This is a genomic window from Gilliamella sp. B3022 (assembly GCF_028751545.1).
GTDB lineage: Bacteria > Pseudomonadota > Gammaproteobacteria > Enterobacterales > Orbaceae > Gilliamella.
Genome location: NZ_CP071867.1, coordinates 576714 through 634384 on the forward strand (window position 1 = coordinate 576714; position 57671 = coordinate 634384).

General features: G+C 35.2%; 48 protein-coding genes and 1 pseudogene (2 of these 49 cut by a window edge). 36 read left to right on the top strand and 13 right to left on the bottom strand.

Features of this window, described 5'->3' with window-relative positions:
* The 7 genes from J4T76_RS02540 to J4T76_RS02575 form a co-directional block, all read left to right on the top strand.
* On the top strand, window positions 1-85 hold the final stretch of the coding sequence (locus J4T76_RS02540) for a class I SAM-dependent methyltransferase (protein ID WP_267345182.1). The gene continues 647 nt to the left of window position 1, outside the view; only the last 85 of its 732 coding nucleotides appear in the window; its start codon lies beyond the left edge, outside the window; its stop codon occupies window positions 83-85.
* Between the two features lie 20 nt (window positions 86-105).
* Complete coding sequence (rsuA, locus tag J4T76_RS02545; protein ID WP_267339559.1) at window positions 106-795, top strand: 16S rRNA pseudouridine(516) synthase RsuA; 690 nt, start codon at window positions 106-108, stop codon at window positions 793-795.
* Window positions 796-1022: 227 nt separating this feature from the next.
* On the top strand, window positions 1023-2192 hold the full coding sequence (locus J4T76_RS02550; protein ID WP_443135236.1) for a Bcr/CflA family multidrug efflux MFS transporter: 1170 nt from the start codon (window positions 1023-1025) through the stop codon (window positions 2190-2192).
* Window positions 2193-2818: 626 nt separating this feature from the next.
* The gene (locus tag J4T76_RS11815) at window positions 2819-5782 is read left to right on the top strand and encodes a DNA translocase FtsK 4TM domain-containing protein (protein ID WP_416380593.1); all 2964 of its coding nucleotides are present in this window, start codon (window positions 2819-2821) and stop codon (window positions 5780-5782) included.
* A gap of 110 nt (window positions 5783-5892) precedes the next feature.
* Window positions 5893-6780 (top strand): triphosphoribosyl-dephospho-CoA synthase CitG, encoded by an 888-nt coding sequence (citG, locus tag J4T76_RS02565; RefSeq protein WP_267339561.1) that lies wholly within the window; start codon window positions 5893-5895, stop codon window positions 6778-6780.
* Between the two features lie 577 nt (window positions 6781-7357).
* Window positions 7358-9214 (top strand): beta-glucoside-specific PTS transporter subunit IIABC, encoded by a 1857-nt coding sequence (locus tag J4T76_RS02570; RefSeq protein WP_267339562.1) that lies wholly within the window; start codon window positions 7358-7360, stop codon window positions 9212-9214.
* 10 nt (window positions 9215-9224) lie between these two features.
* Window positions 9225-10628, top strand: coding sequence for a glycoside hydrolase family 1 protein (locus tag J4T76_RS02575; protein WP_267339563.1), 1404 nt, complete (start codon window positions 9225-9227; stop codon window positions 10626-10628).
* A gap of 352 nt (window positions 10629-10980) precedes the next feature.
* Here the strand turns inward: J4T76_RS02575 and J4T76_RS02580 are convergent, their stop codons facing one another.
* Both J4T76_RS02580 and J4T76_RS02585 read right to left on the bottom strand, forming a co-directional pair.
* Window positions 10981-11691, bottom strand: coding sequence for a response regulator (locus J4T76_RS02580; protein ID WP_267339564.1), 711 nt, complete (start codon window positions 11689-11691; stop codon window positions 10981-10983).
* Between the two features lie 18 nt (window positions 11692-11709).
* Complete coding sequence (locus J4T76_RS02585) at window positions 11710-13299, bottom strand: ATP-binding protein (RefSeq protein ID WP_267339565.1); 1590 nt, start codon at window positions 13297-13299, stop codon at window positions 11710-11712.
* Window positions 13300-13607: 308 nt separating this feature from the next.
* Here J4T76_RS02585 and J4T76_RS02590 point away from each other — a divergent pair.
* The 7 genes and pseudogenes from J4T76_RS02590 to citX form a co-directional block, all read left to right on the top strand.
* Window positions 13608-14903 (top strand): annotated as a pseudogene (locus J4T76_RS02590) (2-hydroxycarboxylate transporter family protein); the annotation flags it as partial.
* Between the two features lie 93 nt (window positions 14904-14996).
* Window positions 14997-15842, top strand: coding sequence for a fumarylacetoacetate hydrolase family protein (locus J4T76_RS02595; protein ID WP_267339567.1), 846 nt, complete (start codon window positions 14997-14999; stop codon window positions 15840-15842).
* A 4-nt stretch (window positions 15843-15846) separates the two neighbouring features.
* Complete coding sequence (gene citC, locus J4T76_RS02600) at window positions 15847-16881, top strand: [citrate (pro-3S)-lyase] ligase (protein ID WP_267345180.1); 1035 nt, start codon at window positions 15847-15849, stop codon at window positions 16879-16881.
* A gap of 21 nt (window positions 16882-16902) precedes the next feature.
* The gene (gene citD, locus J4T76_RS02605; RefSeq protein WP_267339569.1) at window positions 16903-17193 is read left to right on the top strand and encodes a citrate lyase acyl carrier protein; all 291 of its coding nucleotides are present in this window, start codon (window positions 16903-16905) and stop codon (window positions 17191-17193) included.
* Window positions 17190-18077 (top strand): citrate (pro-3S)-lyase subunit beta, encoded by an 888-nt coding sequence (citE, locus tag J4T76_RS02610; protein WP_267339570.1) that lies wholly within the window; start codon window positions 17190-17192, stop codon window positions 18075-18077. Before citD ends, citE begins: the two co-directional genes overlap by 4 nt.
* Before the next feature lie 12 nt (window positions 18078-18089).
* Window positions 18090-19619 carry a citrate lyase subunit alpha gene (gene citF, locus J4T76_RS02615; protein WP_267339571.1) on the top strand — a complete coding sequence of 510 codons (1530 nt, stop codon included), beginning with the start codon at window positions 18090-18092 and terminating at the stop codon, window positions 19617-19619.
* Between the two features lie 67 nt (window positions 19620-19686).
* Window positions 19687-20235, top strand: a complete 549-nt coding sequence (citX, locus tag J4T76_RS02620; protein WP_267339572.1) for a citrate lyase holo-[acyl-carrier protein] synthase — start codon at window positions 19687-19689, stop codon at window positions 20233-20235.
* A gap of 89 nt (window positions 20236-20324) precedes the next feature.
* Here citX and metB read toward each other — a convergent pair whose 3' ends face one another.
* Complete coding sequence (metB, locus tag J4T76_RS02625) at window positions 20325-21491, bottom strand: cystathionine gamma-synthase (protein WP_267355755.1); 1167 nt, start codon at window positions 21489-21491, stop codon at window positions 20325-20327.
* Between the two features lie 177 nt (window positions 21492-21668).
* On the opposite strand from metB, the gene metJ reads away from it, so the two are divergent.
* Entirely contained in the window at window positions 21669-21986 is a 318-nt protein-coding gene (gene metJ / locus J4T76_RS02630; protein ID WP_267339574.1) for a met regulon transcriptional regulator MetJ, read from the top strand.
* 107 nt (window positions 21987-22093) lie between these two features.
* Here the strand turns inward: metJ and rpmE are convergent, their stop codons facing one another.
* The 6 genes from rpmE to J4T76_RS02660 all read right to left on the bottom strand — a co-directional run bounded on the left by rpmE (window position 22094) and on the right by J4T76_RS02660 (window position 28326).
* Complete coding sequence (rpmE, locus tag J4T76_RS02635) at window positions 22094-22309, bottom strand: 50S ribosomal protein L31 (protein ID WP_034883381.1); 216 nt, start codon at window positions 22307-22309, stop codon at window positions 22094-22096.
* A 143-nt stretch (window positions 22310-22452) separates the two neighbouring features.
* Window positions 22453-23505, bottom strand: a complete 1053-nt coding sequence (degS, locus tag J4T76_RS02640; protein WP_267339575.1) for an outer membrane-stress sensor serine endopeptidase DegS — start codon at window positions 23503-23505, stop codon at window positions 22453-22455.
* A gap of 117 nt (window positions 23506-23622) precedes the next feature.
* Window positions 23623-25002: a Do family serine endopeptidase gene (locus J4T76_RS02645; RefSeq protein WP_267339576.1), complete on the bottom strand. Its 1380-nt coding sequence runs from the start codon at window positions 25000-25002 to the stop codon at window positions 23623-23625.
* 80 nt (window positions 25003-25082) lie between these two features.
* Window positions 25083-25487, bottom strand: a complete 405-nt coding sequence (locus J4T76_RS02650) for a YhcB family protein (RefSeq protein WP_267339577.1) — start codon at window positions 25485-25487, stop codon at window positions 25083-25085.
* Window positions 25488-25546: 59 nt separating this feature from the next.
* Window positions 25547-26008 carry a DUF721 domain-containing protein gene (locus J4T76_RS02655; protein WP_267339578.1) on the bottom strand — a complete coding sequence of 154 codons (462 nt, stop codon included), beginning with the start codon at window positions 26006-26008 and terminating at the stop codon, window positions 25547-25549.
* A gap of 839 nt (window positions 26009-26847) precedes the next feature.
* A complete protein-coding gene (locus J4T76_RS02660) occupies window positions 26848-28326 on the bottom strand; it encodes a mannitol dehydrogenase family protein (RefSeq protein WP_416380316.1) in 1479 nt (492 codons plus the stop codon).
* A gap of 268 nt (window positions 28327-28594) precedes the next feature.
* On the opposite strand from J4T76_RS02660, the gene J4T76_RS02665 reads away from it, so the two are divergent.
* The 3 genes from J4T76_RS02665 (at window position 28595) to J4T76_RS02675 (ending at window position 31651) form a co-directional block, all read left to right on the top strand.
* A complete protein-coding gene (locus tag J4T76_RS02665) occupies window positions 28595-29356 on the top strand; it encodes a GntR family transcriptional regulator (protein WP_267339580.1) in 762 nt (253 codons plus the stop codon).
* A gap of 77 nt (window positions 29357-29433) precedes the next feature.
* Window positions 29434-30615: a mannonate dehydratase gene (uxuA, locus tag J4T76_RS02670; RefSeq protein WP_267355759.1), complete on the top strand. Its 1182-nt coding sequence runs from the start codon at window positions 29434-29436 to the stop codon at window positions 30613-30615.
* A 586-nt stretch (window positions 30616-31201) separates the two neighbouring features.
* Window positions 31202-31651, top strand: coding sequence for a DUF3597 domain-containing protein (locus J4T76_RS02675; RefSeq protein ID WP_267339582.1), 450 nt, complete (start codon window positions 31202-31204; stop codon window positions 31649-31651).
* Window positions 31652-31749: 98 nt separating this feature from the next.
* Here the strand turns inward: J4T76_RS02675 and pth are convergent, their stop codons facing one another.
* Both pth and J4T76_RS02685 read right to left on the bottom strand, forming a co-directional pair.
* Window positions 31750-32334, bottom strand: coding sequence for an aminoacyl-tRNA hydrolase (gene pth / locus J4T76_RS02680; RefSeq protein WP_324123783.1), 585 nt, complete (start codon window positions 32332-32334; stop codon window positions 31750-31752).
* A 93-nt stretch (window positions 32335-32427) separates the two neighbouring features.
* Window positions 32428-33375, bottom strand: a complete 948-nt coding sequence (locus J4T76_RS02685) for a ribose-phosphate pyrophosphokinase (protein ID WP_267339583.1) — start codon at window positions 33373-33375, stop codon at window positions 32428-32430.
* 257 nt (window positions 33376-33632) lie between these two features.
* On the opposite strand from J4T76_RS02685, the gene trmB reads away from it, so the two are divergent.
* The 11 genes from trmB to relA all read left to right on the top strand — a co-directional run bounded on the left by trmB (window position 33633) and on the right by relA (window position 47024).
* Entirely contained in the window at window positions 33633-34334 is a 702-nt protein-coding gene (trmB, locus tag J4T76_RS02690; protein ID WP_267339584.1) for a tRNA (guanosine(46)-N7)-methyltransferase TrmB, read from the top strand.
* Between the two features lie 20 nt (window positions 34335-34354).
* Window positions 34355-35080 carry an oxygen-insensitive NADPH nitroreductase gene (gene nfsA, locus J4T76_RS02695; RefSeq protein ID WP_267355761.1) on the top strand — a complete coding sequence of 242 codons (726 nt, stop codon included), beginning with the start codon at window positions 34355-34357 and terminating at the stop codon, window positions 35078-35080.
* Window positions 35077-36234, top strand: a complete 1158-nt coding sequence (locus tag J4T76_RS02700; RefSeq protein WP_267345173.1) for a histidine-type phosphatase — start codon at window positions 35077-35079, stop codon at window positions 36232-36234. The genes nfsA and J4T76_RS02700 overlap by 4 nt, the downstream gene beginning before the upstream one ends.
* Window positions 36235-37051: 817 nt before the next feature.
* Entirely contained in the window at window positions 37052-38326 is a 1275-nt protein-coding gene (locus tag J4T76_RS02705) for an MFS transporter (protein ID WP_267339587.1), read from the top strand.
* A gap of 43 nt (window positions 38327-38369) precedes the next feature.
* On the top strand, window positions 38370-39386 hold the full coding sequence (gene galE / locus J4T76_RS02710; RefSeq protein WP_267355763.1) for a UDP-glucose 4-epimerase GalE: 1017 nt from the start codon (window positions 38370-38372) through the stop codon (window positions 39384-39386).
* 53 nt (window positions 39387-39439) lie between these two features.
* Window positions 39440-40489: a galactose-1-phosphate uridylyltransferase gene (gene galT / locus J4T76_RS02715; RefSeq protein WP_267339589.1), complete on the top strand. Its 1050-nt coding sequence runs from the start codon at window positions 39440-39442 to the stop codon at window positions 40487-40489.
* On the top strand, window positions 40490-41647 hold the full coding sequence (gene galK, locus J4T76_RS02720) for a galactokinase (protein ID WP_267354491.1): 1158 nt from the start codon (window positions 40490-40492) through the stop codon (window positions 41645-41647).
* 32 nt (window positions 41648-41679) lie between these two features.
* Window positions 41680-42636 (top strand): galactose-1-epimerase, encoded by a 957-nt coding sequence (galM, locus tag J4T76_RS02725; RefSeq protein ID WP_443135231.1) that lies wholly within the window; start codon window positions 41680-41682, stop codon window positions 42634-42636.
* Between the two features lie 284 nt (window positions 42637-42920).
* Window positions 42921-43409 carry a pantetheine-phosphate adenylyltransferase gene (coaD, locus tag J4T76_RS02730; RefSeq protein WP_267339592.1) on the top strand — a complete coding sequence of 163 codons (489 nt, stop codon included), beginning with the start codon at window positions 42921-42923 and terminating at the stop codon, window positions 43407-43409.
* A 17-nt stretch (window positions 43410-43426) separates the two neighbouring features.
* Window positions 43427-44755 carry a 23S rRNA (uracil(1939)-C(5))-methyltransferase RlmD gene (rlmD, locus tag J4T76_RS02735; RefSeq protein ID WP_267355765.1) on the top strand — a complete coding sequence of 443 codons (1329 nt, stop codon included), beginning with the start codon at window positions 43427-43429 and terminating at the stop codon, window positions 44753-44755.
* A 10-nt stretch (window positions 44756-44765) separates the two neighbouring features.
* The gene (gene relA, locus J4T76_RS02740) at window positions 44766-47024 is read left to right on the top strand and encodes a GTP diphosphokinase (RefSeq protein WP_267339594.1); all 2259 of its coding nucleotides are present in this window, start codon (window positions 44766-44768) and stop codon (window positions 47022-47024) included.
* A gap of 46 nt (window positions 47025-47070) precedes the next feature.
* On the opposite strand, the gene folA is transcribed toward relA, so the two are convergent.
* Together folA and J4T76_RS02750 are read right to left on the bottom strand one after the other, a co-directional pair.
* Complete coding sequence (gene folA, locus J4T76_RS02745; protein ID WP_416380315.1) at window positions 47071-47571, bottom strand: type 3 dihydrofolate reductase; 501 nt, start codon at window positions 47569-47571, stop codon at window positions 47071-47073.
* 5 nt (window positions 47572-47576) lie between these two features.
* Window positions 47577-48641, bottom strand: coding sequence for an MJ1255/VC2487 family glycosyltransferase (locus J4T76_RS02750; protein WP_267345167.1), 1065 nt, complete (start codon window positions 48639-48641; stop codon window positions 47577-47579).
* A 495-nt stretch (window positions 48642-49136) separates the two neighbouring features.
* Between J4T76_RS02750 and J4T76_RS02755 the strand changes: the two genes are divergently transcribed.
* From J4T76_RS02755 to J4T76_RS02785, 7 genes are all read left to right on the top strand, one after another.
* Window positions 49137-51668 (top strand): type VI secretion system Vgr family protein, encoded by a 2532-nt coding sequence (locus tag J4T76_RS02755; protein WP_267355767.1) that lies wholly within the window; start codon window positions 49137-49139, stop codon window positions 51666-51668.
* Between the two features lie 58 nt (window positions 51669-51726).
* The gene (locus J4T76_RS02760; RefSeq protein WP_267355769.1) at window positions 51727-52851 is read left to right on the top strand and encodes a hypothetical protein; all 1125 of its coding nucleotides are present in this window, start codon (window positions 51727-51729) and stop codon (window positions 52849-52851) included.
* A 19-nt stretch (window positions 52852-52870) separates the two neighbouring features.
* A complete protein-coding gene (locus J4T76_RS02765; protein WP_267355771.1) occupies window positions 52871-54703 on the top strand; it encodes a lipase family alpha/beta hydrolase in 1833 nt (610 codons plus the stop codon).
* A gap of 73 nt (window positions 54704-54776) precedes the next feature.
* A complete protein-coding gene (locus tag J4T76_RS02770) occupies window positions 54777-55820 on the top strand; it encodes a T6SS immunity protein Tli4 family protein (RefSeq protein ID WP_274460510.1) in 1044 nt (347 codons plus the stop codon).
* Window positions 55768-56943 (top strand): T6SS immunity protein Tli4 family protein, encoded by a 1176-nt coding sequence (locus J4T76_RS02775; RefSeq protein WP_274460511.1) that lies wholly within the window; start codon window positions 55768-55770, stop codon window positions 56941-56943. The genes J4T76_RS02770 and J4T76_RS02775 overlap by 53 nt, the downstream gene beginning before the upstream one ends.
* 206 nt (window positions 56944-57149) lie before the next feature.
* Window positions 57150-57521: a hypothetical protein gene (locus J4T76_RS02780; protein WP_267339599.1), complete on the top strand. Its 372-nt coding sequence runs from the start codon at window positions 57150-57152 to the stop codon at window positions 57519-57521.
* A gap of 143 nt (window positions 57522-57664) precedes the next feature.
* A protein-coding gene (locus J4T76_RS02785) for a multicopper oxidase family protein (protein ID WP_267339600.1) crosses the window boundary here: on the top strand, window positions 57665-57671 show its 5' portion. Its footprint extends 1547 nt past the window's final position; only the first 7 of its 1554 coding nucleotides appear in the window; its start codon is at window positions 57665-57667; the stop codon falls past the right edge of the window.

Sequence of the window (57671 nt, forward strand, 5' to 3'; positions counted from 1 at the left end):
TGCACCCTTTTTAGCTAACCAAAAACCAACAGCAGAAATTAAAACGAAGAATCATCGTTTTGATATTTATACCCCTTTAAAGTAATACAGGAAAATTCATAATTTATGCGATTAGATAAGTTTCTTGCTCATCATCTCGGTATCAGCCGAACGATTGTTAATAAAGAATTAAAAGCAAAAAAAGTCACTGTTGACGGTGCAATTATTAAATCAGGTGCTCATCAATTATCACCTAAACAAACTGTTGAATATGATGGCTTTAAGATTACACCCATTACCGAAAACCGCTATTTTATGTTAAATAAACCTAAAGGTTATGTTTGCTCAACCGATGATCCTGATCACCCAACGATTCTTTATTTTATTGATGAACCTATGCCAGAAAAACTTCATGCTGCTGGTAGATTGGATCTTGATACAACAGGATTGGTACTATTAACTGATGATGGTCAGTGGTCACATCGCATTACTTCGCCTAAGCATCATTGTGAAAAAATCTATCTGGTGACTGTTGAGCGCCCATTAAGTGCAGATCTCATCAAAGTTTTCAACAATGGTATTCAATTAAAAAGTGAGAAATCACTAACGAAACCAGCCAAATTAAATATTCTTGACGATTTCCATGCGGAGCTTACCATTAGCGAAGGACGATATCATCAAGTTAAACGTATGTTTGCAGCTGTAGACAATCATGTGGTTGAATTACACCGTAAACAAATAGGCAATATTAAGATTGATATTCCCGAGGGCGAATATCGCCCCCTCACTCAAGATGAAATTAATTCGTTTAACTAAAATTAAGATATTTAATCAAGTTAAATAATTTTTAGTAGGTTAAATCAATATTGAATATTTCAACATCTTTTACTAAATTGCAGGTATGGTTATCGTTTTTTAGACAACATATTCATCACTGTACAGGTTAGAACAGAAACAGGACTCAATCAGTGCAAGATCAACATTTACAGTTAGGAATCAACATTTCCAAAAAAAAACTGATTTTAATTCTTGGATTATTATCTATGTTAATGCCATTATCCATAGATATGTATCTACCAAGCATGCCAACCATTGCTCAAGATTTTAACGTAGCGGATGCGACAGTACAACTTACCATTAGTTGTTATTTATTAGGATTTTCTTTTGGACAACTCTTATTTGGTCCTATTACTGATAGCTACGGACGACGCTATGTTTTAATTGTGGGTCTGGTTATTTTCATAGTTGCAGCATTAAGTTGTGGTATTGCCGAAAATATCAATCGATTAATTACCTCTCGCTTTTTTCATGGCGTTGCTGCCGCCGCAACAACCATAGTAATTAATGCGTTAATGAAAGATATTTATCGGGATCGCGATGACTTTTCTAAAATGATGTCGTTTGTAATGCTAATATCCAATATCGCCCCTCTGCTTGCACCGATCATTGGTGGATTTATTCTCTATTGGTTTAATTGGCAAGCTAATTTTTACACTATTAGTTTAACTGCACTGTTAGGACTGGCTTTAGTTATCTTTTTTATTCCAGAAACATTATCAAAAACAAAACGCGCTAAATTCAGTTTCACCCGTATTTTGAGTAATTTCATTACGTTATTCCGTCATGGGCAAGTGTTGGCTTATATGATGATAGGAGCCTTTGCAGGCGCAGGTTTATTCTCATTTTTAAGTTTAGGACCCTTTGTTTATATGAACCTACATGGTGTTGCACCGACAAATTTTGGTTATTACTTTGCGCTTAATATTATTGTTATGGTATTTATGAATACACTAAACAGCCGTTTAGTTAAGCATGTGGGTTCATTTAAGATGATGCAGTTAGGTCTTTTTATCCAATTTGTAATGGCAATTGGACTGATGGTCGTGACACTATTTAATTTAGATTTCATCTATTTGATTATCTTTATTGCTGGATATATTGGCTGTATGTCAACCATAGGCGGAAATAGCATGGCAATTATTTTAGATTTTTACCCACATATCGCCGGAACAGCCTCTTCGCTTGCGGGCACAATTCGATTCGCAGTAGCGGGAGCTGTTGGTATATCATTATCATTACTGGTCTCAAATTTTACAACTGTAACAACAGTTTCAGACAACATTAGTGAATGGTTAATGACAGGTTCCATGATTTTATGCAATTTTCTTGCTGTCGGTCTCTTTTTAAAAATCAGAAATATCAAAATAAAATAACCATGATCTACCAATTAGGAGGAGATGGATATCCACAACTTCATGGACATTAATATATTATCAATACGCTGAATATTATTGGTTATGGAATTTGCAATCAATGAGTATTAATTAGGTTTAATACCCTCTAGCGAAAGTGATATTGCTTGATTTATCTTGGCAATATTTAACAATATTCAAAATAATTGTACAGTGCCTATTAATATCCATATTCTTGTATTGTGATTAAAAATATTACCGTTACTCACAACGGTATTCTACGCAATGGTCATATTGAGGATAATAGTTCAATCGGTATGATAAATACCCTCTTTAACAATACAAAATTGCGAAAATTGTTTCTTTAGACTAATCATAAGTGACGCATACGTTACCTAAAAAAGGGTTGAATTATGGAAAGTCACCCGCCAAATTCGTTCACAAACACACTAATGTTAATTTCGTCGTTCATAGACAAAATACTTAAAATACGGTACAAAACGGACAAAGATTTATCAAAAACCTATCATGGATGGATTAATACTAGTAAGAATAATGATGCTTTATGGTTTATTCACTCTGTGAGAGAATGCAATTTATGATAAAATGCTAACAATGTTAACTGTTGCAATTGTTTAGGTATGTACTTGAAAAAGTCAAAAACAACAAGAAAACAGATAATCACTCAATTCATTTTACTGGCAATTATAGGATTATCTGTTGGTCTATTTTTATCCCTATTTTCTTATAATCCATCTGATCCTGGATGGTCTCGTACTGCATGGCACTATCCAATCAGCAATTATTGTGGCTTTATTGGAGCCTATGTTTCAGATATTTTATTCCAATTCTTAGGTTTTATTGCTTTCACTATCCCATTTATCTCGATATTCTTTAGTTCACAACTGGTGATCTATTATTATCGTAACGCCAATGCACCTATCAATTATTTTAGTTTATCATTTCGCATAATTGGTATTTTAGCATTTATTTTTAGTAGTACCGGTTTTTTTGCCTTAAACATTCGTGATGCGGAACAATTTAACGCTGGAGGGTATTTAGGAGCAATTGTCATTGAAAGTCTTTTACCTGTAATGAATACTCTGACTATTTCATTAGTATTACTCATTACAAGCCTTGCCTGCATCACTTTATTAACTGGGTTATCTTGGTTTTACTTAATGGAAAAATTAGGTGCTTTGGTTATGTTACTCATTACGCCATTTTCAAAGTTGATTTTATCACGTAAAACTAACCCGATAATCAATACTCACCAACAGACAGACACAGAGCCATCAATTGTTGATAAAGAGCAAGAACCAAAATTCACTATGCCACTTGATTGCGATACAGTAAAAACTGAGATCGCCCCATCAACATCAATCATAGCCAGTGAAGAAAACATCAATGATGAAATCAATACAGATAAAGCAGAACAAAATATAGAATCAAACATACATAAAGATAATGAAGCATTCATCAAAACTGCGGAACAATTATTGCAAGAGCTTGAAAAAACAACGATGGATCAAAACGATTTATCGAATCAAGATACTCGTGATGAATCTAAAAAGAACATTGATTCTAATGATATTTTAGCTCGTATGGAAGTGATCTTAAAAAATATGAATGAGCGAAAAACCTCACCTGACACACAATCAGATAAATCTGAAGAGGTGAAAGCTTTGGAAGAAAACAAATATACCATTTCTGATGCACCGAGCAAACCTTTATTCACAGTAGGCTATGATTCCCATAAAACAGAACTGAACCAAGAGATTAAAATAAATCCATTTGAGCCTATCAGTGAAATCACACCACCAAAAACTGATTTTTCAACAATCATTGAGGTTGACAATGATCATGAAAAACCCAAAGAAGAAGTTGTTGAAAGACAACAACCCTATGATGTTGATATTGAGTCTTTGAAAAAAGTGAACCCTGTTATTGATGATATCTATCTTGATGAACAAGAGATAGAAGAAATACCTCAACATTCTACTGTTGAAGTAGAGCAGGTAAAAGAAGAAAAAGAGAAAAAAAATGACAATGAGAACGAGAAAGAAGAGGAAAGTTTAATTCACCCTCTATTAAGGCGTGACAATAAGCCTTTGCCAAAACCAACAACACCTTTACCATCGTTGAATTTACTGACAGCACCACCAACAACACGAATTGAAATCGATCATTCAGCGTTAAACGCAACGGCCAATCTTCTGGAAAAAAGTTTATCTGATTATCGAGTTAAAGCAAAAGTCGTTGACTATTTACCTGGACCTGTTATTACTCGCTTTGAAATTGAACTTGCACCAGGCATTAAAGCTGCACGCATTTCAACATTAGATCGTGATTTAGCCCGTTCATTATCCATGCCATCTGTACGTGTGGTAGAAGTGATTCCCGGCAAACCGTATGTAGGAATTGAATTACCAAATAAAAATCGCCAAACCGTCTATTTTAGAGATGTACTTGATAGCCCTCAATTTAGAAATGCACAATCACCGCTCACTGTTGTACTCGGTAAAGATATAGCAGGACAATCTGTAGTTGCAGATTTAGCCAAAATGCCTCATCTTCTTGTAGCAGGGACAACGGGATCAGGTAAATCGGTTGGTGTTAATGCGATGATCTTAAGCATTTTATATAAATCGAAACCTGAAGATGTAAGATTTATAATGATCGATCCAAAAATGCTTGAGTTATCCATTTATGAAGGCATTCCACACTTATTAACCCAAGTCGTTACGGATATGAAAGATGCCGCTAATGCACTGAATTGGTGTGTTAACGAAATGGAACGCCGTTATCGTCTTATGGCAGCTTTAGGCGTACGTAATATTGCAGGTTATAACGACAAAATTAAGCAAGCCGAAAATATGGGTAGACCGATTCCAGATCCCCTTTGGAAACCAACTGACAGTATGGATCTTGAAATGCCAACGCTGGAAAAACTGCCTTACATTGTCGTTATGGTCGATGAATTTGCTGATCTTATTATGGCTGTTGGCAAAAAAGTGGAAGAGTTAATCGCCAGACTAGCACAAAAAGCAAGAGCCGCAGGCATTCATCTTGTGTTAGCCACCCAGCGCCCATCGGTAGATGTGATCACTGGTTTAATCAAAGCGAACATTCCAACTCGTATTGCTTTTACGGTATCAAGTAAAATTGATTCGCGCACCATTTTAGATCAGATGGGTGCCGAATCGTTGCTCGGTATGGGCGATATGCTGTATTTAGCACCGAATAGTTCTATTCCAATTCGTGTTCACGGGGCGTTTGTCCGTGATGAAGAAGTACACGCAGTGGTACAAGATTGGAAAGCGCGCGGTACACCAAAATACATTGAAAACGTTACCGTCGCAACCGATGATGGTGAAAACGGAGGAGCGGATCTGTTTCAGGAAGAGCTTGATCCATTATTTGACCAAGTGGTAGCCTTTGTCGTTGAAACACGAAGAGCGTCTATATCTAGTGTACAACGAAAATTCCGTATTGGTTACAATAGAGCAGCCCGAATTGTGGAACAAATGGAAGTTGAAGGTATCATTAGTGCTCCTAGCCACAATGGAAATCGTGAAGTTCTTGCTGCATCACCACACAATAATTATTGATTTTGTAAATAAAACATCCGCCAACCCTTTGCTTGAATGAGTTGGCGATCTGAAAATATGGCATCACAAAAAAATGATTTTATATCATCGCCTATAGGTAACCATTGATAATGAGTGATTATTCACAGCAAATAGCACTATTAGAACATGAATTAAACAGTGATAACAATCAATCTGTACCCGCACAATTAGCGACAAAAGCATTAATAAAAGAGATCTGTTTATCGCCTAAACCTGGATTGGTTGATATGAATAACAACGGTGCACATCGTGATATGGACTTTCACACTTTTGTTCAAAGTATCAAAGCAATCTGCCCATGGTTTGAACATTTTTATCGTTATGGTCAAACATCTGCTTTGCAGAATAACCAACAATTTTTGGCAGGAATTAGACCGATTGGTATAGAGTGTGAGCAAGCAATGTACCAAGCGACGAATCAAGTCAACACACACAAAGGCGGTATTTTTGCTTTTGGGCTATTACTAGGTGCCATTGGCAAACTAGAACAACTAGGCTTAACAATCAATAAGCAAAATATTTGTCATGAAGTTTCAACCATTTGCCAAGGAATTGTTACCAACGAACTGAGACAAAATAACCAAACCACTTCAATAGGTGAAAAACTGTTTAAACTTCACAATCTGTCTGGAGCAAGAGGGGAAGCAGAATCAGGCTATGCAACGGTTCGTAACATCTCACTTCCTATCTATAAAACGATGAAAGATAGTGGTTACGATGAAGAAACCTGTTTACTGCAAGCAATGTTACATCTGCTTGCCTATAATCAAGATACTAATTTAGTGTCTAGAGGTGGCTTAGAAGGATTAACCTTTGCTCAACAAGAGGCGAAAAAACTCATTAAACTAGGTGGAATGACTCATGCCAATGTTTTTAAACTTTTAAATCAATTAGATGAAGAATTTATAAAACGCAACTTAAGTCCCGGTGGTACTGCTGATTTAATTGCTATTACTTGGTTTTTATCACAATATTAATTGAACAATGACAGCATTTTGGGCTAAATATCTGACTCTTTCTTAGCAGTACAAAAATATATTATGGGCATTTAGAGATATTTATCAATACTTTGATTTTATTGTTCTATTTGAATAATAGAAACAATAAAACATGGTACCCAAAATCGCTACAGTCGCTAGACTGCAATAAGCCGCCGTCATTGAATATAACAGACTAACATAAACATAACCTACCATGATTGGAAAACCGTCAATCCTAAAGCAAATATTATATGTGCCAAAAAAAGTACAAGACCAAAGTAATAAACACGACTTTTTGCACTGCTTCCATGAATTATAATTTTAATGCTTACGATCCTAGAAGTTAAAAATATAACGAAATAAAATAGTTAGCTTCAATTCAAATCAATCTTGTTTAACCTTTTAATCTGTGTTAGGTTGATGAAAGTTAACTCAATGGTAAAAAAGTATTATTAATAAAATTAATATGATCAACTATACATGATCATGATTGTTTCAATGTTAACAACAATTCTGGTCTGTTTGGTCTTTTTTCTACCAAAAATTAACCATTGTTAACATCAGGGAGAAAATAATGGATTATGAGAAAATTGCACAGCAAATATTACTGTTGGTTGGGAATAAGCAAAATATTATCAGTGTAAGCCATTGCTTGACTCGATTACGATTCCAATTAAACGATAATAATAAAGCGAATCATGAAAAATTATTACAAACGGAAGGCGTCATTTCAGTTGTAAAAAGTAATGGGCAATATCAGGTGGTAATGGGAAATAAAGTCAGTAAAATTTATGAGGCACTTTTACCACTTATAGGTGAAGAAATCTCAATAAAACAAGAACAACCCAAAGTATCAATTGGCATTAGAATACTCAATGCTTTTGCCGCCATTTTCACCCCAATTATTCCAGCAATAGCTGCATCGGGTATGCTAAAAGGTATCTTAGCAATTGCGGTTATTATTGCTAATTACTATTCAACGGACATTAAAACTTATAATACTTATATTATTTTACATGCAGCATCTGATGCTGTATTTTACTTTATGCCAATAATTCTAGGTTATACCGCAGCTAAAGTATTTAAAGCCCATCAATTCATCTCAATGATTATTGGCGCAACGCTATGTTATCCCACGATTGTGACGTTAATGACAAGTAAAAGTGAGGTCACCTTTTTTGCGATTGAACTGACTAAAGCCAACTATACATCCAGTGTCATTCCAATTATTATTACTGTTTTTATTTTAAGTTATGTACAAAAATTTTTAGAAAATATCATTCCTGAAGTCTTAAAAATAATCATGGTACCCACATTTTCACTACTCATCATGATCCCTACTACGTTACTTGTTTTCGGTCCAATTGGAATTTATATTGGTGAATTTATAAACTGGATCTATTACTACATCATGGGTTTTAGTCCTATCTTATTAGGTGCCTTTATTGGTGGCGTATGGTGTATTTTAGTGATATTTGGCGCTCACCGTGCGATTGTGCCAATTGGTATCAATGATGTAGCACAAACAGGAAGGCAAAATCTTCTTGCATTTGCAGGTGCGGCTAATTTTGCGCAAGCAGGTGCCGCTATTGGAGTATTTTTTAAAACTAAAAATAAAAATTTGAAAACAGTGGCTGCCTCAGCAACAGTTACTGCTCTGTTTGGCATTACTGAACCCGCTATTTATGGGGCGAACTTAAGATTAAAAAGACCGATGATCTGTGCCGTGATTTGTGGTGCAATCGCAGGTGGATTGATGGGTTGGGGAGGTGCTTATGGTAATGCTTTTGCTAACCAAGGGATATTAACAATACCTGTTTATGCACAAGCAGGTACAAAAGCTTTCTTATGTTATTTAATTGGTATTGGTTTTGCTTTTTTTGGTTCATGCATTATGACGATGATTGTTGGATTTAATGATATAGCAAATGAAGAAGCATCAAAGACAATTGAAACATCATCACAAACCCAATTAACATCGGATACCGCTATTGTGTCTCCTGTTGCTGGTGATGTGATTGCTTTAAATTGTGTTAAAGATGAAGCATTTGCCTCAGGAGCAATGGGAAAAGGAATCGCAGTTTATCCTAATATTGGTGAAATCATTGCACCAGAAGACTGCACTGTTACAGCGCTCTTCCCTACTTTACATGCTATGGGTCTAAAATTGGATAATGGTATTGAACTGCTAATTCATATTGGCATAGATACGGTTAACTTACAAGGTAAATACTTCCAGTCTTATGTCCACGCTGGTCAACATATTACTAAAGGAACCAAATTAGTTTCATTTGATATTGACAAAATAAAACCGGAATTTGATTTAACCACTTCAATTATTGTGGTTAATTCCGATCAATATAAAAATATAAAAGATTGTCAACAATCTCAAGTAAGTATTACAGACAATTTATTCGTTATTCAAGTTTAGAGGTTTAGATATGAAAGCTTTTGCAAAGGATTTCTGGTGGGGAGCATCTTCGTCAGCTTTTCAAATAGAAGGAGGATGGGATGAGGATGGAAAAGGAATGACCGTTGCTGATTATAATTCATTTCAACGCTCCGCCACACAAGCAGACAGTAAAGTTGCCAGTGATTTTTATCATCATGTCGAAAGTGATATTGCTTTATTTAAAGAATTAGGATTAAAAACCTATCGCTTTTCACTATCTTGGGCAAGAATTATTCCTGATGGCGAAGGTGAAATAAATCAAGCAGGAATTGATTTTTACAATCGAGTCATTAACGAATTACTTAAAAACAATATTGTACCTTTTATAACGCTTTATCACTTTGACTTACCTTTTGCCTTAGTTGATAAATACAATGGTTGGCAAGATCGTCGTTCAGTGAATGCATTTAGACGCTATGCTCAAGTGTGTTATAAAGCATTTGGCGATCGAGTCAAACACTGGCAGATTAATAATGAACAAAATCTGATGATTCGTGTAAATGAAAGAATGAATATGTATAACGTTGCACCACAAAATATTGAAAAAGTTCGTGCACAAATGGATTATCATATGTTTGTTGCACATGCAATGGCAACCAATGATTGTCATAAATTAATTTCTGACAGTAAAGTCGGTCCTGCGGTTTCATCCACGATGACTTATCCGGCAAGTAACAAACCCATGGATGTATGGGCTGCAAAAATGAACGATAATTTCAAAACTCATTATGCGCTTGAAATGTACTGTTTTGGTGATTATCCTGGCTATTATAAAAACTATCTAACCCGCTGTAGAATCTATCCTGATACTCATCCAGAAGATGCAGAAATATTAAAACAAGCAAAACCCGATTTTATTGCCGTAAATTATTATCGAACTTTAGTTGCCAGTTATTTACCTGAGGATGATGCGCATCCATTTGGCACGAAAGAAAAAGATATCGATTTTGACCTTTATGGTTATTTTAAAATCGAGAAAAACCCAAATTTAATCGCATCAACTTATGGTGCTCAAATTGACCCTATGGGACTACGTCTTGTACTAAATGAATATTATCGAAAATATCGTTTACCATTAATCATCACTGAGAATGGTTTAGGCACCCCAGATACGTTAACCGCTGACAATAAGATACATGATGATTATCGCATCGATTATTTAAAATCCCATATTTTAGCTTGTCATGATGCAATTGAGGATGGAGTTGAATTATTTGGATATTGTCCATGGTCAATAATTGATTTATTGAGTTCACATCAAGGTTTTAAAAAACGTTATGGCTTCGTTTATGTCGATCGGGATGACCATGATTTAAAAACGCTTAACCGAATTAAAAAAGATAGCTTTTATTGGTATCAGCAAGTGATCAAAGATAGTGGAATTAAAGAATAATGAAAAAAACATTTAGATGGGCTTTTAATAGCCCATCATAACTAATATTAAGTATTATCATTCATTTACTAAATAGGTCACTGTATGCGCTTCCATCGGTAATGGTGCTTATCGTATTATAAAACATTTGTGTTTTATTCATTTGGTAAGCTTATTTCATTATTTGCTATAATAATTATTTTGTTATAGACATACATTTACTTCTAATATTTGATACTCAATTGAAACTCTCCAACCGTTGGATTTATTCAATTTAGCATCAAATATTTAATGGCTAAAATAACGAATAAGCATATTTAAATCATCATAAACTATATAAAATCGGATCAACATATTAACTATGCACAAACCATTACTTTCCTAATCGTTTATAAAGTCTTTCAGGACGCCCTATTTTCCCGTGATTGAGTTCAACTACCAATAATTTAGTTTGGACACAATATTCTAAATATCGTCTGGCTGTAGTTTTACTAATATTTGCTTTTTCGACTATTTGATCTACCGTTTGTGGTTCGTCTATCTTCATAAATAGATCTTTAACTTTTTGTAAAGTAATCTCTTCAATCCCTTTAGAGTGACGATTGATATCAACAAAATCCTTAGTTTGCAAATTAAACAATTCATCAATACGCCTTTGATTGACATGTTTTTGTAAACTTTGACGGTATAAAAAAAGCTCAAAACGCTCAAGTGAATGTTTTAATCGTTGATAAGATACCGGTTTAATTAAATAATCAAAAGCACCAAAACGTATAGCTTTACTGCACGTATCCATATCACTTGCAGCAGTGATAAAAATAACATAACAGTCTAGTTGGTTATTAATAATATACTCAAATAATTCAATACCTTTACCATCGGGCAGATAATTATCTAGTAAAATTAATGTTGGTTTTAACTTTTCAACCATTATTTTAGCTTCATCTAAATTTGACGCAATCCCAACGACTTTTACTTTGGTATCCCTCTGAATAAATTCAGCGTTTAATTCTGCTAAAATAGGTTCATCTTCAACAATAAGAACTTTTATGGCCTCTTCTTTATATTCGTTAAGCTCACTCATGCATTTACCTCTTTTTTATTATTTAGGTATAAAAACTGAAAAAATTGTGCCATATGGTGTATTGTCTTCAAATGTAATATAACCATTAGCCTTTTTTATGTAGGTTGAAACAAGATGCAAACCGATACCATGCTCTTTAGCATCTTGAGAGGTTACGCCTGGTTCGAATATTGATTCTCGAATACTTGCATCTATACCACATCCTTGATCACTCACTTCTAATACAATTTCATCCGTTGCATCACTTAGATACAAATAAATCGTTTTATCACCCTGATTATTTTTCAAACACGCATTAAAAGCGTTATCAAGTAAATTACCTAGCACTGACATAAACTCGGTTTCAGTGATCAATACAGGTAATGCACTTAATTGACATGCAGGGTCAAAAATTAAATTCAAGCCAATTTCATGTGACTTTGAATATTTACCAATTAATAATCCACAAACCGCCGGTATTTTGAAATGTTCAGAAATAAAATCTAAACAGTTTTGATTATCCGCCGAATGTAAAGTAATAAAGGATTGCGCTTCTTCATAACGTTTCATATAAATGAGTCCCGATAAAGTCGCCATCCAATTAAGGTGTTCATGCCGTAAAGCCCGCAAATTATCAATATATTGAGTAACCTGAGTCAATTTCATACTTAATAAATTGATATCATCATAATTGCGAAAAGTGATCACCCAACCTTGAATTTGATCATCCACAATCACACGAATTCGATTAGCAATGACAATAATATTATTAAAGTAACAAATATAATCATGCACATCTTTTGTCTGATTTTCATTGCCGTAAAGAAAATCAGTTGATTTGATAACATTGCGTAAATCATGGTTAAGCAAATCTTGATCACTCGCAATGATGTCTAACATATTGCGAGCTGATTGATTAATATTGATAATTTTATAATTAAGATCAATGGCGATGATCCCTTCAAAAATAGATTCCATTATTGACTTTTGGCTTTTAACCAGTAAGGCAATCTCTTTAGGCTCTAAATTAAACATCTGTTTTTTAACTGCTTTTGAAAAAAAGAACGAAAAAACAAACAATGCAAAAAAGAGTAAGGAACAAAAAATGATGATGGGTATAAATTGGTTAATATGTAATACATATATATCATCAATCATATAACCAACAGATATAATCCCTATTATTTTACCTTGATCCATAATAGGAGCTTTACCTCGAAGTGCTAAACCTAACGAGCCTTCGCTAATAGTAACACTGCTCTTTCCTCTTAATACTTCCTTATTATCCCCACCAACCATTGGTGAATATAACTTATTATTTGAGGTATGATATAATCGATAAGCTTGTTCATCACCAATAACGATATAGCTGGCATCACTTTGTTCAAAAATATCATTAACTAAATTGGCTAACTCGACAGTATCTTTTTCTTTAACATATTTTATTAAACTTGGGATCACAGACAATTCTTTGGCTTGAATTTGTGCTTTTTCACCCAAACTTTTATATAATGTAGTCTTCGTTGCATTCCATATATAACTTTGTAAAAGTGCGAGCATTATTAAAGAAAAAAGCAAAAGGGACAGAAATAACTTTGTCGCAAAAGATAATTGTACTTTTTTTCGCATAATAACGCTCATATTAAAAATTTAGTATTGACTTTAAGTTTATCACAGCATTAAAAAACATATAGCCTTTAAAACCATAAAAACCACACTCAAAGTATGATTTAAATCACAAAATTAGGTTTAAAATTTTGCAACCATATGCGCCAATTTAGCAATTCAGATTTTTTGGAGAAAAATAAAATATGGCGGATCTTAATTCAATCGGGAAAACGCGGACTGAAAAAGAATCAGTATCGAGCTCTGATGAACAAAAACATGATAAATGTTCTCACAATGGGAATCAACAACTAACTGGATGGCCATACAATTGGTGGCGGCTTATGGACAATTATAAAATTGGTGTAATCCCGCTTCCATTATTTATAATTGCTGGTATTCTAATTTTTGCTGAAGTGTTAGTAACTGGTAAATTACCTAGCGAAATTGTTGTGATGGTGGTAACTTGTGCATTCTTTGGCTTCCTATGTGGTGAAATTGGTAAACGTTTACCAATCGTTGGGAAAATGGGAGCAGCAGCGATCTGTGCAACCTTCATTCCGTCGGCATTAGTATATTATGGTATTTTGCCAACTCCGGTTGTCGAAGCAACAACAAAATTCTACAAAGATACGCACATTTTGTATCTGTACATTTGTTGTATTATCGTTGGTAGTATTATGAATATGGATAAGAAAACGCTTATTCAAGGATTCTTAAAAATATTTGGACCAATGGTATGTGGTGAAATTGTTGGAATGTTAGTTGGTGTTGGTGTTGGTTATTTATTAGGTTTATCACCATTTGAAACATTCTTCTTCTTGGTATTACCTATTATGGCAGGTGGTGTTGGTGAAGGAGCTATTCCTCTTTCAATCGGATATGCATCAATATTAGGTATGGAACAAGGTGAGGCGCTTGGCCGTGTATTACCAATCGTTATGTTAGGTGGTTTAACGGGTATTATTTGTGGTGGTATTCTAAACCGTATTGGTAAAGCTTATCCACATTTAACTGGTAATGGACGATTATTACCGGCTTCAGAAGATGATGAATTAATGGGTGCTAAAAAATCAGCTAAAGCTGAACCTATTATCGATGTAACAACATTTGCTTCAGGTGTATTATTAGCAGCGATTCTTTATATGGTTGGTATGATTGGTCATAAAGTAACAGGTATTCCAGCTCCGGTAGGAATGTTATTTGCTGCAGTTTTTGTTAAGTTAGTATCAGGTGTTTCACCGAAAGTATTAAGTGGTTCACAAGTCGTTTACAAATTTTTCCAAACGTCTGTTACCTATCCAATTCTATTTGCGGTAGGTGTAGCAATCACTCCATGGGATAAAATCGTTGCTGCTTTCACTATTACAAATTTAATTGTTATTGTTTGTACTGTTGTTAGTTTAGTCACCACTGGTTTCTTTGTCGCTAAAAAATTAGGTATGTATCCGATAGATGCTGCTGTTATTTCATGTTGTCAAAGTGGTCAAGGCGGAACAGGTGACGTAGCAATCTTAACTGCCGCAGAACGTATGGAGTTAATGCCATTTGCTCAAATTGCAACCCGTATAGGTGGTGCAATAAATGTATCAGTGTCATTACTCATTCTCGGCAATTTCTTAGTTTAGATTAAAATTTTAAAGAGCAACCTTAGTTTATCTAAGGTTGTTCGTTTTTATTTATAGTTAAATTTAGCATAAAACAGCTTTTAAGGAGTTTTCATGAAGCTTGTCAGTTATCTTGTCTCTGATCGAGCAAGTTTTGGTCTTCTTACTCACAATGGTATTGTTGATTTAAAAGAAAAATTAGGTAATAAATATGCCGATTTAAAATCTCTACTTGCTGATCCAGAAGGACTCTCTGTCGCCAAAACTTATCTTGATGCACCAAGCGACATTGATGAACAAGACATTATTTATCTACCTGTTATCCCAAATCCAAACAAAATTTTATGTGTTGGTATGAATTATGCTGAAAAACGCGCGGAATTTAACGAAACTAGCTCAGCACCAACGTTATTCGTTCGTTTTCCTGATTCTCAAACAGGGCACAAAACTAATATTATCAAACCAGCTATCACTAACGAATTAGATTACGAAGGTGAATTAGCCATTATTATTGGTAAAGCAGGATTTCGTATTAAACCAGAAGAGGCATTATCACATGTAGCTGGCTACAGTTGCTATATGGATGGATCTATCCGTGATTGGCAATACACTTGGTTTACTGCCGGTAAAAACTGGCCAAGTACTGGTGCATTTGGTCCATGCATTACAACCAGTGATGAAATTCCTGATCCAAAAGTTTTATCTTTAACGACTTATCTAAATGGTCAGGAAATGCAGCACGATTCAATTAAAAATCTTGTGCACACCGTACCAGAACTTGTTTCTTACATCAGTACATTTACTCGTTTATCGCCTGGAGATGTCATCCTCACTGGTTCACCTGGTGGCGTAGGTAAAAAACGTAATCCTCCAGTATTTATGAAAGATGGTGATAAGATTGAAGTCGAAATTACAGGAATTGGTCGTTTAACCAATTACGTTGTAGCAGAAAGAGGGTAATTTTATGTATGATTTAGTTGATTATACCATCGTTGATATTTCTAAATCAGAACAAGACCATCAAGACATTAAGCAATTATTATCTCGATCGGATCTTGATTTAGATTCGCAAGTGACTCTTTTTATGGTTGCAAAAATTAACGATAAAATTATTGCTTGTGCAGGTATGGATCGCAATATTATCAAATGTGTTGCCATCGATCCTCAATATCGTGGTAATCAACTAAATCTGACTTTAATGGATCACACCATAAAATATGCCAATGAAAACGGCTATTTTCACCTTTTTTTATACACAAAGCCTGAAAATATAGATTTCTTTAAAGGATGCGGTTTTTACCCGATTGTTGAAATAACCGATTTAGTTGTCCTAATGGAGAACAATCCAGTCGGAATACAGCTATATTGTAAACAACTCAATGCACAGAAAAAAGAAGGGAAAAAAATTGGTAGCATTGTTATGAATGCTAATCCTTTTACTAAAGGTCATCAATACTTAGTACAATATGCGGCAAGTCAATGTGATTGGTTACATGTATTTGTTGTCAATGAAAATGCCTCGCAATTTTCCTTTGATACACGCTTAAAGTTAGTTAAAGATGGCACAAAGCAGATAAAGAATGTCACTGTGCATGCAAGCTCACCCTATATTATATCTAGAGCAACATTTCCTACTTATTTCCTAAAAGATAAAACAAAGATTGATCAAGCCTATATGGGTATCGATCTGCTAATTTTCCGAAATTATATTGCTCCAAGTCTCAATATCACTTATCGATTTGTCGGGACTGAACCTTTTGATGAGGTGACCAAAGCTTATAACGATGCGATGCGCTATTGGCTTGAAGATAATACGGTAAGTAATCTACCAGCTATCACAGTTGTAGAAGTTGAACGAATATCCGAAAACAATTGTGTTGTATCAGCTTCATTAGTAAGAAAGCTATTAGCAGCTGGGCAATATGAACAGGTAAAAACGTTGGTTCCCCCAACAACATGGGATTATCTTTCGGCTAATTTGGATAAATTTAAAATTTAACACGTTTTAAAAGGTAAAAAAATGAAAATACAAAAAGAAGCTATGGCTGGGACTCTCGAATCGAGCGATTTGTTAGTTAAAGTCATGCCAAATACGGGGATTGAAATTGTTATTAATAGTGATGTTAATAAGCAATTTGGCGATCAAATACGTGAAGTGGTCAATCAGACTTTAAATGATTTGAATGTAACTGATGGTTTAATTATTATTGATGATAAAGGCGCTTTAGATTGTGCGATTAGAGCAAGAATTCAATGTGCAGTATTACGCGGTGCAGAAGAAGAGAATTTAGATTGGAGTAAATTACTATGAAAAAATTACGTCGCAGCATGTTATTTCTTCCAGGCGCCAATGCCGCAATGTTATCAACATCGTTTGTATACAAACCTGATTCAATCATGTTTGACCTTGAGGATGCGGTTTCAATTAAAGAAAAAGACTCAGCACGTCTACTAGTAGCTCAAACATTAAAAATGCCTGTTTATAAAGAACACAATATTGAAACAGTGGTCAGAATTAACGCACTAAATACACCATTTGGACTTAAAGATTTAGAAGCCGTAGTTCGAGCAGGAGTAGATGTTGTTCGTTTACCAATGACAAACAGCGCAGAAGATATTCATGAGCTTGAAGCTCACGTTGAACGAATTGAAAAAGAATGTGGGCGTGAAGTCGGCAGTACTAAATTAATGGCAGCCATTGAATCGGCTCTAGGTGTTGTTAATGCAGTTTCGATTGCTAAATCATCGTCTCGTTTAATTGGTATCGCTTTAGCTGCATTTGACTATCTTGTCGATATGCAAACAGAAAGAGGCGATGGTACGGAATTGTTTTATGCTCGTTGCGCTGTTTTACATGCAGCTCGTGTAGCGGGTATCGATGCTTTTGATGTTGTCTATTCAAATGTTAATGACGACGAAGGTTTCTTAAAAGAAGTCAGCCTAATCAAAAAATTAGGATACAACGGTAAATCATTGATTAATCCAAGACAAATTGAGCTTTTACACAATGCTTATGCTCCTACTGCGAGTGAAGTAGAAAACGCTAAAAAAGTAGTTGAAGCAGCTGAAGAAGGTGAAAGAAAGGGGCTTGGAGTTGTTTCTTTGAATGGCAAAATGATTGATGCACCAATTATTACTCGTGCTCAAAAAATCATTGAACTAGCAAAATACTCCGGTGTACGTAAAGAAATTTGATAGGATTGAAATATGACAACTTCTATAAACCAAAAAATTGATGATTTATTAAAACAGCATCCTGATCTTAAAAATATCACACCATTTACTGATGCTAATGCAACAACACCATATTTAAAAGATGAGTCTAAATATACTCGTAAATTATGTGATTCTATTGAACAAGCAATTAAAAATTGTGAATTACGTGACGGTATGACCATATCTTTCCATCACGCTTTCCGTGAAGGTGATAAGGTTATCAATAAAGTTGTAGAGACAATTAGTCAATTAGGCATTAAAAATCTGACTTTAGCATCAAGTTCATTGTTAAGTTGTAATGCAGCATTAATTCCACATATTGAAGCTGGTGTGATTACTAAAATTTACACCTCTGGATTACGTGGAAAATTAGCTGATGCAATTTCACATGGTTTAATGGATAACCCTGTACATATCCATTCTCATGGTGGACGGGTAAAACTTATCCAAAGTGGTGAAATTAATATTGATATCGCATTTTTAGCCGTATCTACTGCTGATGAACAAGGTAATGCTAATGGTGTATCAGGTAAGTCACAATGTGGTGCACTTGGCTATGCAATGGTTGATGCACAGTTTGCCAAAAAAGTGGTTTTACTCACTGAAGATATCGTTGGTTATCCAAATAACCCTGCTAGTATTCGTCAAGATCAAGTTGACTATATTGTTAAAGTTGATGAAGTCGGTGACCCAACCAAAATCAGTGTTGGTGCAGCACGTATCACAACCAATCCTCGTGAACTTATGATTGCTCGTTACGCTGCTGATGTTATTGAACATTCTGGTTATTTTGAAGATGGCTTCTCAATTCAAACTGGTTCTGGCGCTTCTTCAACAGCCGCAACGCGTTTCCTTGAAAATCGTATGCGCGCTAAAAATATCACAGCCTCATTTGCTTTAGGTGGCATTACAGCAAGTATTGTTGATTTACATGAAAAAGGATTGGTTAAACGTTTATTAGATACCCAAAGCTTTGACGGTGCAGCAGGACAATCTTTAGGCCGAAATAAAGATCATATTGAAGTCTCAACCAATGTTTATGCTAACCCAGCTTCTAAAGGGGCAAGCGTTGATGAATTAGATATTGTGATTTTAAGTGCTTTAGAAATTGACCTTAATTTCAATGTAAATGTATTAACGGGTTCTGATGGCGTAATGCGCGGAGCATCTGGTGGTCACTGTGATACCGCTGCTGGAGCAAACTTAACAATTATTGTTGCGCCATTAATTCGCAGCCGTATCCCAACAGTAATTAAAAATGTAACCACGCTGGTAACTCCAGGTGAAAGCGTTGATGTACTAGTGACTGATCATGGTATTGCAGTGAACCCTAATCGTCCAGAAATTGCTGAACGTTTAAAAGCAGCTAATTTACCAGTGATGAGCATTGAAGAACTTTATCAACGAGCGGTTTCCTTAACAGGTGAACCAAAACCAATCGAATTTGAAGATAAAATTGTAGGTATCGTTCATTTCCGTGATGGTTCTGTTATTGATGTAGTTCGTCAAGTTAAAGATTAATGACTCAACGATCTTTTATAGCATGGCATAAATAATGTCATGCTATAATTCCTTTATTATGAATAAAATGTTAATTAAATTTGATGATGGCACCCCAATTAGTCTTGAGCAAATGTTATTAGCTAAAGAAAAAAGGGTAGAAAACCAACTAACCGCTATTTCACTTTATAAAAAACCTCTTATATCATTAACGTTAGTCATCCCAGGTCCAATAAAAAGTAGTAGTGGAGCGCATTATCTATTTCAAGAAGCGATCGCCGCGTTACATCAATTTTTTATTAAAAATAATATACCGTTAATTGAAGAGCAACACTATCATGAGTTAACGGGTTCAGAAGCAATTCTTGTGTTAGATTGCGCTATTGAAAAACTGAAACAATACTGCATTGATATCGAAAGCCAACATCCATTAGGTCGTTTGTGGGATATTGATGTGATCGATCCAATAACACAAAAAAGTGTATCTCGCTCGCAATTTGAGCTTGCGCCAAGACAATGTTTAGTTTGTGAGAATATCGCTAAAATATGTGGTCGAACAAAACGACACTCTTTCGATGAAATTTTTGCTGCCATTAAAGAAAAAATAGAAGACTTTCAAAAAAATAATAAAATTTAACATAATGATAAAGTTGAAGAAACAGAATTGTGTTGAGTTGAAATATCACATCATTGTGTAAATTAAACTTTATCATTTTTACTAAAATGTTAAATGGCTGCTAAAGCTTGTTCTAAATCCTCCAACAAATCATTGATATCCTCCAAACCAACAGAGACACGAAGGAGTTGATCGGAAATACCGGCTGTTGTACGTGCTTGAGCACTAATACCTGAATGAGTCATTGTTGCTGGATGACAGATTAAACTTTCAACGCCCCCTAAAGATTGAGCCAGCGTAATAATATTCAGTTCTTTTAAGAATTTAGGCATTACCTCAGGTTCTCCAGCTAATTCAAAACTTAGCAATGAACCAAAACCCTTTTGTTGTCTTTTGGCAATTTCATGACCAAGATTAGACGATAACGAAGGATGATAAACATGAGCGATTTTCGGATGGTTAACTAAAAACTCAACAAGTTTTTGTGCATTGGCTTGTTGTAAAATTACTCGAGCTGCAAGTGTTCTCAAGCCACGTAATAATAGATAACTATCAAATGATGAGGTAAGCGTACCAATATTATTTGCCCACCATAACACATCTGTAGCAAGTTGTTGGTCTTTAAATACTAAAATACCCGCTAAAAGATCGGAATGCCCATTCAGAAATTTAGTACATGAATGACTGACAATATCCGCTCCTAGCTCTAAAGGTTTTTGCAATATAGGGGTCATAAATGTGTTATCGACTAAAACCAGAGCACCAACTTCATGTGCTTGTTGTGATATTTCTTGAATATCAACAACACGAAGTAATGGATTACTTGGCGTCTCAATCAATACTAATTTTGGTCGTAACCTTAAAGCTTCTTTTAATGCAACAGGATCAGATTGATCAACAAATTTTGCTTTAAAATAACCACGTTGACTTAAACTATTAAATAGACGATAGCTGCCACCATAACAATCATGAGGAGCAACCACCAAGTCATCCGGTGTTAACAGCGCTACACTGACAAGATGAATGGCAGACATACCACAGTTAGTAAGAATCGCATCCGAACCACCTTCCAACTTAGCGACCGTTTCCTCAACAAATCGTCTACTAGGATTTGCTTTGCGTGCATAATCAAATTCTCTCGGTGTTGCAAACTCTTGATAACGGTAACACGTTGACGGTGTAATGACAGGAACCACGCTCCCATATTGATCATCGGTATTGATTCCACCTCGGACAGCAATAGTGCCTTGACTTAAATTTTTTGATTGGCTAGCCATAATAACATCCCTAGATAATACTATATTTATTTTAATAATTTACTTGTATAAGAATAACACAACTATTCAAGACGTCAACATGTCTAGACGTCTAACTATCTCGATGTATAGATTGCAGCAAAATAAAAAAAAAGTTAAAATTAACCCTATAAATTGTGATGTAATTTGGTGAAAAATATGATGGAATGGAATGGCCAATACATAAGTCCCTATGCTGAGCATGGAAAAAAAAGTGAGCAAGTAAAAAAAATTACTGTATCCATACCTTTAAAGGTATTAAAAATATTGACTGATGAACGTACGCGTCGACAAGTGAATAATTTACGCCATGCAACAAATAGTGAACTGTTATGCGAAGCATTTCTTCATGCTTACACTGGTCAACCGCTACCTTGCGATGAAGACTTACAGAAAGATCGTGAAGATGGCATCCCTAGCCAAGCTAAGGAAATGATGCGTAATTTAGGTATCGATCCCGATTTAATTGATGAATAACTGTCATTTATATTTTTATTGAAGAATAATATCATCAATTAAGATAAAAAAATAAAAAAGGCGCATAATGCGCCTTTTTTAATGATTACTCTGTAATTTACGGAAAATTATTTTTTACCGCCAACCATAGCAAAACGTTGTTTAAATTTATCTACACGTCCGCCAGTTGCAACATCACGTTGTTTACCTGTATAGAACGGGTGACATTCACCACATACGTCAAGATGAATATCATGACCAATTGTTGAATGAGTATTAATAACATTACCGCAAGAACAAGTTGCTTTAATTGCTTTATATTCTGGGTGGATACCTTCTTTCATAATAAACCTCTAAAGTTTGTTCGTATCGCTATATAAATGGCCATAAAAGCAAAATCTATACACCATACGAGTGTTAAAAAACATGATAAGGTCGCGAATTATACGCCTTAAACGGTAAATAATCAAGTTATAAAAAAGATCAATCAAACTGGTAACTGCCCTATTACCACCTGCAATTCAATCTTTTCTCCATTTCGTAATACGATAATGGGGATGGTTCGTCCCGGTTTCAACTCCGCAATCTGATCCATCGTTTCAACAATTGATTTAACCGGTTTACCATCAACCATAATCAAAATATCATTAGGCTGTACACCTGCTTGTAAGGAAGGACCTTCAGCATTGGTCACTAAAATACCTAACACAACTGGTATATCACTTGGATTTTGTGTTGGCGCAAACTCTAACCCATCAATACCAATATAACCACGAATAACTTTACCATACTGAATTAATTTCTTCATAATTTTAACGGCCAAAGATGTTGGAATAGCAAATCCAATGCCTTCTGGAATTTCATTTCCCATATTTTTTGCAAACGTCAGAGTATTAATCCCCATTAATTCGCCTTTTGTATTAACCAAAGCACCACCTGAATTACCATGATTAATTGAAGCATCTGTTTGAATAAAATTCTGTCTTCTATATGGGCTTAATCCATCTCGACCTGTTGCACTAATGATCCCTTGAGTGATAGTTTGCCCAATATTATAAGGATTACCAATTGCTAAAACGACATCGCCAATTTTGGGTTCGCGTTGGGAATTGATGTGAATCGTTGGAATATTAGTCGCTTCAATTTTTAAAACGGCAATATCAACCAATTTGTCAGAACCAACAGTCAAAGCTTCAAATATTCGACCATCTTGTAAAGCAACAATAATTTGTTCTGCTCCGTCTACCACATGATAATTAGTAATAATATAACCATGTTTGCTCATTATAACCCCTGAACCTAATGGCGTGATTGCGCTATCTTGTGATCGATTTGGCACGGAGCTAATTGAACGACTATAGATATTCACTACTGCTGGAGCAGCAGTTTTAACCGCATATGAATAACTCATAGGGTCATTATTAAAAATGAAGTTTGGAAAATTTGATTGAGTTCCATTACGTAGCGATGGAAAAATAATCAACAATACGATAGCTAAAACAGAACCAATCAATATTGGCCATAGGATTTTTTTAAGCATTAGAATGATTACTAGAGTAGCAGTAGAATAGATATGATTTTAACATATCTAATTAACAGTTAATATTTATGTTTTTCGCCGATAGAAACTATCGGCGAAATCACATAAAACAATGCATTATCGTAAAATAAGATAGAGTTGGCTATCACCACGTACAATATTTAACGCAATTGCTGATGGTTTACTATCGATAATTTTACGTAAATCAGCAATATTGGTAATCCTTTGTTTATTTACACCCGTGATAAGATCACCTTTTTGTAAACTTAATCGAGATGCTGGCGAATTTTTAGCAATACCTTCAATTAAAACGCCTTTTTGTCCTTTGACATTGCCATTACTTAATGTTGCGCCGTCAAGAGCTGGGTGTAATGATTTTGCTTCGGTAGCAGACTCATCACTATTTTTTAATTTGACATTGACTGTCATTGTTTTACCATCACGAATGATACCTAACTGTACAGTTCTGCCCGCACCAGTAGTAGCAATTTTAGCTCGCAATTCTGCAAAACTATCGACTGGCTTACCATCCATTGAAACAATCACATCACCAGATTTAATACCAGCTGCTTTAGCGGCAGAGTCGTCAAGCACCTCACTCACAAAAGCACCTTTTTGCACATCTAAATCAAATGCTTTGGCAATATCAGAGGTTAACTCATTACCTTTAATACCAAGTACACCACGTTTAACTTCTCCATATTCAATCAGTTGAGAAGTTAAATTTTTCACCATATTACTCGGTATAGCAAAACCGATACCGACGTTACCACCACTAGGTGCAATAATAGCCGTATTAATCCCCACTAATTCACCATTTAAATTAACTAAAGCACCACCTGAATTACCTCGATTGATTGAAGCATCCGTTTGAATAAAATTCTCAAAGCCATTCATATTAAGTCCACTACGAGCTAGCGCAGAAATAATACCAGATGTAACAGTTTGTCCAATTCCAAATGGATTACCAATAGCAACAACATAATCACCAACACGTAATTTGTCCGAATCAGCTAAAGTAATGGCCGTTAATTTCTTAGCCTCTTCAACTTTAAGCAATGCAATATCACTTTGAGGATCTTTACCTATTAATTTAGCAGCATATTCATGCCCATCATTTAAACAAACAGTGATTTTATCTGCATTTTCGATAACATGATTATTGGTAACAATATACCCTTTTTCACTGTCAATAATAACGCCTGAGCCTTGCCCTGAAAACGCTCTTGATTGACTATCAGGATACCCAAAAAATCGCTTAAATTCTTCAGGAATATTGGTTTGCATTTGAGCAGTTCCTTCAACCTTAATGCTAACCACCGAAGGCAATACTGTCTCTAACATTGATGCTAAGCTAGGTTGTTGCTGACTATTTTCACTAGTTGGAAATGAAGGAAAAACAGCAAAGGCATTAGGTAAGGTAGATAATGAAAGACTTAAGCCTAACACAATTAAACTAAGTAATTTTTTGGGTTTTAGTAAAGAATTATTAATCATAAAACTCTCTCATCCTTAAAAAATTTAATATTTACCACAACATTTCACCAGATAATTCTAGTGCAAAAAACTAAGATTTATTAGGATTTATTTTCGTCAGTTTTGAATAAACCGGAAGGGTCATCAGAATAATCTTTTGGTTGTTTTTTTAGAGTGAATGTTTTTTTTATACTCGTATCATTGCTCGAATCTAGAGCCATAACTGGCATATCATTTTCTGAAGTAAATTTTCCTGAATTTTCAGCCATATGTTGATAAAGACGACGAAAATCATTAGCCATGTTATCTAAAATTTCAGCGCTATGTGAAAAATATTTACTAATTGTCTGTTTTTGGATTTTTAACTGCTCTTGAGTTTCCTCAAGTTGGCGTTTTACTTGTGCAAATTTACGCCCTTTTGCACTAAACACATTCGTCAAAATAATACCTAAAACAAAACCAATTACTAAGCCAATAACAAGATAAATCATCATCTGTTTATCCATATTTCACTCCTTGTATCTTTCGTTGTATAACTTTTTACACTATTGTTCAATAGTTTTACTTATTTTGCATGGTTAGCAAGTTTAATCAATTGTTTTTTCAGTTTATCTGGAGCACTTTCTGCCAAAGCAGACAAATAAGTAGCACTTTGAGGACTTAAAGCTCGCGCAATTGTAACACTTTTTGATGAATCATTGATCATTTTTGAATGTTGACTGGAAAGGTCTGGATTAATTTTATATTGAATTGAAGATAGGGATGGTAATATCTGTTTTCTAATTTCAGATAACAAATTACTTTGCTCGTATCTTAATCTGGTTAACCAACTGGCTGAGCTTACTTCAAGGACAAGAATACCTTGACGATAATTAGCAATTCTATATTGCTGCCTTAGCAATGTTGGTAATAACTCGTTAATCACATCAGCCAATTTATTTAATGCAAATGTTTTCTCTTTTATCTGGGATAAACAAGTTTGTTGAGACAAAATTGAGGTTAACATCTGTGGCTCATTATAACGCATATTTGATACTTACCTTTATTTCCGAATAAAATAATAGTCAACTAATTACACATGATGCAAAATAAGTAGTATTAATTTACCTTATTTAAATCAAAAAGTCTTACTTAAAAAAAACATTTACAGTTTATTATTTTTTTATTGAAAAACAATAGTATCTCACAACTCTATTTTGTCAAAATTTAAATAATAGAATAATCAACTACTGAATTATTCTATTGAATATAAAGGTCGTTTTTTTGATTGTTTTTCGAGATAAAGTTATTATCATCCAGTTTGGAAAAAAAGCCAGCTCTATTAAGAATAATTGGCACTTTGCTTTTACTGGAATGTGCTTTAACTTATAAATGAAAGCCAGTGTGTTGATTGTTAAAAGTGAATTGAGAATCAAAACAAAACTGTTCACATCTTTATTAGCATGGAAGCAATACTTAGTATAAGTTTTACCACTCTTTATTTTTTACACAGTATTATTATTGCGGATAATTTCGAGCTTCCATGATTATCAATTATTTAAAAACATTTTGCTTATACAAATTGAAAGTTTCAGGACGAGTTAATCTAATCTAAAATATTCATCATTCGAAAACATTATGCATCTTAGATTATCACTCTAAAAATTGTTAATAACCGATATGCATCATAATCTGTCGGTACTAAGAATGAGATTGCAACAACGTTACTTTATCTTTCGTTAGTACCAAAAATATTAAAACTCATTATTATTACATTGAAAGCAATCTAAAAATAATCAATCGAATAGGTTGGTGTCTCTTTTGCTTTCATCTTTATTGGTAACAAAAATTATTGTTCAAAAATTTTTTCGTAAGAGTGATACAACTTCAACTCACTAAATCACAGAGAGTTTGTTTTGCACCTTTTTGCATTAAAGAAAGATAATGATGCGTTATTTGTTCTTTAAATAATGAATTATTCGATAAATCTTCACCAAACACCGCATTCAAACTCAATAAAGCATTTACCCTTTCTAAACCATCTTGACTTGAATTAACAAGCGATTTTAATTCTTTTTGCATTGGATCGCGTACATCAATATCATTCTTATTATCATCCATACCGCTTACATAACGCATCCAACCCGCTACACCTAAAGCAAGCAATGAAAAATCGGAGTTGTTTTTAAGGTGCCAACGCACAGAATCAAGCATTCGTTGTGGTAATTTTTGCGTACCATCCATGGCAATCTGCCAAGTTTTATGTTTAAGGGAAGGGTTACTGAATCGTTCAATAAGTTGATTAGCATATTGTGATAGATTGACGTGTGAAGGTACATGAAGTGTGGGGGCTTGTTGTTGCATCATCAGTGCAAGTGTTATTTTTTTATAATTGGCGTCATTCATACAATCATTAATATGTTCGTACCCTGCTAGATAACCTAAATAAGCCAAAAAAGAGTGACTGCCATTTAGCATACGTAATTTCATCTCTTCATAAGGTACCACATCATTGACAAATTCGGCACCAACTTCATCCCAATTAGGGCGACTGGTAACAAAATTATCTTCAATAACCCATTGAATGAAAGGTTCACAAGCAATACCACATGGATCAAACATGCCACCTAATACATTTTGAATATCAGTTAATGTCTCCGGTGTTGCCGCAGGTACAATACGGTCAACCATGGTACATGGAAAAGTGGCATTCGTCTCAATCCACTCTGCTAATTTTACATCTCGTGCTTTTGCCAAACCTAATATCGCTTTTTTTAATACTGCCCCATTTTCTGGAATATTATCGCAGGATAACACCGTAAATGATTTGAGTCCTCTTTGCATTCTTCTATAAAGAGCTTCGACAATAACACCTGGAGCAGATCTCGGTTTGGATGGATTAGCTAAATCAAATTTAATTAATGGATTCTCTAAATCTAAATCACCACCACCTGGTAGCATGCAATACCCTTTCTCAGTTATGGTTAAAGACACAATCTCTACCACACTATCGGCCATTTTTTCTAAAATTGCATCAATGCCGTCAGTAGATGCCAAAAACGACTCTTTTACACTACCAACAATAAACGCTTGGGTTGTCGTAGTTCCTTTTTCTAATACGGTGTACAAATGATCTTGCTGACGAATATCTTCAATTAATTCCTCACCACCCAAAATATTAACTTCACAAATTCCCCAGTCACTTACGCCCTTATTCAGTAAGCGATCGGTAAACAATGCTTGATGCGCTCGATGAAACGCACCAAATCCTAAGTGGACTATGCGTGAAATCATTTTTTTTCTGTCATATGAAGGCTTATGTTCGATTGATTCTGGGACTTTGGATAAATTTAACATTTTATTCACCGTAATTAACAATTTAAATACTTTATTGGTTGGACATATTTTCACTTGTAGATAAAATTTTCATCTTTAATTTTCAAATATGTGATCATAATCACATATTTTGGTTTATTTAATAGGCACCTTTTCGAAACTATTTATAATACGAATGCATATTGGCATACCAATTATAAAAATAAACGTATTTTAAATCATCAGTGGCTTATAGTACTTATGACAAATCGCTTATAATTGACGTTATTTAACCGAAATTAGAATGAGGATTAAAATAATGCCAACAATTAATCGGCTCTATCAACAAATTGGTAATGAGCTGAAATCATTATTAAAAAGTGGTATTTATAAAATTGGTGAACGATTACCACCTGAGCGCGATATTGCTGATGCATTTAATGTAAGCCGAACAGTAGTGCGTGAAGCGCTAATTATGCTAGAACTTGAAAATCTGGTTACAGTAAAAAAAGGTTCTGGTGTATATGTAATTGGTTTACCAAGTGAAATTTTATCTGAACAAGATAAAAACATAGAAGAAGAGGATTTTGGACCATTTGAACTATTACAAGCAAGACAACTTATTGAAAGTAACATTGCCGCTTTTGCCGCTTCACAAATATTGAAATCCGATATCATCGAGTTAAGAGCAATTTTAAAGCAAGAACGCCAAATTTTAGAACAAGGTATTCTTGATGATTATAGTGCTGATGAGATGTTTCATATTGCCATTGCCAAAGCAACAAAAAACTCAATACTTGAAAGTTTATTAAATGATTTATGGCAAAAACGTTCGGCCAGCAAAATGTGGAATCAATTACACAGTCGCATTACCGATCATAGTTACCGAAAAAAATGGCTTTACGATCATGAAAGAATTCTGCAAGCATTACAGGTAAAAGATGCAATAGGTGCACGCCATGCTATGTGGCAACATTTAGAAAATGTTAAACAAACATTAATGACAGTTTCTGATAGTGAAGATCCAAATTTTGATGGTTATTTATTTGATTCTATTCCGGTTAGCATTGTTAACCCATAGACAATAAAAAATCAGCATTGTTTATAGATCTTTTCGTATAGAAAATTAAACAAATAAAAATCATTGAGGAGATTTATATGGAACAAACAATGCGTTGGTTTGGACCAAATGATCCAGTATCACTAGATGATATCAAACAAGCAGGAGCAACTGGAATTGTGACAGCTTTGCACCATATTCCAAATGGTGAAATATGGACAGTTGAAGAAATACAAAAACGAAAAAAAATTATTGAAGAAAAAGGATTGACGTGGTCTGTTGTTGAAAGTATTCCTGTTCATGAAGAGATCAAAACGCATTCAGGAAATGTTAAACAACATATCCAAAATTACCAACAATCAATTCGTAATCTAGCCGCTTGTGGCATTGATACTGTTTGTTACAATTTTATGCCTGTGTTAGATTGGACTCGTACTGATCTTGCTTATGAGCTACCAGACGGTTCCAAAGCTTTACGTTTTGATCAAACTGCATTTGCAGCATTTGATATTCATATTTTACAAAGACCCAATGCCAAAGAAGATTACTCAAAAGAAGACATCGACTCAGCAAAAATTTATTTTGAGATAATGACTCAAGCAGATAAAGACAAACTTATAGCTAATATCATTGCTGGTTTACCTGGTGCGGAAGAAGGCTACTCTCTTGAGCAATTTAAAGCACATTTGGCGACTTATGATGGTATTGATAAAGCCAAATTGCGCGAAAATTATGCCTACTTTTTGAAAGCAATTGTTCCTGTCGCTGAAGAAGTTGGTGTGGTATTAACTGTGCACCCTGATGATCCTCCTCGACCAATTTTAGGTTTACCGCGTATTGTGTCAACAATCGAAGACATGCAATGGATCAAAGATACCGTTGACAGTATTCACAATGGATTTTGCTTTTGTACAGGTTCATACGGCGTTCGCAATGATAATGATTTGGCGACCATGGCTGAAAAGTTTGCTGACCGAGTTCATTTTATTCACTTACGCGCAACCGTTCGCGAACAAAATCCACTCTCTTTTCACGAAGGTGACCATTTAGGTGGTGATGTGGATATGTATGCGGTAATCAAAGCGCTCGTTACCGAAGAACAGCGCCGTAAAAAAGTAGGAATTCAACGCGCTATACCTGTTCGCCCTGATCATGGGCATCAAATGTTGGATGATCTTAAAAAGCACACCAATCCTGGTTATTCGGGAATAGGTCGTTTACGTGGTTTAGCGGAAATTCGTGGTGTTGAATATGCCATTAAACGGGCATTTTTTGGATAACTTTAATTTTTTCTGTATTAATAAATGCCCATTTTAATGGGTATTTTTTTGCATAATCATAAATAAAGTGTCGTAGATAGGTATTGCATCTAAATAAACATCATTAACTTTCTCCTATTATTGCGTACAATAGAATCATTAATTCACGTCAGGCTCCTACAGTATTTAATAGCGCACCAATAATAATTTTTGGTAGCAATCTAATTTTCTAAATTCATTAGATTCGATAAACAATATTGATAAGTAATGTTTATAAAATTCTTAAGGATATTATACTTTGTCTATTTTTATAATATTGATGAAAAATTAGTATAACTAATTTACTAGAAATGGCCATCCAAAACAGTTAAATTGATGGTGTAAAAGGAAAATAATGATAAAAAAACGCTAAGTAACATTCTACATATTTGTATCATTAAAGATGATTTGAAAAAATCGTTAACCTAGGTTTCTAATTATAAAATGCCAAGAAAATATTACTTTTTTGACTTTTCCTACTGTTCCGCGTTATATTAATAGTGATATTGTCTACATCCATATCGTTAAGCAGTCTTTTCAAAAGCAGTTTAAACATAAGAGGTGTAATATGGGTATCTTAAATAGTATTTTTTCTAAAATATTTCCAAGTGCGCAAGCAGCAGTAGGTAACGTTACTGATGCTGTCAAAAATCAAGTTAATAATATGACAGGTAATAACAAAGATACAACATCTACCGGTCAAGATCAAAACCAACAAAATCAGCAGAATCAACAAAACTCAGGAAACCAAACACCAGCATCAAATGTTGATGTTATGGCAATTCTTGAAAATTTAGCTAAAAAATTTCCTGAAAAACTAAACTGGAAGACATCAATTGTCGATCTTTTAAAACTTTTAGGTTTAGATAACAGTTTGGATGCTCGTAAAAAACTAGCTAAAGAGCTTGATTATACAGGTAGTATGGATGACACAGCTGCCATGAATACATGGCTAATAAAAGCAGTAATGAAAAAAATTGCGGAAAAAGGGGGAAATGTATCTCACCTTTTCTCTTAAAACAAAGAGCTAAAGCATGTTAAATCCACCTTTTATTATAGGTGGATTTTTAATAAAAACGCTATATTAGCGGTCTTGATACTTATCAACCCTATTCACTAGGCTTTAAAAGCATGCAATCGATTCATCGCGGTTTCAATACCATCAGACAACAAAATATCTGTACAACGTACCGATTCATCAATCGCTTTATCAATTAACTCTTGTTCTGCTTTTGAAGGCTTATTTAAAACAAAACCCACAACTTTATTTTTATCGCCGGGATGACCAATACCGATTCTTAAGCGATAAAAATTAGGATTATTACCTAATTTGTTGGCAATATCTTTCAAGCCATTATGCCCGCCATGGCTGCCGCCAAACTTGAATTTAGCAATACCTGGATTGAGATCGAGCTCATCATGCGCAACAAGAATCTCTTCAGGCTTAATCTGATAAAATGTTGCCATAGCTTGTACTGCTTTACCACTTAAATTCATAAAAGTTGTCGGTACCAATAAACGCACATCATGACCAGAAATAGTTATTCTTGAACTGTAACCAAAAAATTTTGGATCATTTTTTAAAGATTGATGATATCGATCCGCCAATTGTTCAACAAACCATGCTCCCGCATTATGGCGAGTTGCCGCATATTCGTTGCCAGGATTGGCTAGCCCTACAATAAGTTTAATAGTTGTCATGATAATTTGATAATAAATGTTGCTAGAAAATATAAGTTGCTCTAAGTAAAAAAGCCCCAAAAATGGGGCTGGTAATCATAATACTAAAACAGATTAGTAATGAAACATTGCTGAAATTGATTCTTCGTTACTAATACGACGAATGGCTTCAGCAAGCATACCTGATAAAGTTAATTGGCGCACATTTTTCAATGCTTTAACTTCAGCGGTTAATGGAATTGTGTCACAAACCACAATTTCATCAATAGCACAATTTTTAATATTACTGACTGCTTTTCCTGAAAAAATTGGATGAGTTGCATAGGCAAATACTCTTTTAGCGCCACGAGCCTTTAAGGCATCAGCAGCTTTACAAAGTGTTCCTGCAGTATCAATCATATCATCCACTAAAATACAATCACGATCAGCAACATCACCAATAATATTCATTACTTCAGCTTCATTGGCACGCTGACGACGTTTATCGATAATCGCCATATCAGTATCATTAAGAAGTTTGGCAATTGCACGCGCTCGCACCACACCACCTATATCAGGAGATACCACAATTGGGCGTTCAAAATCACGTTGCAACATATCTTCTAAAATAACTGGGCTACCAAATACATTATCAACAGGCACATCAAAGAAACCTTGAATCTGTTCAGCATGAAGATCAACTGTCAATACTCTATCAACACCAACAGTTGATAAAAAGTCAGCAACCACTTTAGCCGTAATAGGCACACGTGCAGAACGAACTCGACGATCTTGCCTTGCATAACCAAAATAAGGAATAACCGCAGTAATACGACCAGCTGATGCACGACGCATAGCATCAATCATTACCAATAATTCCATTAAGTTATCATTGGTTGGCGCGCAAGTTGATTGTATAATAAAAACATCTTCACCACGGACATTTTCATTAATTTGGACATTTACCTCACCATCACTAAAACGGCTAACTACAATGTCACCAAGAGAAGTATAAAGACGATTAGCTATACGTTTTGCTAGCTCGGGTGTGGCATTACCAGCAAAAAGCTTCATATCAGGCACGAGAAATCCTCAAGCATGTTATAATGATTACTTTATTTGTAATCGGTTAAATCGGAGCCATAATTATATAATTATTTATCTATCATGCTCAACCACAATATAAAAAATTATCAAAAATATTTGATATATATATCAAAATTATTAATTAAAAAAATTTGACCTTAAGATACTTTGGCTCATACCCCAAAATCGAGTAAAATAACGTACAAATCCATTAATTAGTTTTACTAAATTCCACAATCCAAGTAGATAACGTGATGAACGAACAATTAAATAGCAATAACCAAGAAATCAAACCCAAAAGAACGATCCGAAGTTTTGTACTACGACAAGGTCGTTTAACTAAAGGTCAAGAACAAGCATTAAATAATTTATGGCCAATATTTGGCATTGAATACCACTCAAACTCACCAATATGCTTTGATAAAAATAAATCTGTCGTTTTAGAAATTGGATTTGGCATGGGGGCATCATTAGTTAAAATGGCCCAAAATGCACAAGATAAAAACTTTCTAGGTATTGAAGTACACAAACCAGGTGTTGGTGCTTGTTTAATGGCTATTGAAGAAAACCAATTATCGAATTTAAAAGTAATGTGTCATGATGCCGTAGAAGTGCTAGAAAACATGATTCCTGATCATTCATTAGACAAAGTGCAGATCTTCTTTCCCGATCCATGGCATAAAGCAAGACACAACAAACGTCGCATTATTCAACCACAATTTGTACAATTAATTCGGCAAAAATTAAAAATCGGTGGTGTTTTACATTTGGCTACCGACTGGCAAAATTATGCCGAACATATGTTAGAGGTTTTAACTGAAGCTGAAGGTTTTGAAAATTTATCAGCTACAGGTGACTATATTCCACGACCGGATGATCGACCTATCACCAAATTTGAAAAACGTGGTCAAAATTTAGGTCATGGCGTTTGGGATTTACAGTTCATGAAAAAATAGCAATAAAACAAGGAGTCATTATGCAAAATAGAACAATTGATTTAATTTGTCACCGTCGTTCAATTCGGTCTTACCAATCAACGCCATTAACTAACGAACAAATTGAATTACTTGTGCAAGCTGCACAATCGGCTCCAAGTTCTAATTTTCTACAATGCACCACAATAATCAGAATTACTGACAACAAAAATCGCTCAAAACTAGCACATTATGCTGGAGATCAAAACTATATAAATCAAACCTCTGAATTTTGGGTGTTTTGTGCCGATTTTAATCGCCATTTTCAAATCGATCCAACCATTCCCCTTGAAAAAGCCGAACAGCTTTTAGTTGGTTGCATTGATACCGCTCTTATGGCACAAAATACTGTTATTGCGGCTGAATCATTAGGTTTAGGCACGGTTTATATTGGTGGGTTACGCAACAATATCGATAAAGTAACACAATTACTTGCCTTACCCAAATATGTTCTACCGCTTTTTGGACTTTGCATTGGTTACCCTGACCAAAATCCAGATCTTAAACCAAGATTACCAAAAGAATTAGTTTTTTTTGAAAATCACTACCAACCAATTAATCATCAATTATTAGCACAATACGATACTCAGTTGCGCCAATACTATGGACATCGACAAACCAATCAAAAAACAAGTGGTTGGAGTGATAAAATTGCAGAAACCCTTATTAAAGGGCAACGAGACTTCATTTTAAATTATTTGCATAAACAAGGATGGGTAACTCAATGAACAACAATCAATACCAATTAGACAAAGTCATTATATTAAGTCGTCACGGTATCCGTACTCCGTTAGAAAACACAATAGCATTGTTAGAACAATCCAGCCCGTTAAAATGGCCTAGCTGGGATCATGCTTATGGTTATTTAACAACGCGAGGAGGCGTATTAGAAGCTTTCTTTGGACATTATCTATCACAATGGCTTGAACAAAAAAACATTAATATTGAACCTCAAAATCCTGATATCTACGTTTATGCAAACAGCCTTCAAAGAACAGTGGCAACAGCTCAATTCTTAGTTAATGGCGCTTTTGCGGGTTATGACATTCCTATCCATCACAAATACACCATTGAAAAAATGGATCCGATTTTTGATCCAAGTGTACAAGATGACTCTACAGAATTAAAACAAGCTGTATTGAGGGATATTGAAGAGGCCGACAAAACCGCATCTATCTTCAAAAATTTAGCGCCCGCTTATCAAATGGTCTCAGATATATTGGACTATCCACATTCACAATTATATGCACGCTATCGATGTGATTTTGCCGATATCCCCTATGAACTCTATTTTAAAAAAAATGAAGAACCTGAGTTACATGGACCACTAGCCATCGGAATTTGTGCCGTTGATGCATTTTTATTACAATATTATTCTGCATTTCCAAAAGATCAGATCGCATGGGGCAAAATAACCCGCCTAGAACAATGGCAACAAATCCTGCAAATTCGTAACCACTATATTGATTTAGTCTTCCATTGCAAGACCATTGCTCAACACATTAGTAAATTATTAATCAATAAGATCGATGATTTACTGCATCACCAATCTCACAAAGTTAATCTACTCGTTGGGCATGATAGTACTATTGCAGCCTTGCTCGGCGCTTTGGATTTTGCACCATACCAGCTTCCAAACCAATGTGAAAATACACCAATCGGCGGGATGGTTATCTTCCAACGCTATCGCCACATTTCTTCAGGTGATTACTTTTTTAGAGCCGAATACGTTTATCAAAGTTTTGAACAACTTTATACTGGGCAGCCAATTGATATTCATAATCCACCACAACATTATCAATTAAAGTTGGAAAATGCTTATATCAACAGTGATGGTTATTATAATTGGGCAGATTTTGCAAAACGTTTAAAGGATAATTAATAGTCATTTAAATTTTTCAATAAGACATCGATTCCACCGACACACATCGGTGGAACACATAATCTTTAACGCAATTATCACAAGAATAATTAACGACTGTTTTCAGATGATCTATGAGTAATTTACGTAAAAATATTAATCCTATTAAGCTGATAAAATAGATTACTCACTCAGATCCGATCCCATAACATATTGATGCAAAAATCTGCACAACATATCTTCAGAAAACTACTTATTTTTAAAGGGAGATAATATAAAAACAAACTTAATATACGTTTTCACACCGATTCGATACATTTTCAAAAAAAGCTTACTGACCATTTGGATGAAAACCGTCATCTATGACCTAAATCTCATCTTTCAATATCATACTAAAAGATTAAGTACATTCACGGTACACCCATTTTATTTCTATTTTTAAGTGTCATTATTCATAAAATATCGTTATACCCAATAATTGTAATCGATTTCATAAATCACTTTTTTATAATAAATACCAAAATGAAAAAAAATTAAAAATTCATTTTATGTAAGTAAGCATTGCTGTAACCCTTACTCTATTGGCTACTATTGGCTATTATCACCTCAATAAATTAGAAAATAATTATAAAATATATACTGAAACGTCTGCTTAACCTCAAACTTTTTAACAAAAAACTTAAATGTAATCGATTTCATAAAATGTTAACTGGATCACTTTTTTGTAATAAATAAAGTGATAGTATTCATTTTAACCAATAACGTTTTCGATAAATAAAAGTGTAAACGATTTCTAAATGAGGCCAAATCATTTAAAGCTTAACAGAGGAAGTTCATCATGAATCAAAACATTAAGTCATCACTGCATAATAAAAACTATTGGGTATTTAGCCTCTACTTTTTTCTTTACTTTTTTATTATGGGAGCATACTGCCCTTTTTTTCCAGTTTGGTTAAAAATGATTGGCCTTGATGAAGCAAGTACAGGATACGTCTTTTCTTTTATTTCGTTATTTGCATTAGTTTTTCAACCTATTTTTGGTTTGATTTCGGATAAATTAGGATTAAAAAAACACCTGCTATGGATTATTACCCTGCTATTAGTATTGTTTGGACCATTTTTTATTTTCGTATTTGGACCACTACTCAAATTTAATGTCACGTTAGGTGCAATTGTGGGTGGATTTTACCTAGGTATGGTCTTTAGTGGTGGGGCTCCAGCTATCGAAGCCTTAGTTGAAAAAATCAGTCGTCGCAGTGGTTTTGAATTTGGTCGCAGTCGTATGTTTGGATGTTTTGGTTGGGCAATTTGTGCATCGTTTGTTGGGATTATGATATCGAAAAACGTCAATGCTGTTTATTGGTTATGTTCTGGATTTGCCCTAATTCTATTAATTTTAGTTAAAATCGCTGATCCGGCAAAAACCTCAACAACTGACGTAGTAGAACAATTGGGATTAAACAAACCTGAACCTTTCAATCTAAAACTGGCGTTAGATTTACTTAGAATGCGTAAGACATGGTTTTTTATGCTTTATATCGTTGGTGTAGCATGTACTTATGATGTATTTGACCAACAATTTGCTAACTTTTTTACTTCCTTTTTTTCAAGTGAGCAATTAGGCCGTGAAGCATTTGGTTACGTTACAACACTCGGCGAATTTTTAAATGCCACAGTAATGTTTTTTGCGCCCATAATTGTAATGAAAATCGGCAGTAAAAATACCTTATTGATTGCAGGCATAATCATGTCAATTCGTATCACTGGTTCAGCTTTTGCTAGTAACGCAGTTGAAGTGGTAATTTTAAAAACATTGCATATGTTTGAAGCACCATTATTATTAGTTGGAGCCTTTAAATATATTACTAAACACTTCCCTATTCGCTTATCAGCAACCGTTTACTTAATCGCATTTTGCTTTGCAAAACAATTATCTATCATGTTTATGTCTACTTTTGCTGGATTGATGTATGTTAATATTGGCTTTGAAGGAGCCTACTTAGTTCTTGGACTCATCGCTTTCAGCTTTACACTGATTTCGTCCTTCACATTATCAGGACGTGGACCATGGGATGTTTTCAAATATAAAAAAAATGAAGAATCCGGTAATTAATTTCGATTCTCTGAACATAATTAACTTAAATTAAGGTATTTAGATGAAAATATTAGTCACTGGCGGTTGTGGATATATCGGTAGCCATACTTGTGTTCAACTCATTCAATCAGGCTATACACCTATTATTATTGATAATTTATTCAATAGTAAAGCCTCAGTATTACAAAGAATACAAACTATCACAGGGAAACCTATTATCTTCTATCAAGGGGATGTGTGTGATGCAAAATTATTAGCAACCATTTTTAAAGAGCACAACATCAAAGCCGTTATTCACTTTGCTGGTTTAAAAGCTGTTGGTGAGTCTGTATACAAACCGCTGGAATACTATGAAAATAATGTGTATGGCAGCATTGTGTTAATGAAAGCGATGCGTGATGCAGGGGTTAAGCAATTGGTATTCAGTTCTTCAGCTACGGTATACGGTGAATTAGCACCCGTTCCTTACGTTGAAACGTTACCGCAAGGATTACCTACTAGCCCATACGGTAAAAGTAAACTTATGGTTGAACAATGCATGATGGATTTAGCCAATGCTGAGCCTGATTGGTCATTAACACTGCTACGTTATTTCAATCCAGTTGGTGCTCATCCTAGTGGTTTAATGGGTGAAGATCCTCTTGGTATTCCAAATAATCTTATGCCATATATTACTCAAGTTGCAGTGGGTAAACGTGAATCTCTGGCTGTGTTTGGTAATGATTATCCAACCGAAGATGGCACTTGTGTTCGCGATTTTATTCACGTTGTGGACTTAGCTGATGGACACATTGCTGCACTTAAAGCTGATCAAAATAGAGTTGGAATCCATATTTATAATTTGGGTTCAGGTGTTGGTTACAGTGTTTTCCAAGTAATTAAAGCTTTTGAAAAAGCGTCAGGAAAACCACTTAACTGGCATTTTGCACCTCGCCGTGCTGGTGATTTGCCGGCTTTCTGGGCTGATGCTAACAAAGCCGAACAAATATTAGGTTGGAAAACCAAACTCACCCTTGATGATATGGTAAAAGATTCATGGAATTGGCAATCTAATAATCCACAAGGCTATCCTGATTGAATTGAAGCTCGACAATAATAACAACAAAATCGAATCAAATTAAAGAGGCAAATATGGATATTTTTAACCCAGTAGATCATCCTCATCGTCGTTATAATCCATTAACTAATCAGTGGATACTTGTTTCACCACATAGAGCAAAACGTCCTTGGCAAGGACAACAAGAAGAGTTAAGCGAAGAACAAAAACCGAGTCACGATCCAACTTGTTTTTTGTGTGCAGGAAACAAGCGAATAACCGGTGATATCAATCCCAACTATAAGGGGACTTTCGTCTTTACCAATGATTTTGCTGCATTGATGGAAGATACGCCAATTTCGCCAGATAATAATGATCCGCTATTTCAAATGCAAAGTGCCAGAGGCACAAGTCGCGTTATCTGTTTTTCACCTGATCACAGTAAAACTTTGCCTGAACTCGATTTATCTACCATTGAAAGCATGATCAAAACGTGGATAGGTCAACAACAAGAATTAAGTAAAAAATATCCTTGGGTACAAATATTTGAAAATAAGGGCTCAATCATGGGGTGTTCTAACCCACACCCACATGGACAAATTTGGGCAAACAGCTTTTTACCCAACCAAATTGCGCGTGAAGATCTCAATATGCGCAATTACTATGAAAAATATCACCGAAATCTGTTAGTTGATTATGTAGAAAAAGAACAAATAAAGCGTGAGCGAATTGTCGTTGAAACCAAACATTGGTTGGCCGTGGTCCCTTTTTGGGCAACTTGGCCATTTGAAACATTATTATTACCCAAAATGCATATTCCACAATTAACCTCACTAACAAGCAATCAACAAAGTGATTTAGCAATAGCACTGAAAAAATTAACCAGCCGCTACGATAATTTATTTCGTTGCTCTTTTCCTTATTCAATGGGTTGGCATGGCGCACCATTTATGCAAAATACAACTGATTATTGGCAAGTTCATGCTCACTTTTATCCACCGTTGTTACGTTCAGCAACAATCAAAAAATTTATGGTCGGTTACGAAATGTTAGCCGAAGTACAACGAGATTTAACGCCGGAACAGGCAGCTGAAAGACTGCGTAATGTTAGTGATGTGCATTATAAAGAGATAAAGGATAAATAAATGAAAGAATTAATCAATAAAACTTCGCAAGCATTTGAAGCTAAATTTGGCTATAAACCCGATACGACAATACAAGCGCCAGGTCGCGTAAATTTAATTGGTGAACATACCGATTATAATGACGGATTTGTACTCCCTTGCGCTATTAATTATCAAACAGTAATCAGCTGTCATAAACGTTCAGATAATTTGATTCGGGTCATTGCAGTTGACTACAATAATGAGCAAGACGAATTTTCATTAGATTCCTCAATTGAAAAACATCCAAAATACCAATGGGCTAACTATGTACGTGGCGTAATCAAACATTTAAAAAAATATACTCATAATATACAAGGGGTTGATCTAGCCATTAGTGGTGATGTGCCACAAGGTGCAGGACTTAGTTCATCAGCATCACTTGAAGTTGCCATAGCTAAAATGTTTCAGGTTTTATATAATTTGCCATTAGATGGCACTAAATTAGCGTTGATTGGTCAGGAAGCAGAAAACCAATTTGTTGGTTGTAATTGTGGAATAATGGATCAGCTTATCTCCGCACTAGGGCAAGCACAGCATGCCTTACTGATTGATTGCCGATCATTAGAGGCAATGCCAGTTTCAATACCTAAAGATTTTGCAGTCGTAATTATCAACTCAAATATCAAACGTGGTTTAGTGGACAGCGAATACAACAGTCGTCGTCAACAATGCGAAACAGCCGCTAAAGCCTTTGGTGTCAAAGCGTTACGAGATGTAACTTTAGATGAATTAAAGCAAATTAAAAATAAACTGGATCCTATTGTTTTTAAACGCGCTCGTCACATAATTACCGAAAACGATCGTACCTTAAAAGCAGCTGTAGCACTGGCAAATAGCGACTATAAACTACTATCAAATCTTATGGCACAAAGCCATAACTCTATGCGTGATGATTTTGAAATCACTGTGCCAGCCATTGATTATCTTGTTGAAATCATACACAACAACCTAGGTGAACAAGGTGGCGTACGTATGACAGGTGGAGGTTTTGGGGGATGTGTAGTTGCACTCGTACCAAAAAATAAAGTTGACGATATCAGAGCCGTCGTTAAAAATAATTATGCTAAAGAATTTGGAATCAAAGAAGATTTTTATGTCTGCATACCAAGTAAAGGGGCACACGCTTTATGCTCATAAAACAGATTATAACACTTTCAAACAGACAGGGAATGACAATTAAACTTTCAAACTGGGGAGCAACTTGGCTCTCTTGTCAATTACCCGTTGCAGGACAAAATCGTGAAGTACTACTTGGTTGTAAAAATTTGGAACAATATGCACAACAAAAGGCCTATCTTGGGGCTACCATTGGTCGATATGCTAACCGAATTGCAAACGCAACCATTGAAATTAACGGAATAAACTACTCACTTAGTGCCAATCAAGGAACAAACCAATTGCATGGCGGTAAATTCGGATTTGATAAACAACTATGGCACATCCAATCTCAATCTGACAAGCAAGTTATATTTACCTTGATATCGCCTGATGGAGATCAAGGATTCCCTGGAGAGCTAAAAGTTGAAGTTACCTATAAACTCACCGATGACAATCAAGTTATTCTCTCTTTTAATGCGATTACCACCAAAACTACCCCTGTAAATCTAACCAATCATGCTTACTTTAATTTAGACGGAGAAACGAGCAAAGATATCCTAAATCACACCTTACAAGTTAATGCTGACTTTTATTTACCGGTTGATCATAGCGGCATACCAAACAGTGATTTAGTGAGCGTTAACCAATATGACATGGATTTACGCAGACCAAAATTCATCGCCGAAAGATTTCTAGAAAGCCCGATAAGACAAATCACTGGCGGTTATGATCATGCTTACTTATTAAATAAATCGCAATCCATTGCCGCTAAACTAATATCAGCCGATAAAAAAGTGAAGATGAATGTGAAAACAACCCTACCCGCACTGCAAATCTATACCGGTAATTTTTTAAAACATACGCCTAACAGGCATAATGGTCAATACAATAATTTTGCAGGAATAGCTTTAGAAGCTCAGTTTTTACCTGATAGCCCTCATCATCCTGACTGGCCACAACCAAGCTGTTATTTAGAACCTCAACAAACTTATCATCATCAAATTTGTTATCAATTTGATATTAAATAGGAATTATTAAAAAACTATTGATTAACTCACATTCTCATCATCAATCACTACTCTTTAATAACACTGTATGAATAAAATTATGCAATGAACAAATAATGTTCTCATCCTGTTAAACTGATCACACAATTTTATAAGAGATCTAACACTTTGTGTTTTTTTGTAAAAAAGTTTCAGGTTATCGCTACGTTTGAGTATAAAAACAATTGCTTCTATCACGTTAAACTAACAATCTTGAGCAAAATTAGGTATGATATTCACATCTTTGCTAATGGATAACATAATAAATGAAAAGCAAAACTTTAACCGCAATCTTCCCTGGAACGTTTGATCCCATTACTAATGGGCATATTGATCTCATTACCCGAGCATCATTACTTTTTCCTCGTTTAGTTGTTGCGGTTGCTGAAAGTCCTAATAAAAATAGACTTTTCACCTTAGAAGAACGAGTTAATCTAGCATCTACTGCTGTTGAGCATCTTCTTAATGTCGAAATTATTGGTTTTGATAATTTAATGGCTAATTTTGCCCAAACACATAATGCTACAGTGATTGTTCGTGGGGTACGCACCACACATGATTTTGAATATGAAAGACAACTTGCCGAAATGAATCGTGCATTAAAACCAGATTTAGATACTATATTTTTGATGCCATCAATAGCCATGGGCTTTATTTCATCAACGATTGTCAAAGATGTGGCTTATCATGGTGGTGATATTACCAATTTAGTGCCTACCCATGTCAAAATAGAATTGTTAAAACGACTAACTTAGATTTTAAACTTACGATTATGGTTAAATTTTACACACCAACCAAAAAAAAGCTTACCTCCCAAAAATTGACCGTTACTGTTTCGTCACTTGATGCCTTTGGACAAGGTGTTGCTAGTCACAACGGCAAAACAATTTTTATTAAGTCAGCCTTACCTGATGAAACCGTTGATATTAAATTAACAGAAGATAAAAAAAATTACGCGAAAGCGACGGTTATAAAATATTACAATCAAAGTAACGAACGGGTTAAACCTCAATGTGAATATTTTAAAAAATGTGGTGGTTGCGAGCTCCAACACCTCTCATCACATTTACAACAACATGCCAAATATACGGCACTGATTAACTTATTACAAAAAGAAAGTGGACAGTCTTTAGCAAATATTGTTAAAAATTCACCGCAAATAATTGCCGATCAACCTTACCATTATCGCCGACGAGCAAGATTGGCAATTCATCTTGTTAAAGGTGAATTATTTATTGGATTTCGTCAGGCTGAATCAAGTCAAATAATCAATATTGAGCATTGTCCAATATTGGTTGAACAATTAGATTTATTACTTGCTCCATTACAACATTGTCTACGCAAAATTACCCAAAAAAAAGCGCTCGGTCACATTGAATTAATCGCCGTAGATAGTGGTGTGCTGATTGTATTAAGACACACATTACCAATGACACCACAAGATACCAAAATACTGAAACAATTTGCTGAAGATCATCAACTTACGCTCTATTTTTACGGAACAGAATTAGTCCACATTAGGGGGAACAAAGAACATTATTATTTAATCAATCAATTAAAGTTAACCTTTAGTCCACTTGATTTTATTCAAGTAAATAGCAAAATTAATAAAAAAATGATTAATCAAGCTTTGGAATGGTTAACATTAAAACCAACGGATAATGTATTAGATCTATTTTGTGGAATGGGTAATTTTTCATTGCCGATGTCAACATTATGTAAATCGGTTACTGGAATTGAAGGCATCCATACTCTGGTTGAAAAAGCCAAATTCAATGCTTTATTAAACAACAAAGAAATTTGTGCTAAAACACATTTTTTAGTTAATAATTTAGATGATCAACAGCAACTTTCGACATGGAGTCATGCTAAATTTGAAAAAGTATTATTAGATCCTGCTAGAGCAGGTGCTTACAATGCTACAGCAGAAATTGTGAAGATAGCACCAGAAAAGATTGTTTACATTTCGTGCAACCCTGCTACCCTAGCGAGAGACTGTAAGCAATTTATTGATAAAGGATATAAAATTGCTCAAGTTGCTATTTTGGATATGTTTCCGCAAACCAAGCACATTGAATCAATGTTGCTGTTAACAAAGTAGGATAGTAATTATGGTATCAGTTAGAGGAGCCCATCAACACAGTGAAGAGCATTATTCTCTTGCACAATTTGATATTGAAAGATGGACCAGTCAAGAATTATTATTAGTCAATCCAACCTCTTATAAAAAATTCAAAGAAGTTTGGGACTTTTGTTTTGAAAACAGTGCCGGTGCACCTGAACAGATCCACTGCTTCCAAAATGCGATTGAAATGGTCGAAATTTTATCGACGCTTAATATGGACATTAACAGTCTGTGTGCCGCGTTATTACTTCCTTTCGTTGACACCAAAATTATTCGTCGAGAAGATATTCCCGAAGATTTCGATCGCGAAATTTCAAATATTATTTCCAGCATAGTAAGAATGAAAGAAATTCGCCACTTACGAGCAATTCGTAACGGCAGTGCAACGACGGAACAAATTGATAGTATTCGCCGCATGTTACTGGCAATGGTAAATGATTTTCGCAGTGTTGTAATTAAATTAGCAGAACGCATTACTTATTTACGCGATTTGATGTCTGCCCCGCAAGAAGAACAAGTTTTAGCCGCCAAAGAGTGCTTTAACATCTATGCACCCCTAGCTAACCGATTAGGCATTGGTCAATTAAAATGGGAACTGGAAGATTTTTGCTTCCGCTATTTATATCCTGATAAATATCGCCTTATCGCCAAAAAATTGCAAGAAAAGCGCTTAGATCGGGAATTATATATCAATCGATTTGTTAAGCACCTACAAGATTTAATGAATCAAGATCACATACGTGCTGAAGTTTATGGACGCCCTAAACATATATACAGTATCTGGCGCAAAATGGAACGTAAACATCTGAAATTTGAAGAACTTTATGATATTCGTGCAGTTCGAATCATTTGTGATCGTATCGAAGATTGTTACAACGCTTTAGGTATTGTTCATAGTCATTACAAACATATTGCTAAAGAATTTGATGACTATGTTGCCAATCCAAAACCGAACGGTTATCAATCCATTCATACGGTCGTTTATGGACCGCAAGATAAAACGATCGAAATTCAAATCCGTACTGAACAAATGCACAATGACGCAGAACTAGGTATTGCTGCGCATTGGAAGTATAAAGAAGGCAGTACCGATAAAATGACTGCTTATGATCAGCGAATTTCTTGGTTACGTAAACTGCTAACTTGGCAACAAGAAATGTCTGAAAGTGGTGAAATTCAAGAAGCCGTACGCAGCCAAATTTTTGATGATCGAGTCTATGTTTTTACGCCTAAAGGGGATGTGGTTGATTTACCAGCCGGTTCGACTCCACTTGATTTCGCCTATCACATCCACAGTGATGTAGGACACCGCTGTATTGGTGCAAAAGTAGGCGGACGCATTGTCCCTTTTACCTATAATTTAAAAATGGGCGATCAAGTTGAAGTCATTACCCAAAAACAACCCAATCCAAGTCGCGATTGGTTAAATCCAAATACCGGATTTGTGAACAGTAGTCGTGCCAGAGCTAAAATTCAGGCCTGGTTTAAAAAACAAGATCGTGAAAAAAACATCGCCTCGGGTGAACAAATCTTACACAATGAGCTAGAGCCATTAAACATTACTTTAAAAAGTGTCGAAAAAGTACTAATCAGTAAATACAATGCTCACTCATTTGACGAAGTTCTTGCCGGTATTGGCAGTGGTGATATTAGAATTAATCAGTTAGTTAATTTTATTAATGCTCAATTTAATAAACCAACGGCAGAAGAGGAAGACGAAGCCGTATTAAAGCAAATTGCTCAAAAATCAAATACACAAACTAAAAATAACAACAAATCAGGCAATAAAAAAGGCAGTGAAATTATTATAGAAGGTGTAGGAAATTTAATGTACACCATTGCTAATTGCTGTCGTCCTATCCCCGGTGATCCTATCGCTGGATTTGTCACTCAAGGACGGGGTATTTCAATCCATCGTGCTGATTGTGAACAGTTACTGGATCTAAAAAATCACGCTCCTGAACGCATCACTAACGCTGTTTGGAGTAACAATACGCACTCAGGCTATACCATGGTAATGCAAATCGTTGCTAACGATCGCAGCGGTTTATTAAGGGATATCACAACAATATTAGCTAACGAAAAAATACAGGTACTTGGACTTATAAGCCGTTCAGATATAAAGCAACAATTAGCAACCATTGAGGTAGACATGAAAATCTTTGATCAAGATTCATTAAATCGCATTCTTAATAAAATAAAACAACTACCCGATGTGATTGAGGCCAAACGTTTTCAAGGCTAATTTAGCATAAGATCGCCACATTTAAGTGGCGATTATGCACAAAAGGTTATTTACGTTCTAAAATTTCAAATTGATATGGATAGCTATTTTGCTCATCGGCTTGATGATCTTGTTGATAAATCACCTGCCATTGCTCAGGTAAATAATCGGGAAAATAGGTATCTCCTTGAAGATCGGCATCGATGTGCGTTAAATACAGCCGATTAATTAAAGGTAAAACCTGCTGATAAATATTTCCACCACCAATGACAAAAGCTTCTTCTACGTGCTGTGCTTGCACGAGTGATAAAGCTGCCTCGATCGATTGCACCCAACTTATATTTGGGTTGGCATTAAGGTCACTGACAGCTTGCCGTGAAACAATAATATTATGACGATTGGGAAGCGGTCTACCAATCGATTCAAACGTTTTTCTCCCCATAATCACAGGTTTATGGAGTGTATTTTTTTTGAACCATGCCAAATCAGCGGGTAAATGCCAAGGCATTTGATTATTTTGGCCAATAACACGATGATGTGCCATAGCAACGATAACACTTAAAATCATACTAATTACACGTATCCTAAAGATTTAATTCGTTGATTTACATTTTCTGGAAAAATGGTTTCACTCCACAACCTTCGGCTTAAAGAAAGTAAAGGCTCTGTCTGTCCGGAAACTATCCAATTTGCTAATTCGGTTGCTACATCAGGATAGATTGTTGGTTTAGGAGAAGGTAAGCTCAACCAATATTTAAGTTTGATACAATTTAAACTCTCCATAACAGTTGCCATATCTAACGTATGCAAACAACGTGCATTATAGATTTGCTCAAATTGTCCTGATACAGGCTTAGTCAAAATCTTTTTACCTAATACTAACGCTTCTGAAATTAGGGCAAAACCAGTATTAGTAATAATACCGGAACAACTGACTAAAGCAGCGGTAAAATTATCACGACCAAGTGGTTGAAAAATAATATTGCTTTGTTGTGACAGTTGCTTTATATCCGGATGAAAACAGATAAATTGATGATCCGGAAACTGTTTCAACATTAACGTAATTTCGTCTAATGCTTCAAAAGGCAAATAAACAATAATATTTCCATCTTCAGTTGGTGCAACGTTAAAGGAGTCAATCATTGGTGGAATCAATTTATGCCCAAAATGAAACCAATGTAGGCCAATGGGTTTAGTGACAGGCGCATAATACTTCATAATTACATTCGCTATCATCCCATATTCTTTAGGCTTAAGATATTGGCATACAGCCTGATTACTGATACCTAAACAGTCCCGATGCTGATAATGTGCAGCCCAAGCACTAACTGGCTCAAAATCGCTAATAATACAATCATATTTTGACAAATCGAGTTCACGAACATCTTTAACCAGGCGAAAGGCTCGAATTCGCTGAACGGTTTTACGAAAATTGATTTTGCCATTTAGTGTCGCAAATGACACACCACGATAGGTTTTATAATTACCAAAAGCTTGCATATCAAAATAGTCTTTAGGATTACGGCCACTGAAGATATAGTCAACATCAGCACCAGCTATTTTAAGAGCTTTGGCTAATGTTCTACAACGACTGACATGGCCATTTCCTGTTCCTTGAACACCAAAGAGAATTTTCATATCAATATTATTCGATAGTTGTTATTAGCAAATATAATACCAGAACACTCAATTATTAGCTCCATTATTTTAAGCAAATAAACTCGATATTGATAACAAACATTGATTCACATCAACTTTGATTGCAAACCATAAAATGAAGTTAAACAATTTATCTATCAATCAAAACATTGTTGAACATTTAACGTTTAATGTTATGAGTGAATTTTATCCAAATTCACTCATGGTAATTCAATCTTACAAACAGCAAAAAATTTTTAAATCACGTTTTCCTTCTGTCGTTAACTTTCAATAATAAATTAAAACATCGATATAAAACAATACAATAAATAAAATAATTATTACAGAATCTTATTTATTTCAGTAATGAAATAAAGATTGCATTATTCAAAAAAACATCGTATGTTATTTCGCGTATATTGATTGTCATTATTATGAATTATTTGGTTTAAATTAATCAACAAACCATAACGATCTAAATTAAAGGAATGCATTATGAATTCTATGGAGTCAATCGTTAACAATATTTCATCGTTCATAAATAACTCGTCACTTAATAACTATTCGCTCAACATTGAAGGTTTAAATAACGAGTTAACCTTACCTTCTATTGAATCCATTAAGGGCAATGAAGCGTTAAATATACCTTGGCATTACAACATTATCTTCACATGCCCAAATAAGCATATTGAGATTGATTCAGTACTTAGCCAACATGCTTCTTTAACTTTACAGACTCACAATTTAGCCAATACCTTAACACATCTTACTTCTTATAATCTAAATCAAAAACCAAAAACGCTTCATGGCATTATTACTCAATTCAGCCTGTTATCTATTAATAAAGATGAAGCTCGCTATCAGGTGACACTTGAACCACGCTTAGCATTGCTGGCAAATAGCTATCACTGCGCAATTTATCAAAATCAAAGTGTTGTTGCTGTGGTAGAAGAAGTCCTGCGTAACCATCATTTTATTGGTATTGATTACCGATTTGAACTTAAAGAAACTTATCCCGAAAGGGAGTTTATTACTCAATGGCAAGAAAGTGATCTCACTTTTATACAACGATTGCTTGCAGATGTTGGGATCTGGTTCCGTTTTGAAACGCATCCTGAGCATTATTGTGATGTGATGGTAATAAGTGATGATCAACAAGGATTTGCAGACGGTGGCACCATTTCACTCAAAACACCAAGTGGAATGCATGATGATCATCAAAACAGTGTCTGGGATTTACAATTCACCAGCCACACCAAGCCCCAAAATGTCATTGTTAACGACTATAACTATCGCTCAGCTGACAGTGATCTTAATACTCAAATCAATACCCAACCTAAAGATATCACCACCCGTGGTGATGACTATCATTATGAAGAGCATTACAAATTGCGGGGAGACGAACGCACCATTGAAAGTGGTCAATGGTATGCACAAATTCGCCATCAGCAGTATATCAGTGGCAAACTTATTATTTCTGGCAAATGCAATGACTACAATCTTGCTCCCGGTCAACATATTATCATACCTCAATGTCCAATTAATGATATCCATAATGGTATTATTATTCTCTCGACACAAAATTATGGAGACAGAACTTATCCTTATCAAACCCATTTTACTGCCATTGCCTATGATGAGCTTAAACCTTATCGCCCTACGCCCTTACCATGGCCACAAGTTAGTGGTACGTTACCAGCCAAAGTAACCAGTCCTGATAACGATACATACGCCTACATTGATATTCAAGGACGCTATCGAGTCAAATTCAATTTTGATTTAAAAAATTGGAAAAACGGTTACGAAAGCTTATGGGTCCGGCTTGCTAAACCTTATGCCGGTGAAACTTATGGTTTTCACTTTCCATTAATTGATTCAACCGCAGTAGCCATAGCCTTTACGAATGGTAATCCTGATAGACCCTATATTGCTCATGCTATGCACGATAGTATGCATCCCGATCACATCGCGACGGCCAATAAGCATCGAAATGTGATTCGTACCCCAGCTAACAATAAACTAAGAATGGATGATAAACGTGGGCAAGAACATATCAAACTCTCTACCGAATATGGCAAAACTCAACTTAACTTAGGTCATCTGGTTGATGGGGAAAAAAATCAGCGTGGTGAAGGTTTTGAATTACGTACTGATGAATGGGGAGCGATACGTGCAGGTAAAGGCGTATTTATCACTGCTGACGAACAATCTAAAGCGCAGAATATACAACTTAATATGCAAGAAGCCAAAGAACAACTTGAAAAAACCGTTAATATGGTCTCGGCATTACAAAGTGCCGCCAAACAAGCTGAAGCTGAATTAGCCGACTTAGAAAGTCAAAAAAAACTGTTCACCCAATCGCTGGCAGAATTAAAACAGGCGTCCATTTTATTATCATCACCTAAAGGAATTGCCCAAGTCACACCAGACAACATTCAATTAGCGGCAGGTAAAAATATTATGTTCGCCAGTCATCAACACACCGATATTAATGTATTAAGAAAATTTACCGTGGCAGCAGGCGAAATCATCAGTTTATTTTCACAAAAATTGGGGATTAAATTGCTGGCCTCTCATGGCAAAGTGGATATTCAGGCGCAGAGTGATGAAATGTCACTCACTGCACAAAAAGACCTGACAATGGTAAGTCAACAAGGGCGAACAATTATTTCGGCTAAAAAAGAACTTATTTTAACTTGTGGTGGTGCTTACATTCGTCTTGCTGATGGTTCAATTGACATAGCTGCACCAGATAATGTCATTTGTCGGGCAGCGACATGGCAAAAAACTGGTCCAGATAGTTTAAGTCAAATGTCGAATGAACAAAAAACAAGTAATTATTCTTTTAAATCCCGACTGCTTTGGCAACATGATGGCACTCCAGTCAAAAACCGAAAAGTAAGAATTATTCGTGCAGACAACAGTGAGATCAATACGATAACTGACGAAAACGGCAAACTACCCGAACAGTTTGGCCAATTTATAGAACCAATTACCGTGGTAATAGAACCTGAAAACAAAATTTAACAGGTCAATGATTACCAATAATTATTGTAAAAAATTATTAACAAAAGGGAGCTGATTTATGGGATGGAATATTCCTAGGCCATTAGAGCACGAACCTATCAAAAAAATCTCCTATTTATTATGGGGATTAAGCTTTTTATTGCTTGTACTGATTAGTTTCATAGTGACCTTATTTATCTATGACGGCGATGATTCCCTGTTATTTTGTTTTTTTGCATTCATATTACCAATGATTCTATGGTTTATAGCATTAGCAATTAAGGTATCCAACCTATATTCGGATGATGTTTATAACAACGAAATCACCAAACAAAACCTAGAATCAACCAAACTTTGGCAAAATTGGAGCAAAACACAGCTTCCCATTTTTGCAAGTCACGTTATTTGTGCCGAACCCAATGGAGTGCAGGCATTAACAGGTGAACTAACCAAAATACCACTCTACCCACTAAAAGCACGACCACTATTTAATGCGACTGCCTCAACTAAATCTTTTTGGTTTCTGGATGAAGTAAAGCAAAATCTGGAACAGCAATGCCCTTATTATCGTAAATATTTAAGCCATATCTATATACCTAACGCACTAATGGAAGATGAAGATCTGCTAAACGCCATTTTTAATCGTTGGGATTTGCGTGCAGAACCTATTATGGACTATAACATTTGGATTTCAGAATTATATCAACATATTGATGATATCGAATTATCACTCATCTTAACGTGTCAATACAGTGATACCAACTACCGCAATCACAGTAAATTCATTAGTGCACTACTCATTGGAGGAACATCATTGATTGACAGCCAAATACAAACGGCTCAATCGTGGTTAGGGCGTTTAATGATTTCAGAGCATGATTTATCGGCTGATTTGCAACAGCTATTTACTTATACTCAGTTTTCACCTGAAAACATTAACGATATTTGGCTATCAGGATTAAATAAAAATCATCGAATACAGTTAGCCCTTGCCACAAATCAATTAGCAATGGGTGAAGATAACCAACAACTACTGCACGATATTGATATGACCTTTGCTAAACCAAGCAAATTAACTCAATATTTTACTTTAACATTAGCAAGTGAACGTGTAAGAACGCATTTACGCGATCAATTAACCCTCATTGAATACCAAGGTACTGTCTATTTGCAATTAATCACCCATCAAAAATTGGTGTCATGATAATAAGGATAAAGAGCACATGACTGAAAATAACAATCATCAACAATTTGAATTCAATACCGTACCGCGTTCTGATAACAGTATTGAACACATAACGCTTAAAAAAGAGCGTCAAGTCATCCCGATTATTTTTCTGCCTGGGGTAATGGGCAGTAATTTAAAGGTTAAAGCTCAAAAAAACAGATATGAAGATGACAATGAAAATAATGGTGAAGATGACGATACTGAAGCGATTTGGCGTTTAGATAATATAACCAGTTTAGCAAAATGGATTTTATGGCGATTTGGAAACGCCAAAGCCAGAAGAAAAAAATTACATCCCCAAAAAACCCAAGTTGATAATCGTGGAAAAGTGATCGATGCGGCAACTAATCAGATTAATCTGATTCAAGCCTATGGTATGGCTGAAGATCAAGGCATTAACCCCAGTAATGAACCCACACAAGTACAAATAAATAAAGCCATTAAAAATCACCCTGAAAACAAACTGTTTGGGACCCGACGTGAACGGGGTTGGGGTACGGTAGGTTATATAAGTTATGGTAAGTTTCTAGAAAAATTTCAATCTTCTTTATTTCAAGCTAATGGTCAACTTTCAGATAAATTACGCAGTTTAACCAAGTCCCCTTCATTTGAACTAGATAAAGATAAAAATGAAGAAGAGGACAAAATTACACTAACCTTTACCCAAACACAAATCGACATTTGTAAAAACTATGATTTGCCCCTTTATGCCATGGGTTATAATTGGCTAGAATCCAATGAAGAAAGTGCTAAACGCTTAAAAACTTTAGTGGAAAAAACCATTCCTGCTTTTTATAAAAAACAGGGTAGAATTTGCGACAAAGTGATTTTAATTACCCACTCCATGGGCGGATTGGTTGCCCGCTATTACACCGAAGTCCTCGGTGGTCATGAAAAAGTCTATGGCGTCATTAATGGTGTGCAACCGGCCACCGGTGCGGTAGCAGCTTATACCCGAATGAAACGAGGTAACGAAGCTAACTGGGCTATAGCAAATGTATTGGGGAAAGATGCAGCCGAAATGACCGCTGTTTTAGGTCAAGCGCCGGGGCCATTACAATTATTACCCAGTGCCGATTATGGTATGGGTTGGCTCACCATTACTAATCCGGAAATTAAATCAGACTATTACCCTAAAACCGACCCATATAAAGAGATCTACTTAAATAAAAAAGATTGGTGGTGCGTGTGTGAACCTCACTTGATTAATCCGTTTAACACCAATCATGATTTAACACAAATGCAAAAAGACTGGGAGGATTATGAAGATTTAATAAATGAAAAAGTAGTACCATTTCATGAAGCCATAAATAAGAAGTACTTTAAAAATACGTATGTGTTTTATGGGATTGATCATCGTAAAAACATACAAGAGAAATACTTAACCTATGATACTGCGCATTGGCAAGGAGAGTATATTCAAGGTTATAAGTCTGAAGCTAAAAAACCGTTTAAAAATCATATAGGTGCCGAAAATCGTTTAGATTTAAGTGAAATGTCAGAAACCCGAACCGTAACCACTGAAAATAACTATTGGATTGAAGTTCAACGAAAAGCCGGACGCACACATGTAAAGTATCAAGATTATAAAGGTAACATTGCTGAGCGCTATACCCTCAAACCCGCGGTGAGTAATGGCGATGGCACGGTACCTCAACGTTCCGGGGAAATCCCCATCGAAAGCATTAAAGTACGCATGCATTTGCCCATAGAGCATGAACCAGCATACAAAAATTCAATCACGCAAGAATTCACCTTGCGTGCGGTTATCAATATTTTACTTGAGGTAAATAAACAAAATGAAAAAAAGACTGCCCCTAACGCATGAGCATTACCTCTTAATTATCGCTCTACTCATTATTTTATTTGTTACTTACCGCTACTTAACTAAGGATATACGTATGGTTACTCTCACAACCCAACAACAGCAACAAGTCGATGAACTGCTAAACAATACCGCTACCCGATGCATGGGGGTTTACTTATTTGATCTGCCCAAACAATTCATCTCTTCCCTGGCTACCGAACTCAATTACACCGATAATCATCAGATTATTATTGAAACTGACCAGATTTATTTGCCTCCATTTAAGCAGATGCTTGCCTACCGTGAGCAAGAGCTGAAAAATACCCAACCGGTTTATGCAAATGACGGCAACTTTTTAAAAGCCATTCACCCTGTGCCCACTACCAATCCAGATAAAATGCAAGGTATTATTTTTGAACGGATGGAAAGTACCACTACCCCTGATGTTGCCCGAATATTAGAAGGTTACCGCTGGCAAAACAACGTCTCCTTAAAAATTGAAATAAAAGCTCGTAATGGTCTAGCAAATAGATATAATCAGAAAAGAAAAGATTATCCAAATAGATATAATAATAATGTACCCGAAAAATTAGCACAGATGTATAAACTGTTTGAACAAATTACGGTACGTGATGACTATACCATCCCCACCGAACCTGGGTTTTGTTTTATCAATGGCTTTATGCACGGTGGCGTAAAAGAGTATAAAAATTTGAATTTTAACTTTCGCTACAACAGCCATAAAAGCTTCTCCATTCAAATTGATATTGATGACTATTCCGATGATTTATCACTGCTTGATGCGCCCGATGAAATTGTGATGCCCAAACCAGGACACACGGTTTATAAAGGCAAACGGGAAAGCCATAATTTGCAAATGGAAGAATGGATAGTAAAAGGGGCATTTTTTTCGGATAATAATAAAGACTATCCCATAATGCAAGAAGGGTATATTTTTTACTTAGCAATCAATCAATTTGATGCCAATTATAAAAAGCCGCAATTGACATTTAAAATGCATTATAAGATACCAACCGATACTAGCATTCCCACCTACAACGAAGATCAGCTGATGGTCATTTGGCGTGACATTACCGATAGTATCAGGATCAGAGAGAGTGCTTTTGACGATGAATAAAAAATACATTTGGTCAACAATTATCACAGTCATCATAGTCTTACTGGTTATTTACCACTCTACCCGTTCGGATATTCGTACTGTTACCCTCACAACCCAACAACAGCAACAAGTCGATGAACTGCTAAACAATACCGCTACCCGATGCATGGGGGTTTACTTATTTGATCTGCCCAAACAATTCATCTCTTCCCTGGCTACCGAACTCAATTACACCGATAATCATCAGATTATTATTGAAACTGACCAGATTTATTTGCCTTCATTTAAGCAGATGCTTGCCTACCGTGAGCAAGAGCTGAAAAATACCCAACCGGTTTATGCAAATGACGGCAACTTTTTAAAAGCCATTCACCCTGTGCCCACTACCAATCCAGATAAAATGCAAGGTATTATTTTTGAACGGATGGAAAGTACCACTACCCCTGATGTTGCCCGAATATTAGAAGGTTACCGCTGGCAAAACAACGTCTCCTTAAAAATTGAAATAAAAGCTCGTAATGGGTTAGCAAGTCGATATGACCAAGACAGAGAAGATTCCCCAAAGCTTTATGGAAATAATGTACCCGAAAAATTAGCACAGATGTATAAACTGTTTGAACAAATTACGGTGCGTGATGACTATACCATCCCCACCGAACCTGGGTTTTGTTTTATCAATGGCTTTATGCACGGTGGCGTAAAAGAGTATAAAAATTTGAATTTTAACTTTCGCTACAACAGCCATAAAAGCTTCTCCATTCAAATTGATATTGATGACTATTCCGATGATTTATCACTGCTTGATGCGCCCGATGAAATTGTGATGCCCAAACCAGGACACACGGTTTATAAAGGCAAACGGGAAAGCCATAATTTGCAAATGGAAGAATGGATAGTAAAAGGGGCATTTTTTTCGGATAATAATAAAGACTATCCCATAATGCAAGAAGGGTATATTTTTTACTTAGCAATCAATCAATTTGATGCCAATTATAAAAAGCCGCAATTGACATTTAAAATGCATTATAAGATACCAACCGATACTAGTATTCCCACCTACAACGAAGATCAGCTGATGGTCATTTGGCGTGACATTACCGATAGTATCAGGATCAGGGAGAGTGCTTTTGACGATGAATAAAAAATACTCTAAAATATCAATTTAGATGAATAGGTTAATGAAAAAATAAGTGGCTATTTAGGTCGTTAACTTAAACTGTTGAAGTACTATTTATTTTTGGTTGAGTAATAACCATTGTTAATATCTGTAAAAATAGTATAACTTTGATACTTTTTTAAGTAAAATAAGTCTAAATAGCCTTTGTTAGATGAATAGTGAGATTTTACATGTCATTAAGAATCATCAAAAAACAAAATTATCTTATTGCCATATTAACAATAATTTTTTTATTAGGTTATTTTGTTAACTATTTGTTTGTTAACTTTAATTTATCTTCGCCTGTGATTCAGGCTTCACAGCACAACGCATTTATGCCAGCAGTAAGCAAGAAACCTAGCAATTATCATCTTTTAGCCAAAAAATCCAAATTTTTCTCAAATTGCATACATTTTAATCACTACTCATCTTGCAAGATACTCATTCCTGATATTAGATTTGATCCGGTGTTATTGCCCCATCGTGAACCGTATGTTTCCTATAACTTTGCGCCACAATACAAAGAATGTATTCCTGAATTAAAACCACCTAGAATCGCTTAATTACATATTTAATTTGTATTTATTCTAAAAGTTAGTTCAAGTAGTTATCAGTCAAGTGACCGTTTTGCGATCAGTTTTATCGTTACTAACAAAAGAGTCATTATTTTATTTTATTTTATTTGAATGAAGATGAAAGGTATATTATGAAAC

Excerpts from the sequence above, each read along its gene's own strand:
- rsuA (WP_267339559.1), top strand. The coding sequence starts at position 106 with ATGCGATTAGATAAGTTTCTTGCTCATCATCTCGGTATCAGCCGAACG.
- J4T76_RS02550 (WP_443135236.1), top strand. The coding sequence starts at position 1,023 with ATGTTAATGCCATTATCCATAGATATGTATCTACCAAGCATGCCAACC.
- citG (WP_267339561.1), top strand. The coding sequence starts at position 5,893 with ATGAGTGATTATTCACAGCAAATAGCACTATTAGAACATGAATTAAAC.
- J4T76_RS02570 (WP_267339562.1), top strand. The coding sequence starts at position 7,358 with ATGGATTATGAGAAAATTGCACAGCAAATATTACTGTTGGTTGGGAAT.
- J4T76_RS02575 (WP_267339563.1), top strand. The coding sequence starts at position 9,225 with ATGAAAGCTTTTGCAAAGGATTTCTGGTGGGGAGCATCTTCGTCAGCT.
- J4T76_RS02580 (WP_267339564.1), bottom strand. The coding sequence starts at position 11,691 with ATGAGTGAGCTTAACGAATATAAAGAAGAGGCCATAAAAGTTCTTATT.
- J4T76_RS02585 (WP_267339565.1), bottom strand. The coding sequence starts at position 13,299 with ATGCGAAAAAAAGTACAATTATCTTTTGCGACAAAGTTATTTCTGTCC.
- J4T76_RS02595 (WP_267339567.1), top strand. The coding sequence starts at position 14,997 with ATGAAGCTTGTCAGTTATCTTGTCTCTGATCGAGCAAGTTTTGGTCTT.
- citC (WP_267345180.1), top strand. The coding sequence starts at position 15,847 with ATGTATGATTTAGTTGATTATACCATCGTTGATATTTCTAAATCAGAA.
- citD (WP_267339569.1), top strand. The coding sequence starts at position 16,903 with ATGAAAATACAAAAAGAAGCTATGGCTGGGACTCTCGAATCGAGCGAT.
- citE (WP_267339570.1), top strand. The coding sequence starts at position 17,190 with ATGAAAAAATTACGTCGCAGCATGTTATTTCTTCCAGGCGCCAATGCC.
- citF (WP_267339571.1), top strand. The coding sequence starts at position 18,090 with ATGACAACTTCTATAAACCAAAAAATTGATGATTTATTAAAACAGCAT.
- citX (WP_267339572.1), top strand. The coding sequence starts at position 19,687 with ATGTTAATTAAATTTGATGATGGCACCCCAATTAGTCTTGAGCAAATG.
- metB (WP_267355755.1), bottom strand. The coding sequence starts at position 21,491 with ATGGCTAGCCAATCAAAAAATTTAAGTCAAGGCACTATTGCTGTCCGA.
- metJ (WP_267339574.1), top strand. The coding sequence starts at position 21,669 with ATGATGGAATGGAATGGCCAATACATAAGTCCCTATGCTGAGCATGGA.
- rpmE (WP_034883381.1), bottom strand. The coding sequence starts at position 22,309 with ATGAAAGAAGGTATCCACCCAGAATATAAAGCAATTAAAGCAACTTGT.
- degS (WP_267339575.1), bottom strand. The coding sequence starts at position 23,505 with ATGCTTAAAAAAATCCTATGGCCAATATTGATTGGTTCTGTTTTAGCT.
- J4T76_RS02645 (WP_267339576.1), bottom strand. The coding sequence starts at position 25,002 with ATGATTAATAATTCTTTACTAAAACCCAAAAAATTACTTAGTTTAATT.
- J4T76_RS02650 (WP_267339577.1), bottom strand. The coding sequence starts at position 25,487 with ATGGATAAACAGATGATGATTTATCTTGTTATTGGCTTAGTAATTGGT.
- J4T76_RS02655 (WP_267339578.1), bottom strand. The coding sequence starts at position 26,008 with ATGCGTTATAATGAGCCACAGATGTTAACCTCAATTTTGTCTCAACAA.
- J4T76_RS02665 (WP_267339580.1), top strand. The coding sequence starts at position 28,595 with ATGCCAACAATTAATCGGCTCTATCAACAAATTGGTAATGAGCTGAAA.
- uxuA (WP_267355759.1), top strand. The coding sequence starts at position 29,434 with ATGGAACAAACAATGCGTTGGTTTGGACCAAATGATCCAGTATCACTA.
- J4T76_RS02675 (WP_267339582.1), top strand. The coding sequence starts at position 31,202 with ATGGGTATCTTAAATAGTATTTTTTCTAAAATATTTCCAAGTGCGCAA.
- pth (WP_324123783.1), bottom strand. The coding sequence starts at position 32,334 with ATGACAACTATTAAACTTATTGTAGGGCTAGCCAATCCTGGCAACGAA.
- trmB (WP_267339584.1), top strand. The coding sequence starts at position 33,633 with ATGAACGAACAATTAAATAGCAATAACCAAGAAATCAAACCCAAAAGA.
- nfsA (WP_267355761.1), top strand. The coding sequence starts at position 34,355 with ATGCAAAATAGAACAATTGATTTAATTTGTCACCGTCGTTCAATTCGG.
- J4T76_RS02700 (WP_267345173.1), top strand. The coding sequence starts at position 35,077 with ATGAACAACAATCAATACCAATTAGACAAAGTCATTATATTAAGTCGT.
- J4T76_RS02705 (WP_267339587.1), top strand. The coding sequence starts at position 37,052 with ATGAATCAAAACATTAAGTCATCACTGCATAATAAAAACTATTGGGTA.
- galE (WP_267355763.1), top strand. The coding sequence starts at position 38,370 with ATGAAAATATTAGTCACTGGCGGTTGTGGATATATCGGTAGCCATACT.
- galT (WP_267339589.1), top strand. The coding sequence starts at position 39,440 with ATGGATATTTTTAACCCAGTAGATCATCCTCATCGTCGTTATAATCCA.
- galK (WP_267354491.1), top strand. The coding sequence starts at position 40,490 with ATGAAAGAATTAATCAATAAAACTTCGCAAGCATTTGAAGCTAAATTT.
- galM (WP_443135231.1), top strand. The coding sequence starts at position 41,680 with ATGACAATTAAACTTTCAAACTGGGGAGCAACTTGGCTCTCTTGTCAA.
- coaD (WP_267339592.1), top strand. The coding sequence starts at position 42,921 with ATGAAAAGCAAAACTTTAACCGCAATCTTCCCTGGAACGTTTGATCCC.
- rlmD (WP_267355765.1), top strand. The coding sequence starts at position 43,427 with ATGGTTAAATTTTACACACCAACCAAAAAAAAGCTTACCTCCCAAAAA.
- relA (WP_267339594.1), top strand. The coding sequence starts at position 44,766 with ATGGTATCAGTTAGAGGAGCCCATCAACACAGTGAAGAGCATTATTCT.
- folA (WP_416380315.1), bottom strand. The coding sequence starts at position 47,571 with ATGATTTTAAGTGTTATCGTTGCTATGGCACATCATCGTGTTATTGGC.
- J4T76_RS02750 (WP_267345167.1), bottom strand. The coding sequence starts at position 48,641 with ATGAAAATTCTCTTTGGTGTTCAAGGAACAGGAAATGGCCATGTCAGT.
- J4T76_RS02755 (WP_267355767.1), top strand. The coding sequence starts at position 49,137 with ATGAATTCTATGGAGTCAATCGTTAACAATATTTCATCGTTCATAAAT.
- J4T76_RS02760 (WP_267355769.1), top strand. The coding sequence starts at position 51,727 with ATGGGATGGAATATTCCTAGGCCATTAGAGCACGAACCTATCAAAAAA.
- J4T76_RS02765 (WP_267355771.1), top strand. The coding sequence starts at position 52,871 with ATGACTGAAAATAACAATCATCAACAATTTGAATTCAATACCGTACCG.
- J4T76_RS02770 (WP_274460510.1), top strand. The coding sequence starts at position 54,777 with ATGGTTACTCTCACAACCCAACAACAGCAACAAGTCGATGAACTGCTA.
- J4T76_RS02780 (WP_267339599.1), top strand. The coding sequence starts at position 57,150 with ATGTCATTAAGAATCATCAAAAAACAAAATTATCTTATTGCCATATTA.